The organism is Latilactobacillus parasakei (assembly GCF_049674265.1).
In the GTDB taxonomy this organism is placed as follows: Bacteria; Bacillota; Bacilli; order Lactobacillales; family Lactobacillaceae; genus Latilactobacillus; species Latilactobacillus sakei.
The window spans coordinates 2073736-2131406 of record NZ_CP186861.1 but is presented as its reverse complement, the minus strand read 5'-3'; the positions used below and the strand labels follow the sequence as shown (position 1 = coordinate 2131406).

Sequence of the window (57671 nt, the reverse complement as noted above, 5' to 3'; positions counted from 1 at the left end):
TCAATATCGATCCGGCGTAACAAGGCGCGTAGACGAGCCAAAAGTTCTTCAATCGCAAATGGTTTAACGATATAATCGTCGGCACCATGATCAAGCCCTGATACCCGATCAATAACGGAATCGCGCGCTGTCATCATGATAATCGGTGTGTTTTTAACTTGTCGAACCCGTCGGCAAACTTCTAACCCGTTTAATTCAGGTAACATTAGATCCAATAAAATTGAATCCCAGTCTTCGTTTAAAGCAGCTTCTAAACCAGTACGCCCATTGAAATGTACTTCGGTCTCATAGCCTTCGTGCTTTAATTCAAGCTCAACAAACCGGGCTAAATTTTTCTCATCTTCAATAATTAATATGCGACTCATTTAGTCACTCCCTAAAAAAAGAAATTTAATGTCCACGCTGAACGTTCTTCGTAGATAAGAATTCTCTAAGAATCAACTCGTCAGTAGTAGCCACTTACTCATTCATTTTAGCATAGTTCCTCATAAATAACTAACAAATCTCTCCACAAAGCACGTACGGATAATTATTTAAGCACCACAATAGCGCAGTTGGTAACGCCTCAAAAAAATCCAGACGAAAATGAGGCTTTCGTCTGGATTCTTTAGATTCGATTAAAAATTATTGTTCTTTGTACCATGTGTAATGGAAGATGCCTTCACGGTCTGTCCGTTCGTAAGTATGGGCACCAAAGTAATCGCGTTGTGCTTGGATTAAGTTAGCAGGCAATACTTCTGAACGATATGAATCAAAGTATGTGATAGCAGCTGTTAAACCAGGAGCAGGCACACCTTGTTGGATTGCCAATGCAGCAACATCCCGAACAGCACCTTGATAGTTCTTAGTAATATCTAAGAAGTAATCATCCAATAATAAGTTATTTAAGTCAGCTTTCTTATCAAAGGCATCCGTAATCTTTTGTAAGAAACGGGCACGAATGATACAGCCAGCACGCCAAATTTTAGCGATTTCGCCGTAGTTTAATGACCAGTCATATTGATCTGAAGCCACACGCATTTGTTCGAAACCTTGTGCGTAACTCATGATCTTACTGAAGTAAAGTGCTTGACGAATTTTTTCGATCAATTCTTTCTTATCTTCAGTTAACTTAGCAACTGTTGGAGCAGGTAAAATCTTGCTTGCAGCAACACGTTCGTCCTTCATTGCTGAGATATAACGTGCATAGACTGATTCTGTAATCAATGATTGTGGCACACCTAATTCAAGAGCGCTTTGTGAACTCCACTTACCAGTTCCTTTGTTACCAGCAGCATCTAAGATAACGTCTACGATTGGCTTGTCTGTGCCTAAATCGTCTTTACGTGTCAAAATGTCAGCTGTGATTTCCATCAAGTAACTGTCTAATTCGCCGTGGTTCCATTCTTTGAAGACATCAGCGATTTCTTCTACAGATAAACCAACAACGTTTCTTAACAAGTTATAACTTTCTGAGATTAATTCCATGTCGCCATATTCAATCCCGTTGTGGACCATTTTGACATAGTGACCAGCACCGTTAGGGCCGATGTATGTGACACATGGTTGGCCGTCTTCAGCTTTAGCTGACATTTGTTCCAAGATAGGGGCAACTAAGTCATAAGCTTCTTTTTGACCACCTGGCATCATTGAAGGACCTTCTAGGGCACCTAATTCGCCACCAGAAACACCCATACCAATAAAGTTGATACCTGATTTATCTAATTCGGCATTCCGACGAATTGTATCGCCGAAGAAGGTGTTCCCACCATCAATTAAAATGTCGCCTTTATCTAATAAAGGTAACAATTCGTTGATGACGGCATCTGTACCGGCACCAGCTTTAACCATCAAGATAATCCGACGTGGTTTTTCTAATGATTTAACAAAATCTGCGATTGTGTAACTTGCAACTAATTTCTTTTCGCTATGATCTTGCATCACAGCTTCTGTCTTAGCACCAGTCCGGTTATAAATGGCAACTGTATAACCGCGGCTTTCAATATTCAATGCCAAGTTCTTGCCCATAACTGCCATCCCGATAACACCGATTTGTGGTTGACTCATGTAAAAGGCCTCCTAATAAGTTCTAATTTAATGGTGTATTATCTACTCAAATTGCTTAATACACTTACTCTGATTATGTTAGCAGAATTGTTCACTAAAGAAAAGCATTTTAACCCATTTGGGCCGGTCCATTTTATAAATTAGTGCAAAAAAAGACGCCCATCTTAATCGGCGTCGTTTTCTTGTGCTTCCAACAATGCTTTGAGCTTAGCTAATTCTGGATTAGGCGCTTCTGCTTCTTCTGCTTGTTGCTTTGCGTATTCTTCTTCAGAGATAACTGACCAAGCTTGGCCCGTTGGCATCACGTCTTCATTTTCTTCTTCCGGTGTCAAAATATGACTCGGAATGTGTAACAAGATGTGATCTTCAACAGCCACTTGCATGTCTAACATTTCACCTTCTAATGGGAATAACATGTCCTCATCAGGGAAACATGATAATTCTTCGTCCGTTGGATCAACATAAATTTCAGTGAACGTAAAATCAAGTGGGAGTGCCACCGGATTCAAACTCCGTGTTGATGGAACGGTTAGTTCTCCGACCACGTGTAAGTCAGCGATGATGGCCCGTCGATCAACGGTTAATTGACCGCTGATGACAAACGGCGTTGCTGCCAAAACATCATTTTCTCTTTCGTGGAGTTGTTTTTCTAAATCAACTGTTTCTTCAAAAGCAAGCGGATGTTCACGATGCTTTTGTAATGCTTGTACTGACCATTTTAACAATGCGCTTCATCCTTTCCATGATAAAAAATCGGTTGTCTGGCAAAATTTTGCGACTGCCAGCCAAATTGTTCACGCAAACGATCGACGCGGACTTCCAAACCCAATAAACCAGTCTCGGCTCCCATTTTAGCGGAAACCTTACTGATAATTGGTAAATCAGTCGTCTTCTTCAACTGGTGTAAGTGTTGCTGACCAATGTCATTAAAGCCCAACAAGCGAATATAAGGCCGTGCAAGTCCCTGTTGTATATCCGCTGGTTGAATATTTAATAAAACATATAGACAAACCCGTTGGAGCCGGGCATACGTGTATCGTTTTGTTTTTAAGGCTTGTAATAAGTCGTTATAACTATTGGCTTTATGAATTACCTTTTTAAAACGGTATTCCAAACCTTCTGACATCTGGTAGACCTGCCGTAATTGTGCCAGCGACAAACTCTCGATGCGGTATTTTAAGAGTGGCCATAGCTGGTCTTCTGTAAGAATCGTACTATCCGCTAAGGCTGCTAGGGTTTCTGCTGGGACAACGTGTTGTAAGGTCGCTAAATCGGTATCTTGCGTCACAATCTTGCGAATCGCACTCGCACTTGCATACGGTGCTTTTGAAATGGTTTGGTCACCATGTTGTGCTTGCTCCCGCTTGATAGCCAATAAGTTTAACGGCTGCGCTAGACGTGCATTAGCGACTGCGTAACTAATCCCTAGTAGATGGTTTGGTTGATCAATCTGCAAGGACAACTGTTCTTGATAGAACTCGTTAAGCTGCGTTGCGTACGTTTTTTGATAGTCAACAAAAGCAGCAGATTGCTCAGGTAAATCGATAATCTGCTGCCCCGCTTGTTGATAATCAAATGCCGGTTGCTCACTGCCAAAGGCAATCGTCTGACAGCCAAGCGCCGCTAGCAGTTGTACTGCCCCAGTCGCAAAACGATCTGCTGGTTGCACCGCACTCACAAACGGCAATTCGACCACCATATCCGCCCCATTTTGCAAGGCTAATTCGGCACGCGTCCACTTATCCAAAAGGGCTGCTTGCCCGCGCTGAACGTAATTCCCGCTCATGCAGACAATCACTAAATCCGCTTTGGATTGCTGGCGCGCTTGTTGAAGTTGATAGACATGCCCATTATGTAGCGGATTGTACTCCGCAATAATTCCTGTAATTCTCATACTAACCTCTATTTAACTGCGCTAAAGAACCAACGAACACTGTCATCTTGAACTGCTTCTTGACCAAAATTAGCGCTGACTTTAATTTGCTTAAAGCCGACAGCTTCTAAAGCCGCTACAAAGTCGGCCATTGGATAAGTCCGTTCATGATGTAATTCGTTTAATTCTTGGTACCCACCAAGTTGTTCGTCCCAAACGAAGAAGGTTAAATCATGTTCAACTGAATGAGGCACTTCGCCTTCATAACTCGTCCACATAAAGGCCGTCTCTTCGGTCCGGTCATTATACATGAAACCGGGGAATAAAACGTCCATTTGATAGAGTGAATGCGCATCAAATAGGAATTGACCGCCCTCTGCCAGTTGTTGATAAACCTGTTTAAAGACTTGTTGGACCTGATCCAAATCTTGCATGTAGCAGATTGAATCATCAAAACAAGTAATCGCATCAAATGTGCCCACTTCGCTAAGGTCTAACATGTCGCCTTGCAATAATGGAAAACTAACGCCGGCTTCAGTCGCCTTTTCAGACGCAATACTCAACATTTCTGTTGAAAGGTCCAAGCCAACAACGTCCAACCCTGCTTGTTTTAAAAGGATGGCTAAATCACCAGCCCCACAAGCGAGCTCTAAAACGCGGTGTTTATTTTGCAACGTTTGTAATGTGTAATCGCGCCATTGGCCATATAATTCATGATCCATTAAGCGATCATAGACCGTTGCGAAACTTTGGTAAATCATTCTTCTGTTAACCATTCTGAAACATCAACCATTGGTGCTTCATCCCATAGTTTTTCAAGGTTGTATAATGCACGTTCTTCTGGCATGAAGACGTTGATGACAAGGTCGCCAAAATCCATTAAGATCCAACGTGAACCTTTTTTACCTTCAATTTTCTTAACCATCAAACCAGCTTCTTCTTCAGCATCTTCAATAGCGTCCACAATGGCGTCTAATTGACGTTCTGAAGAACCAGTCATCATCACGAAATAATCAGCTAATAAACTGATCCCTTCCATGTTTAATGCCACAATATCTTCTGCTCTTTTACCGTCTGCTGCTTTAACAGCAATTTTTAATAAGTCTAAACTTTTCACTAATGTTCTCCTTTAATGGGCTTGAGTTGGCACCCAAGCATTGTATGTGTCAATTGTTTTAGGATAAATCTTCTTTTGCCCTTCAATTAAAAAGGTCAACGTATTTAAAATTTCAAACCGCACGCCAGCCGCTAAATCAGCGAAGGCAGTTTCCCGCGCTTGTACCACGCCTGGAAAATCACGACCCGGTTCGATGAAGTCAGCGACAAATAAAATTTGATCGATGACTGTCATCTCTGGGGCACCAATTGTGTGGCGACGCACCGCGTTTAAAATTGTTTCATCGTGAATGCCTAAGTCACGTTCAATGACGTAAGCACCGACGACACCGTGCCAAATTGCATTACCGTATTGTAACAATTCCGGATCAAAGCCAGCTTCATGAATCGCTTCAATAAAGACTTCATCTGGTAATTGCTTAGCATAATCATGGACCAAACCAGCAATCGCTGCCCGTTCAACATCAGCATGATTAAGCTCAGCAAGCTTAATCGCAGTTTCTTCAACGCGTAAACAATGTTGAAACCGGCTCTCAGATAAATTGGCAGCCACTTTTTGCGCTAATTCTGCGCGTGAATACGGCACAATATTTTCTTGGTAAGTAAAATCACTCACGGTATAACCCTTCTTCCTCAATATAATCCGCCACTTTAGTCGGTACCAAGTAGCGAATTGAACAACCCTGTTGCACCTTATTGCGAATCTGAGTTGAACTAATATCGACAAGTGGTGCATCAACCCACAACACGGGATAAGGCGTGTCGCGACTGTAACCTGTCCGTTGAATGCCAACAAACTGCACGAGTTGCACTAAATCATCAATTCGGTGCCAAGTCGGTAAGTAATCGACCATATCGCCACCGATGATGAAATAAAAATCCGTATTGGGATATTGTTTCTTTAACGCCACAATCGTGTCATACGTATAACTGACACCACCGCGTTCAATTTCAGCCATTGATAATTCAAAAAGTGGATTATCGGCAATCGCCCGTTTGACCATCTCAACACGATGTTTGGCGGGTAACGTTTTTTTGGTATCGACATGTGGTGGGGTTGCATCCGGCATGAATAAAACTTTATCCAACCCTAATTGCGTCCCCACTTGTTCAGCCATAATTAGGTGGCCTAAATGTGGTGGATTAAAGGTGCCCCCCATGATGCCGACCTGTTGTCGTTGTTTATCTTCGACAACTAAGACAGACGGTTTTGACTCTGATACACCGTGCACTTTTTTTAATGTTGCATTTTGCATCTCATCACCGCCTTATTAACGTCCGAGCTTAGTAACAATCGTTGAAATTTTTTGGTATTTTTCTTTACGTGATGCCTTATAAATGACCAATGTCCGACCAATTTTTTGGGCAATTTCAATCCGATTATCATGTTGCTTTAAGAAGTTGGCTAATTCATCAACCGTTACCTCTGTTGTTTGCAATAAATTAATCTTGATTAATTCACGTTTTTCGATTGCTTCTTCGATTTGTTCGAAATAAGCTTGTGATAAACCATTCTTACCTAATTGGAATAATGGTTTTGTTGTTTGCGCTAATCCTCTAAGATAGTGCTTTTGTTTACCTGTTAACACGCGCGTTACTCCCTTCGCTAACCTAAATAAGTGCTTTTCTGATCATCACTGAAACGCCTTTTGGTGCGTAACCGGCGACAACCACGTTTTCTGGCAATGTAATCCAGCCTAAACCGGCGAAGACTAAATCACTCTTTTCTTTTGTTGAAAATTCATAGCGTTGTAAATCTGGAAAATCTGCTAAGTCTTCTGGATGAGGTGGCTGTAATAAATCACCTAACTGTCTAACATAGAAGTTATCCGCATTTTCTAATTTTGTTCTGTGGATGTAAAGTTCATTATCAAAGTAACCAACAAAACCGTGACGTGGGCCTTGAAGATAATCAAAACGTGCCAAGCCGCCTAAAAATAACGTTTGTTGTTCATTTAATTGATAAACTTTAGGCTTGATTTGCTTTTGAGGGGCAATCAAACGAAGATCCTTATCGTGTAAGTAATGCGCCATTTGTTGCGCATGAATAATCCCTGGTGTATCAATTAAAGCATGATCATCTTCATATAATGGAATATCAATCCGATCCAACGTTGTCCCTGGGAATTGTGACGTCGTAATCACGTCGTTGTCCAAAATCCCAGTTTGTTTGATGATGCGGTTAATTAACGTTGATTTACCAACGTTAGTTACCCCAACCACGTATACGTCGCGACCTTTTCGTTCCCGTTCGATAACTGCTAGTAAATCATCGACTGAATTGCCTTTTTTTGCGCTGACCAACATGGTTTCAATTGGATGTAAACCATGTTCCTTCGCTTCTTTTTGAATCCAGTTAATAACGCGATTAGGATTGAGGGCTGTTGGTAAGATATCGACCTTATTGCCGACCAAGATCACTGGGTTATCGCCGATGAAACGGTGTAATCCGGGAATCAAGCTCCCATTAAAGTCAAAGATATCCACAACGTTAACGATTAAAGCATCACTATCACCGATTTGGTTGAGTAACGCTAAAAAGTCATCATCGTTTAACTTGATATCACTGATTTCATTATAGTGGCGTAATCTGAAACAGCGTTGGCAATATAGCTGACCCGTTTCCAAGCCTTTTTTAAGGGCAGAATTAGGGGTATAGCCTAGTGCTTCCTTATCAGTCGTTTGAATCTGAGCACCGCAACCAATACAAAATAGTGCTTCTTCAGTCTGTTGTTGTTCTTCAGTCATTTAAATCCTCCCGCCAAGTTAAATCTGCGTGTTTTTTTAGTAGTTGTTGCATAATATATTTTTCAAAAAAGCGATTAATAGACGTATTCCAAGCATCGCTATCAATAATCGGTTTTACCAAAATTGTCCGGACACCGGCAACGTTGCCTGCGTGCATATCGGTAATCAATTGGTCACCAACCATTACCACTTCGTGACGTGATAACCCGAGTTGCTTCTTAGCTTTCACAATACCCGTTGCCAGAGGCTTATTGGCTCTGGCGATAAAAGGTAATTGTAATTCAGCCAACGCATGTTGGACCCGTTGCTGATTATTATTTGAAACCACCATGACCGTAATCTCAGCGGCTTGCATTTGTGCTAACCATTCTTTGAGTTGCGGCGTGCCGTTCGGATTATTCCAAGCAATTAAGGTGTTATCAAGATCCGTTAAAACGGCTCTAATACCTTGTGCTTTGAGTTGTTCTGGTGTTAAGTCGTAGATTGCATTAACCATCCAAGTTGGCTTAAAATTCTTTAGCATGCATTTGTCTCCTTTAATCTAGTCACTGACTAATTATAGGTTATTTAGTAGTAAATTGCACCTTTACGAGGTTAATTATTTGCCCATTCTAATTGCTTTTCAATTTTCTCAACACTTTCTTCACAATCTAAGTCAAACTAATCGACATTTAAGCGCTTTTCTGGTACGTTTAAAGAAATTGAGAGGATGTGTTGTTATGGAAAAATTTGGGTTTAATCATTTTGGCGGACCAGATGTTTTTGAAACATTGAATCAACCGCAACCAGTGCCAAAGGAAAATCAAGTCTTGATTAAAGTACTTGCGTTTGGGCTTAACCCTTACGATGTTGCCCTTAGAACCGGTTCACAACAAACAGTGCGTCCTTTACCAATGCCTATTGTCCCTGGGACAGATGTGGTTGGTGAGATCGTGATGCTTGGTGCGGATGTCACTGATTATCGCATTGGCGAACTGGTTATTAACCATCGGCCACTCGGCGGTTATAGTGAGTTCGTCACAGCTTCAACCAACAAAATCATTCGTAAACCAGCTAGTCTCAGCATTGCTGAAGCCGCTGGTCTCGCAAGTGCCGGTATTACCGCTTATAACACGTTGATGCACTTTACGAACTTTAAACACGGCGATACAATCGCGATCATGGGTGCTAGCGGGGCTGTCGGGAGTTTACTCACCCAACTGAGTCTTGCTGCCCATTTAAACGTTATTGCGATTGCCCACAGTTCAAACCTTGAATATTTACGGTCATTTGGCGTTCAAGAAACAATCGCCTATGATCAACCAGGCGATTTAAGCCACTTTAAGCAAACGGCCAAGATTGCTGTCAACCTCAGCCGCGATCCAAAATCAACTGAATTATTGAATGAACTCGTTCAACCAGATGGTTTCTTTACAAGTACAACGATCATGCCAAGTGAAGCAGAACAAGTGGCTGGTGTCACTTACCAATCTGTCTATCCTCGACGTGATTATCCAGATTTGACTGCTCTTCAAGATTTAAGTGAACTTGTTGACCAAGGACTATTACACGTCACAGTCTTTGAAGAATTACCTTTCACACTTGAAGGCGTCATCAAAGGCCATCAACTATTAGAAAGTCACCATGCACCAGGTAAAATCATCGTTTCCCGTTAAAAATAATGCAATTTATAAAGAAAGAGTCTCGAACAAAACGAAGTTTTGTCCCAGACTCTTTTTTGGTCTTATTAATTATTTGTTTAATGCAGCTTTAGCAGCTTCAACAACTGATGTGAATGCAGCAGCATCGTTAACAGCTAAGTCAGCTAACATCTTACGGTTCATGTCGATTTCAGCGACTCTTAAACCGTGCATTAATTGGCTGTATGACATATCGTTCATACGAGCAGCAGCGTTGATACGAGCAATCCATAACTTACGGAAGTCACGTTTACGTTGACGACGATCACGGAATGCATAACGGTATGAAACCATTACTTGAGTATTTGCTGATTTGAATAATAAATGTTTAGCGCCGCGATAACCCTTGGCTAATTTTAAAATCTTTTTACGACGTTTGCGCGTCACTGTTCCACCTTTAACACGTGGCATAAGAATTTCCTCCTTGAATAACAAACAACGTCAAAGCGTTGTTGTAGTGATCTAATTTTTACTTGAATCCGAAAATGCTATGGCTTATTTAAGGCCTGATAACATTTGACGGATACGTCTCATATCGCTATTTGAAACCATTCCAGATTTTCTTAATTGACGACGTTGTTTCTTAGTCTTACCGTGGAAACGGTGACTTGTGTAGGCGTGGCTGCGTTTTAGGCCGCCATTACCTGTACGTTTAAAACGTTTTGCTGAAGCACGGTGTGTCTTAAATTTTGGCATGATATTTCCTCCTAATAAATCAGAAACAGATTTTTATTTTTGGTCCTTAAGCGGTTCTAACATTAAGAACATGCTACGGCCATCCATTTTAGGACGTGCTGTAACTTTAGCGATGTCCTCTGTTTCTTTAGCAAGTCTTTCTAATACACGTTGACCAATTTCTTTATGCGTAATTGCTCGGCCCTTGAAACGAATAGAAGCTTTCACTTTATCGCCCTTGCCAAGGAACTTACGTGCATTGTTCAACTTCGTATTAAAGTCATTTTGTTCAATTGTGGGACTAAGACGAACCTCTTTGAGGCTAATGGTTTTCTGCTTCTTACGAGCATCACGTTGTTTCTTTTGAAGCTCGAAACGGTACTTACCATAGTCCATAATACGAGCAACGGGTGGTTTTGCGTTTGGTGAAACCAAGACAACATCCATATTAGCTTGTTCAGCTAAGGCAATTGCGTCCTGTGTACTCTTGATACCAAGTTGTTCGCCATCTTGAGCAATCAAACGTAATTCTCGTGCACGAATACCATCGTTAACCATCAAATCTTTTGCTATGACTCTTCACCTCCATAAAATTTAGAGAGAAAATGCAGCTAAGCACCAAAAAAACGGCCCCTTCAACAGAAAGGCCCGCTATTCGATAACTTAATTCGTCCGAATTAGAAACTATCAGCCCAGAGACATCAAGTGTCTACTAAGGCGAGAAGCGGGAACTTCTGCTTTATTTCTCAACGAAAATAAGTATACTCGGTTTAAGTTTTAAAGTCAAGGTAATCCCAACTGATTTTCAGAAATTAATTACCATAGTGATTATCGATTAATTGTGTCGCTTTTACTTCATCAATATTATGCGTACCAGCGAGTTGCATAACGAGTTCCAATTCCTTTTGTAAATATTCAAAGACGTTCTTAACACCGATGCTACCGCCCAATGCTAGGCCATAGATTACAGGACGGCCAATTGCAACGATATCTGCCCCTTCTGCTAAAGCCTTGAAGACGTGTTGACCACGACGAACGCCACTATCAAAGACGATTGGTACGCGTTTATTAACGGCTTTTGCGACTACGTGTAATGAATCGAAAGCTGCAGGACCACCATCTAATTGACGGCCGCCATGATTTGAAACCCAAATGCCTTTAGCGCCGGCTTGAAGCGCAATTTCAACGTCTTCTGCTGTTTGAACACCCTTCACAAAGACTGGTAAGTGTGTGTATTCAGAAATAAATGCAACGTCTTTTGGATTCAAACGTTGTTTAGCTGACTTATAAACAGCGTCCATTGTTTGTCCGACACCTGTTTGATAAGCTTCAACAATTGGTAAGCCAACTGGGAATGTAAAATGATTGCGTTTGTCAGTTTCACGGTTACCACCAACAGTTGCGTCAGCTGTTAAGACGATTGCTTTCACATTGTGGGCCATCGCTTCATCTAAAATCTTACGGTTAATATCGTCATCTTTACTCATATAAAGTTGGAACCATTGTGGGCCACCATCAGCTGCCGTTGCCATATCATCAATGCTTGCTGAAGCAAATGAGCTCATGGTTAAGATTGAGCCATATTCTGCTACCCCTTTGGCAGTTGCCGCTTCACCTTGTGTGTTAACTAATTTGTGCGCTGCAACGGGTGCCATGATAATTGGTGACGTTAAGTGATCACCAAAAATTTCTGTCGATGTATCCGGATTTTCAATGTCTTGTAAAACACGTGGTGCGATATATTTATGATTGAATGCCGTGATATTTTCATTAATGGTATAGAGGTCACCTGCACCACTATAGATATATCCAAAACCGCCCTTAGGGACAACTTTACCAGCGGCTTCCTCTAATTCGTAGAGATTGATAATATCCAATGCTTTTTCTGCAGAACCTGCCATATATTTTTCAGTTGCCATAATAAAACCCCCATTAATTATTAAATGTGAAATCGTTTACACCTATTATTATACCGCTTTTTTGATTGTGTACAACTAAAAGACACAAAAAAGAGCGTTAAATCAAAATAAATTTGATTTAACGCTCTTTTAGCAATTATCACCAGTAACTGACTTGTGTTACTGCACACAAATCTCAAAAGCTACCAGTCGTAACGCACTCTTTTTTGAAACATGCTTTTCAAAGCAACTTCCTGCGATTAGCACCGTTAGTCAAATAATCGACTTTGTCAATTATTCGCCTACCTATGCTAATCCTCAGAAGCTACCCGCTTTGAACGCACTCTTTATAGATTAATCTTCTTTGCGTGTTGTTTGCCGTCTCGGCTGTAGTTGCCGACTTCTGCAACAATCGCATTGATGAACATGTCTGAGGCTTCTTCAACAGCATTTTCTTCACCGTATTTACGGACAGAAACTGTTGCTTGTGCAAGTTCTTGATCTCCAACAACTAATGTATATGGAATCTTGCTTGTTTGGGCTTCACGAATCTTATAACCCATTTTTTCGTTACGATCATCGATCCGAACCCGTAAGCCGTGTTTGATCATTTCATCTTTGATGTTTTTAGCGTAATCATAGTGAAGATCGTTCTTAACTGGAATGATAACAGCTTGTGTTGGTGCTAACCATGTTGGGAAAGCGCCCTTGTAGATTTCTGTTAAGTAAGCTGTGAAACGTTCCATTGTTGACACTAAACCACGGTGAATCATAACTGGACGATGCATTTCGCCATCTTCACCAACATAGTGTAAGTCAAAACGTTCTGGCAACATGAAGTCTAATTGGATTGTTGAAAGTGTTTCTTCATTCCCCATAGCCGTCTTTGTTTGAACGTCTAATTTAGGACCATAGAAAGCAGCTTCGCCTTCAGCTTCGACATAGTCTAAGCCAAGATCATCCATAGCACCCTTCAACATGGCTTGTGCCTTGTTCCACATTTCGTCATCATCGAAGTATTTTTCTGTGTTAGCAGGATCACGATAACTTAAACGGAATGTGTAATCATTGATGTTAAAGTCTGAGTAAACTTCGATCATTAATTTCAAGATTGATTTGAATTCATCTTGGATTTGATCAGGACGAACGAATGTGTGACCATCATTTAAAGTCATTTCACGGACACGTTGTAACCCTGAAAGTGCACCTGATTTTTCATAACGGTGCATCATACCAAGTTCAGCTAAACGAATTGGTAATTCACGGTATGAACGTGGATGATGTTTGTAAACTTGAATATGTGATGGGCAGTTCATTGGCCGTAATTCAAGCATTTCGCCATCGCCCATGTCCATTGGTGGGAACATGTCTTCACGATAATGATCCCAGTGACCTGATTGTTTGTACAAGTCTAAGTTAGCTAAGATTGGTGTGTAAACATGTTCGTAACCATTAGCAACTTCCTTGTCAATGATGTAACGTTCGATTGAACGACGAATTGTCGCACCATTTGGTAACCAGTAAGGAAGTCCTGCGCCGACTTTAGGGTCAACGAAGAATAAGTCTAATTGATTACCGATAACACGGTGATCACGTTCCTTAGCTTCTTGACGACGTTTCAAATCAGCATCAAGTTCTTCTTGTTTAGGATAAGCTGTTCCGTAAATCCGTTGTAACATTTGGTTACTTGATTTACCTTGCCAATAAGCACCAGCAACTGATAATAGTTCGAAGAATTTAACGTCACTGACTTTACCTAACATTGGTGCTAAGCTAAAGTCTGAGTAGTCACCTAATTGGTAAACTAAAACTTGATCAGCTTCAACTTCGTCTAATAAAGCAAGTTTATATGTTTGGCCGGCAAATAATTTCTTAGCGTCATCTTTTGAAACGCTGATACGTGAAATTGCTGCCCCTGATTGGATTAATTTAGCCATTTCTGATTTGATTTCTGGTAAATCTGTTACAGCAACTTGGCCAGCTTCGTTATCTGTATCGTAATAGAAACCATCTTCGGTTGCCATGACTTCACCAAATTGCATATCTGGGTAGTGTTGATTTAAAGTAGCAGCTAATACGAAAGCTGCAGTATGCCAAGTGGCAGTAAGGTTAACCGTTTGATCATCTTTAGTGATGATTTCGATTGCCCCGTCTTCCAAAAGTGGTTGTTGTAAATCAACCACTTCACCGTTAAATTTGCCGGCGATTGCCTTTTTTGCCAAGCTCGTACTGATTGATTTTGCAACGTCTAGTAAACTTGTTGCTTGCTCAAATGTTTTTTGAGCACCATCTGGAAAAGTTAATTGAATTTCTGCCATGCTTGAACACTCCTTCTTATTTTTGTAATCAACAATAAAAAAAGTCCCTGAGACACATACAAATATGCACCTCAGGGACGAATTGATTTCGCGGTTCCACCCAGATTGAGAATCAGATGATGATTCTCCAACTTTAAGCGTCTTTAACGGAAACGACCCGACTAACTTAAGCCTCTAGAAAGTGGTCAATTAAATGTCCTTATGAAAAACTTTCAGTTATGTTTTTCTCCCTGATCAATCTCGCCATTTAAAAGGTATCTTTCATCGTTGATTGACTCTATTAAAACACTTAATCAAACTTTACGCAAGCCCTAATTTGATTGTAAGCGTCTATTTTGACCACTGACCTCAACCTCACGGGCTAAATAACGCACGCGTTGCATAATTCGGCCGGCCTTCACCGGCTCCTCATCGCCACGCTGGCTGGTTGTCAAATGTTTCTCCAGTTCGTTCATCGTAAAATTAGAACTGAAGAAAGTGGCTAATTGTTCTTGCATCCGGTATTGCAAAATAATGCCTAATACTTCATCCCGTACCCAAGCGCTCAGTGCATCCGCACCAATATCGTCAATCATTAAAATTGGTGCTTTCTTGATTTGGTTGACCTTTTCGAGGACGTTATTTTGGCCAATCGCATTTTTCATTTCAACTGCAAAGGTTGGAAAATGAATTAACGTCGTTTCAAAGCCTTGCAGCGCTAGCTCATTAGCGATTGCGCCTAGTAAATAAGTCTTACCGACGCCAAACTGGCCACTTAAATATAAGCCTTGATGAAAATCGGTGGGCGCTTGCCGATAAGCTTCGACAAACTTCAACGCTTCAATTAACGGCACTTGGCGCTCACTGGCGTCATATTGTGCGAGGCTCGCTTCAACGATGTCTTTAGGCATATTAATCGACTTCACACGAGCCTTCAATTCAGCTTGTGCCCGCTTTTGAACTAGATCCGCCGTTGGTTCATAACTAACATCGATAAAGTGGTTACTCAACACCAACTTAGGCGCGTAGCCTGGTGCCAGCGTTGTTTCACCGTTTAAAACTTTCTTTTTTTCATTGACGTATTCATAGATTTTAGCGGCACTGCGCGCCACTGTTTCTTGTGATAGGGCGGCCTGATTAGCCTGAATAAAGGCCTGCACATCAGGATCTTGTAAGGCTTCTTCAACTAATTTATTAAAGCGCTGATTCAGGCGTTGCCGGTTCATATAGTCGGTTAAATCTTTGCCCATATTTTCCATTATGATTCCCGCCCTTCACGGATTTTCTTGAGTAATTGATCAATTTCTTGCTGATCCGCCTTACTTGATGTGGTTTGTGGCGCTTGATAATCAGACTTAGCCCATTTAGGCACAGTTTCCTGCTTGGTCTTGGCTTGATAGCGCGGTTGTCGTTTAGTTTGTTTCGTTTCTTGTTTAGTTTGGAAATCACGGATTTGTAAAATGGCATCAGCTGGCGTCTTAACACCTTGTTGCGCCCATTGGTTAGCAATCCGATCCAACAAAGCTTGTGTTAAGCCCTCATACTGGCTAATAATATAAACCACTAAAATATTTAAAACATCGTTGTTGAAAATATAACGATTTTGCAAGTCCCGTAATGCGCGAATTTCATTTTTCGCCACAAAGCCGTGATTTTTTTGCTTGAGATATTCTAAGTAATCCACTGGCAAATACTGCTGACTTTCGGTTAACCATTGCATCTCTTTTTCGTTAAAGCCGGCTTGTTGCCATTCTTTTTGTAGGACCTCGAGTGGCTTCTTAGCCGGTTGTTCGCTGTTATTTTGAACACTATGCCGACGCGTATAATTATTCAAAACATTTTGTTCTAACGCATCCATATTGACCCGACTATCAGCAACATCCATGGTAAGGCCGATTAAGCGTCCTAGCTCCATTTCGTCTAATCCATAGAAATAATGCAAATTAAATAATCGTTGCTCATTACGTAAAATTTCATCCGTATCGATTTGGTTCTGTGCAACCACTTCTTGCAACAAAGCCCAATCAAAAGTGCGCAACTCAACTGACGTGAAACTTGGTTTTTGCGCCTTTTTTTGTTGATACGTACTTTGCGCCTCAGCAACTGCCGTAGGCGCCGTTGTTAAATGATCATTTTGAACGTGGAAAACCGTCAAGAAGTTCTTCGTAACCTCTTCGTATTCCTTAGAACGCACTGGTTGTAGTTTAAAATGCTCTCTCAATTCAATAAACCGCTTCTCACCGACTGATTCATATAAAATAACACTCAATAAATCATCATTGAAGAAAATATGCGGCTGCATCGGTGCGTATAATTCGTACACCAGATTGCGGCCCGTATTATTATTTTTTTGATAAGTCCGCATTAAGCCCAACGCTTCTAACTTATTACGCGCATCATAAAAAGCTGGCAAATCGACCCCTAATAAATTCAACAAGGTTGCATGCGTTTGGAAAGTCGTTTGACTTTTAGCCTGGGTTGATTGGCTCCATAACAAAAGATAGAGACTGTACGCGACAGCCCCCATCAGTGGTTGGTATAAATAGGTGACGACTGTTTGATCAAAATCGCTCAAATAGTTAGCTTTTGTCACCATAAACCCATCTTTAGGACTTAAATAATCAAATGCGTCTGACATCCACTAACTCCTTTCGACTAATCTTGGTCTTTAGCCTTTTCTTTTTTCATCATTTCTTGTAATTCCGCCATAAAGACATTCATGTCTTTAAATTGACGGTAGACACTAGCAAAACGAATGTAAGCAATCTCGTCGACGCCTGGTAAGACAGCCATGACATATTCACCGACAGCTTGTGACGACACTTCGTTTTCGCCTAATGCTCTGATTTTATTTTCAACTTCATCAACAATTTCAGTCATTTGTTCCATCGTAACGGGCCGCTTTTCAGCAGCCCGAATTAAACCACGCAATAATTTATCCCGGTTAAACTCTTCGCGCGTTCCATTTTTCTTAATAACTAATAACGGTGTTTGCTCCACCCTTTCAAAAGTTGTAAACCGGAATTGACAATTTTCGCATTCGCGACGACGCCGAATAACGCGTCCTTCATCTGTTGGTCGACTATCAATTACCCGTGAACTATTTTGATGGCAATGTGGACATAGCATAAAGACACCTTCTTATCTTTTAATTTAAGGAATATTAATTGTATTTTACTATTCTAAACAGATAGTATAACAATATTATAACATGACATGCAACAGAGTGGTCTACCAACCGGGTTGATTCTGAGGATTAGCAGTGTTAGGCGAATAACCGATGCAATCGGTTGTTTGACTAACATCGCTAACCGCAGGAATCAGGTTGGTAGTCCACGTTTCAGATTGATTTCGCACTGGGTTACTTTTTCACATTTGCTGCGTAGTGTAAGTAGGCCAAAAAAGGAGCTGAGACAAAAGTAATTTTGTCTTCAGCTCCTTTTCGATATCCGAATATTGATGGTATAAACGTGTCCTATAAGTCATATCCTTCCGGTTAACCCTGAATGTCAAACGATTGCTTGCAGCAATCATTCGCCATTCTGTGTTAATCCTCAGGTCATACCCGACTTATGACACACTCCTTCCAAAACTGTCTTTAATTGGGCTTCCAATTGAGCCAGTGAACCTTGGTTATCAATCACAAAATCTGCTCTGTCGCGTTTTTCAGTCAATGATGCTTGACTGTTAATCCGTTTCAAAGCATCTTCGCGACTTAATTGATTCCGCGCCATCAATCGCGCTAATTGCTTTTCAACTGGTAAATAAACGACCATCACCCCGTCGCAAACCATTTCGTAGTGCTGTTCATACAACAACGGTAAATCCAAAATGACTAGCGGTTCTTGATGCGCTTTAGCCGCGGCCATCTCGGCCATAATCGTTTCCCGAATGATGGGTGCGGTAATCGCGTTGAGTTGTGCTAATGCGGCTTGATTACCAAAGACCAATTTACCCAAAGCCGCCCGATCAACCTGACCGTTTTGCACAAACTGCTCGCCAAAAGTGGCTTGGATTTGCGCTTGAACGCTTTGATTATTCGCCAACACTTGGTGTGCGATTTGATCCCCATCAATAATAGGCACTCCTTGTTGGGCCAGCATTTGAGAAACCGTTGTTTTACCGGTAGCAATACCACCGGTTAGGCCTAAGAAATAAGTCATTATTTTGCATCCCTTTTAATCTGACACTTTGGACAAAAATGCGTCCCCCGTTGTGCCACTTTAATCTTCTCGATTGGTGTCCCACATCGTTCGCAAGGAACCCCCTTTTTACCGTAAACATGCAGCATTTCTTGGAAGGCGCCAGCATGACCGATCGCGTTCAAAAATGTGTTAACCGTCGTCCCTCCATGATTAATCGCTAGTTCTAATTCGGCGATAATCTCATCGTGGAGGCGATCCGTTTCAATACGCGTTAAAACATTGGCTGGTGTTTCCGGATGAATATGACTCAGCCACAGCGTCTCATCAACGTAGATATTACCTAAGCCGGTCACAACCTTTTGATCTAATAATAATGGCTTAATGGCTTTGTGATGCTTTTGCAACCGTTGATAGAAGTCCGCCTTTAAAAAGGTCGTTGGTGTTGGTTCCGGACCTAAGTCCTTCAACCCGGCTACCGTATTTTCCTGACCGGTTTCAATCAACTGCATTCGGCCAAACTTCCGCGTGTCTAAGTAGCGCATTTGTTGACCATCCGTGAATTCAAAAATTACGTGCGTATGTTTTGAAATCGGTGCCTCCTTGGCAACCACTTCATACTTACCTTCCATTCGCAGATGGCTAACAACCGTCAGCTGCTCTCCAAAACGAATTAGTAAATATTTCCCCCGCCGATCAACAGCAGTAATCTGTTGGCCTACTAATCCAGCAGTAAAGACTTCATCTGGATTAACAATGATTTTCGACCAGCGAATATCGATTGCTGAAACAGTTTTACCAACCGCTAAGGTTTCAAGTCCCCGGCGGACATTTTCGACTTCTGGTAATTCAGGCATTTTCCGTCACCTTATTTCTTAATATCGTACCAAGTTGGGCCAAAACCACTTTCGACCTTCAATGGCACCGCTAATTTAACGGCTGAATCCATCACACTTGGGACTAATTTTTGTAAGATTGGTATTTCTTCAGTTGGTGCTTCAAAAATCAATTCATCGTGTACTTGTAATAACATTCTGGCTTGTAAGTTCGCCTTTTTCAATTCTTGTTGCATTAAAATCATTGCCACTTTGATAATATCCGCAGCACTACCTTGAATTGGCGTATTCATCGCTGTCCGTTCTGCAAAAGAACGAAGGTTAAAGTTCTTAGCGTGAATATCTGGTAAATAACGACGCCGGTGGAAAAGCGTTTCGACATAGCCTTCTTCGCGCGCTTTTTTAACAATATCGACCATGAATTGTTGGACACCCGGATATTGTTCGAAATAAGCGTCGATAAAGCGTTTGGCTTCTTGCCGTGAAATCCCAATATTTTGAGATAAACCATAATCGCTAATCCCATAAACAATCCCGAAATTCGTAGCCTTAGCTTGGCGCCGCATATCTGGTGTCACTTCATCAGCACTATTTAAACCAAAGATCTTCATCGCAGTATTCGCATGAATATCCCGATCTTCTTTGAAGGCCTCTTGCATATTGGCATCCCCTGAGATGTGTGCCAATACACGTAATTCGATTTGCGAGTAATCAGAAGCAAACATTTGCCAGTCTGGATGGCTTGGAACAAAGGCTTGGCGAATCTTGCGGCCCTCTGCCAAACGAACTGGAATGTTTTGTAGGTTAGGATCAACTGACGATAAGCGACCGGTTTGCGTCAAGGTTTGTAAATAACGCGTATGGACTTTGTTATCTTGATGAATTGATTTCAATAACCCTTCAACATAGGTTGATTGAATCTTGGCGATTTGACGATAATCCAAAATTGTTTGAACAATCGGTGCATCCTGCCGTAATTGTTCAAGCACATCGACAGCGGTTGAGTAGCCCGTCTTTGTCTTCTTAATGACTGGTAAGCCCATTTTTTCAAATAAAATGACGCCCAGTTGCTTAGGTGAGTTAATGTTGAAGGTTTCGCCAGCTTCAGCGTAAACTTTTTCTTCCAAAATCTTCAAGGTCTGGCTGAATTCCGAGCCCATTTGTTGCAGGCGACTAGCATCGACCCGAATCCCTGTTATTTCCATTTGCGCCAATACGAGGGCCAATGGTAATTCCATATCCGTAAAGAGATCGAATTGTTGATGTTCCTTCAATTGTTCTTCAAGTTGTGGTTGTAAATGATAAATGGCCGCCGCTTTTTGAACAAGATGTTGATACAACAAGGCTGGTTCAGTTGGGACAGCCCGTTTGGCACCTTTCCCATAAACGGCCTCGTCTGTTTGCACATTTTGATACTCGTGTAAATTAGCAACCGTTCCTAAATCATTACTGTTATTCGTCGTATTCAATAAATAAGATGCTAATAATAAATCGAACTCAACGCCCGCTAAATGAACACCTAATCGATTAGCTGCCACTTGCGTCCGTTTAACATCAAAGACCGCTTTAGGATGGCTCGCATCTTCCAACCAATCCTTCAATACTGGTTCAGCTAGTAGCGCAACATCATCACTGACATACCAATGATCTGGTGCACCGATGTAAAAGCCAATTAAATCGGCGGTATGGTAATTATCGGTTAACATTTCAACCCCGAAGGCAACCGGTGTTTTAATCGCTTGAACCGTTTCTAAATTATCCAACGTCAAAACGGTGTATTGATAGTTTTCCGCCGGTTCAGTCGTTTCTGGTGTCACGTTTAACTGCTTTAAAAAGTTTTGAAAGTTCATCTCTTGGTAAAAAGCAATCAACGTATCGATGTTTGGGCCTTCATACGTGATGTCCGCTAACGTCGTTTCGATCGGTGCATCCCGCAAAATCGTCGCCAATTTTTTGCTCATAAAGGCTTGATCACGATCTTCAATCAGATGTTCCTTCATCTTACTCTTTTTCATTGCATCGACATTTTCGTAGACCCCTTCGATGCTCCCAAATTCCGTTAGGAGTTTCAGCGCCGTCTTTTCGCCGACCTTTGTGACACCCGGATAATTATCAGAGGTATCACCCATCAAACCCTTTAAGTCTACGATTTGACTAGGTGCTAAGCCTAATTTTTCTTGTACATGTTCTGGTGTGTAGGCTTCTGTATCGTTGACACCTTTGACCGTGATATTAACGGTCGTTTTATCTGTTGTTAGTTGTGTTAAATCCCGATCACCCGTCACGATATTGACAACAAAGCCATCTTGTTCTGCTTGGCTCGCCAACGTCCCAATAATGTCATCGGCCTCATAGTTGGCTAATTCAGCCGTCTGAATGCCATAAGCGTGCAATAATTCCTTAATATAGGGAAACTGTTCCGTTAATTCTGGTGGTGTCTTAGAACGACCGCCTTTATAGTCGGCAAACTGTGCCGTTCTAAAAGTCGTTTTGCCCGCATCAAAAGCTACTAAAACATGTGTTGGTTCAAATCGTTTCAAGATAATGTCTAGCATATTCTTGAACGCATAAATGGCGTTGGTATGTAACCCATCTTGATTGGTAAAACTGTCTAACACTTGGTGCATCGCGTAAAACGCTCGAAACGCTACACTGTTACCATCAATTAATAATAAACTTTTTTGAGAACCCATCGTGTTCCTCCTAAATTCGTAAAGTCGCTTCCTCTATTCTAACAAAGAAAAGCAAGACCGGATACTGATTTGGCTGTACAAAAAAAGGAATCTGGTAATAAGCCTTACCAAGATTCCTTTAAATAAATTATTTTGCTTCTGGTCGATTAAGGTTCATTGAAACCATTCGTTCAAAGATTTCTTTACTTTGACCGATAGTAGCATCCACTTTATCCTTACCCACTTCATTTTTAAGATCATTGTAAAGATCCAAGTAATAATAAAGTAAGTGATGATAAACTTGTAACCCTTTTTCAGTTAAATGCACACGACGAATCCGTTGGTCTTTTTCGTCTGATTGTTCAGCGATGAAGGCCATCTTCCGTAACGAACGACATTGACGTGAAATGGCAGAGCGACTAACTTGCATCTTGTCTGCTAAAGCACTGTTTGTTGTTTCGTTATCGTTGTTCTTAATTTCGTGCATCACTAAGAATTGATCAAATGATAACCCGTATTTTTGACTTTCTCGGTTCATCGATTCACTCAAATTGTTAATGAGCCACCGGTATAATCCTGCGAATTCCATAAAATCAGACCATGAATCACCGATTAGGTCGGACTTATTAGTTGCATCCATGTTTTACCTCCTATATGCCGTTCAGATCACTGATTATCATAAATTAAGACGATTTCCCGCAAACCACTTACTTACTTTAAGTAGATAAAGATAAAGTAATCAAAACATAAATTATTTGTTCGTCTTATTCTATGCAATTAATTGATTATAAACGACATTTCTTTAATTAAACTTCAACTCACTATGACTTAAAGCGTTATAACCAGTTTATAGTATTAAAAACTATATTTCAACCAACTTCCCTCAACTTAATAAAAAGATTAGTGTCATTGACTATTTTGAACATTATTCACTTTATTGATTAGAAATAATATCAAATTTTTTATAATTTACTAATCGTAGTGTTAGAAAGTTATGATACCGCCCACATATACAGCGTTAACAGTCTTTAAATCTGGTTTTTCTGGGCGCTAAGTTAGCATTTGAACAAAATATTAATATTTTTATTTTAGTTGACCGTACCTGCTTAGAGCGTATTGGGCAGCGTTGCGCTAAAAGCTAGCGCTTGGTGTGTCAAATCCCACAAGTTAACGGTGATTGATTGCGGCACAACCTCTTGTTCATCGTAATGGCAACTGACCTCATACTTAAATTCAGTCTCAGATTGCTTTTTACTCAAGATAATCCGCGTCGCCAATTGCTCAAAATCGTCCAATGAATAATTAGTGCCCGCAACTTCGCCTGGAACATGTGTATCCCGCAAGGTTAGTCGATAATGGTTATTTTGATAGGCCGCATATAATTGATTTACCCGTGCTTGATTATTAGGCATGAGGTAATTAATGCTTGGCCGATCCCCATGATTCAAATGCGCTGTGCCGGTAAATAATAAACCGTCAATATCGTCGCCTTCTGAAAGCGTAAAGCGAAAGGGCAACAGGTGCGTCCGATGATATAAATTGACCTTTTTTCCAGCCACTTCTGCATATTGATGACTGACTAGGTCGTATCCCGGCGTATTGGCCTGTTTACGTTTTTCATCGCTTCGCGTAATCAGCCCACTTTGAATAGCTGACTGGCGTGCTTTTAAAATACCTGTCGTTAATAAGGCAATTGCACCAACCGGTCGTTCTTGTGCCATTTCGGCGACTAACACATCTCCTGATTGTCCAGGTTTATCCAACTGATTCATTGTCTGTTCAAAATGAGTCGTTGGTATGTAATGGTACGCAACCTGTACATCTTCAATAAGCGTTTGTGGCGGCGTTAGCTCCTCAGCATCCTCTGTTTCATCCTGACCCTTATGCGTCCGCACAAATTGATACAGTGCATACCCCAACCAAGCAACGGCAACCACTGTTATTAGCGGCTGATGGCACCATTTACCCAAGTTATATAAGAGCAGTATTCCTAAATATTTTTTCATCAGATATCCTTTAAGTTAGTTTGCGGTGCTTTAAACAAGCAAGATGAGGCATATACCAGTTTATAGTATTAAAGAACATGTTTCAACAGACATATTATTAAATTAAGTAAAATTTTGCTAAATTGACTATTAATATGCTAAATTTCTGCTTTTTTACTAAAAAAACAGCCCCAACTAGGAGACTGTTTTGAATTTATTTAATAATTGTAATCGTTATGTGCCGCCGACCCCAACTGACACATTGGGCAACGCTTGGAAAGTGCACATCAATAATATGGCCCTTAATGGCACCACCCGTATCACCTGCAATTGCATAGCCATAACCTGGTACCAAAACAAGCGAATTTAACGGAATAACTTTTGGATCAACAGCAATACAATTAGGATTTTTCACCAAATCAATCCCCGTCGCACCGTAGCGACTTAAACCCGGTTCTGCCGTTGAATAAGCAGTTGCTTGCACATCAATCGTTTGTCCTGGTTTTCCCTTGGCGGCAGCAGCTAGTGCCGCTTGCTGTTGATTATTGACGGCTGATAGTTTTTGATTAGCCGCTTTAGCGGCAGCTTCATCTTTTGCCTTGGCAGCTGCTTTGGCTTGCTCCTCAGCCTCTCTTTTTTGTTCTTCAATCTTCTTTTTACTGATATCAGTTAGTTGCTTTTGACTCTGGCTTAGGTCTTTTTTCATCTGGTCAACTTGCTTTTGTAAATCAGCCGTTTGTTGATCCAAATCTTTTTTCTGTTTGTCTAAAGCGGCCTTACTTTCTTCTAAGTGTTTTTGAATCGTCACCATTTTCTGATAACTAGTCGCTAAATCAGCCATATTCTGATTATCTGCATCTTGTAAAATCGTCAAAGTATAAACGCGACTCAATAGGTCACTTAATGAATCAGCCGACAATATGGTATTTAATACATCCCGGTTATCTTCAGATTTTTGTAATGCCTGCAAATGGGACTTGGCATAGTCCTTTCGTGCCGCTAATTCTTTTTTTTGAGCTGCTAAGATCGTTTCAGCCTTATTAATGTGTTCTTCATTTTCTGTAATTTTCGTTTTTAACTGATCAACTTCTTGATACTTAGCATTCACTTTGGTTAACGTACTTTGAATTTTACCGTTGATGGTATCGATACTTTTTTGTGTTTGTTCTTCTTGTTGTTTTAATTCGCTAAGACTGGCAGCACTGACTGAGCCCGCCGTTGTCACAATGATTATGAGTCCTGTTAACATCATTAAAACCATTTTCTTGAATCGCATCTTGGTTAAGCCCTCCCCCTACGTTATCACTATTTCAGATTAATTATACAGAATAATGATGGTTAATGCTATTACGTTTTAGTATTAACTAATATAAAAACTGTTGTTTAGTTCGTTCCAACCACCTATAATAGTCGTTAAAGCGCCATCATTCAACTGATTAGGGGGCATTATTATCCAAAAAGCCATTATTTTGCTATGTCTATTCGCAGCATTTATGATTATTTTGGCGACAAATCAGCACTATCAGTCGTTGGCTTTGTTATTTTGGCTAATCGGTTTCATCTCAATTATCAGCGCCCTGATTCTCGCATTGTTAATTCAGCGCCAATCTAAATAGTCATCAAAAAAAGAGGTCGGACAATATTGTCTGACCTCTTTTTGATTAACGTTTTCGAAGTGCTCTTGCCATTTCACGATCTTGTTCCTTACGCTTGAGCGTTTCTCGTTTATCGTATTCCCGTTTCCCTTCACCAACGCCGATTAAAACTTTAGCGAAACCGTGTTTTAAATAAACACGTAACGGGACAATTGTAATCCCTTTGTCCTTGGTCAAAGCACCAATTTTAGCAATTTCCTTCTTGTGTAACAATAATTTTCGGTTACGCAATGGATCATGGTTAAATTGGTTGCCTTGCTCATAAGGACTGATATGGACATTTTCTAGATAAGCTTCGCCCCTACGAACACGTGCAAAGCCATCACGCAAACTAATTTTTCCCTTACGAACCGATTTAATCTCGGTCCCGGTTAAAACTAAACCTGCTTCAAATGTCTCAAGGATATTGTAATCATGCCCAGCTTTTTTATTTTGTGCAATCAAATTAGCTGGTTTTTGTGGATGTTTCTTTGCCATTCAATCACCTACTTTTTAAAAGTACGTTTTTGTGAGTCCTTTTTAGCCACTGGCCGTCTTGGATGACTGTTTTTCTTTTGGTCACCACGTCGTTGACCGCCTTTTTCATGGTCTCTTGGGCGAGTTGGGCGCTTAGGTCTTGCTTCTATCTTACTCAAAATTTCAGCAGAAGCCAAGGGAACTTCCTCGCTTGCTAACAATTCAAAGTCTACAGAATGTGCATCTAAGTCAACATTAGCGACTTTAACCCGTACTGGTTGGCCAATTCGGAACATCTTATGTGTTCTTTCGCCCACTAAAGCCAATTGACTTTCAACGAAGCTATAGTAATCATCTTTCATTTGAGAGATGTGTACAAGGCCTTCAACCGTACTTGGTAAGGCGATAAACATCCCGAAGCTTGTCACAGAACTAATAACAGCATCGTATTCATTACCAACCTTATCAAGCATGTATTCAGCTTTCTTAAGATCAACAACTTCACGTTCCGTATCAATTGAACGTCGTTCTTCAAGTGATGTTTGTTCAGCGATTGGTTGTAACTTAGGTGCCCATTTTTCTTTTTCTTCAATCGTCATGCCGTTTGTTGCATAGTTATGAATCAAACGATGGACCATTAAATCAGGGTAACGACGAATTGGTGATGTGAAATGCGTATAGAATTCAGCAGCCAAACCAAAGTGACCCAGTGATTCATCTGAATAATGTGCTTGTTGCATACTTCTTAATAACATCGTTGTAATAATAGGTTGTTCAGGTTGACCTTCAATTTGCGTCAAGACTTCTTGTAACATCATTGGTGTTACTTTTTTGCTTGAGCCTTGGACTTGAATGCCATAAGCTGTGATAAATTCGAAGAAGTTCTTCATCTTATCAGTATCCGGTGTTTCATGAATCCGGTATAAGAAAGGTGCATTAGCAGTACTGTAATGTTCTGCAACAGTTTCATTAGCCGCCAACATGAATGATTCGATCATGCGTTCTGAAAGACCGCGTTGACGTAATTCAATATCAATTGCCTTACCATTTTCATCAACAATAATTTTAGCTTCGTCTTCTTCAAAGTCGATTGCGCCACGATTATGACGTTTCTTCAAGAGGATTTCATGTAATTCAGCCATTGTTTCAAACATTGGCACCAAACGTGCGTATTGATCACGTAAGTCAGCATCTTGGTCCGTCAAAATCTTATTAACGTTGTTATAAGTCATTCGAGCGGTTGATTTGATAACACTTGGGAAAATATTGTGATCGACCACATTACCATGTTCGTCAATTTCCATCTCACAAGTTAATGCCAATCGTTCAACGTCTGGGTTTAATGAACAAATCCCGTTAGAAAGACGGAATGGTAACATTGGAATCACGCGATCAGTTAAGTAAGTACTTGTCCCACGTTCGAGCGCTTCAGCATCTAATGGTGAGCCTTCTGTAACATAATAACTAACATCGGCAATATGCACGCCTAAGTAGAAGTGACCATTGTCCAATTGACGGACATTAACGGCATCATCAAAATCTTTTGAATCGTCGCCATCGATCGTCACAACTGGTTGGTCGGTTAAATCTTTACGGCCAAACTTATCTGTTTCTAAAACAGTATCTGGAATAGCTTCTGATTGTAAACGAACTTCTTCTGGGAAGTCTGTTTTAATATCATGTTGGTAAACAATTGATAAAACATCAACACCAGGATCGTTTTTATTTCCTAAGACTTGTTTGGCAATCCCGCGCATTTGGCCGGGTGTATCGATACTTGGGTATGATGTAATATCGACTTGGACCATATCCCCTTTTTGAGGGTGTAAACCGTTATCTGTTAAGTAAATTAAATAACTGCTTAATTTTTTAGCATGGCTTTGAATGTAACCAATCAAGCCTGTTTTTTCTTTTTGGATATCCGAATAAGGCATGAATTCGCCGACGATTTCTTCAATCCCCCGCGTAATCACTTTAGCCACTTTCCCTTCAGGACCGCGGCGGCTGTTTTCTTCTGCTTCTTTGATGATGGCCACTTCAACAGTGTCACCATTCATTGCGAAGTTTGTGTTTGGTGGTGCGATAAAAATATCTGGATCACTTGGTTCTTTATCAACCATTGAGACGAAACCAAAACCCCGATCGTTGGCGTGGAAAACCCCTTCAACTAAGCGTTGGCTAGCTGGTAATCTGAATTTACCGGCATCATCCATTAAAAGGTGCTTGTCCCCTTCTAATTCGGCTAATACTTTCACTAAATCTTTGAATCCTTGTGAGCCGGCCACACCGATTCGTTCACTGATTTCTGATACGTTTAATTGTTGCGTTTCATCTGCTGCAAAAATGGCTAAGATGGCAGCTTTCATTTGGTCAACTTGTGTCAAATCAACACCTCTTTCTTATTTCTCATAACGTTTAATAAATGCTTCAACATCTGTTTCTAATTGGTGGTGCGCCCGATCGACTGTAATCACGTGACCGGCATTGTCATACCAGTGATAATCAACTGGTGTTTGCTGTGCTTCTAAGCGTTGTTTTAATACTGATGCGCCATTAGGATCAATCACCTGATCTTGACCACCTTGACCGATAAAGACAGGCTTATCACCAATCTGATCTAAATCGGCGGTGACTAACGCGCTAAAATCAGCGATTGCTTGTAGTTGTTGTGGTAATTGTTGCTTAATCTTGGCCAATTGAACGGCTTGATCAGCGGCCGTTTTTTCAGCCATCTGATAAAGGTGTTGCGCATAACCCAGAAATAGCGGTTCTAATTTATCAGTTGGTCCTTCTAGTACTGGCGCGCTAAAAATGCCACCACCAATCACCGCTGGCATCGTTTCGATTGCGCGCATCGCGAACAATCCACCCAATGACAACCCAAAAATAAATAGTGGTTTCTTGGCAGCAACTTGTAACTTCTGAATGGCAGCCGTTGTATCCGCCCACCAAGCTTGAACATTACCTTCTTCTAAGATATCGAATGGTTCAAAAGTGGCGTGCCCCGTAAAGTGCGGTGCAAGCACACTGATTTGCTGTTTCTCTAAAAAACGGCCCATCATATGAACATCATTAGCACTTCCTGTGTAAGCGTGCAATAGCACCACGCCAACTGAGCCACTATCATAATAGTAAGGTTGTGGTAACCGATACTGCATTCAAACCCGCCTCCAGTACTTGACCGATTTAATTCATTTAAAAAGGTCTCCTGCTATTTGAACAGGAGACCGCATCAACGTTCTTATTAGAATTCGATCCGTCCTACTTGCTTTAGTGTGATGATAAATAAACTAATGCAATTGCAAAGACGAAGAATAAAGCCCCTAAAACGACGGTCACTTTCTGCATGAAAGCTTCAAAGCCACGGGCCTTTTGCTTACCAAATAAATCACCAGAGCCACCTGATAATGCGCTCAAAGCGTCCTGTTGTTTACTTGGTTGCATCATGACTGCGATCACAATCAAGATTGAATCGATTAATAATAAGTTCAGGATAAGATTTTCCAACCTAATTCCCTACCTTTCTATCTACACTGTCTTTTAATACTTTAGCATAAAAAGTAGTTAATCACCACTTTTTTATCAATTATTTCACGAGATTCTCATCCGCTTTTTTTAAGGTTTGGGCAGCGGCTTCAATCTGTCGGCGAACGGTTGCTCGTAAGTGATGATCGGTTAAAATGACCAAGGTGTCACCCGCGCGAATCAGCGTATCACCATGCGGAATCAATTCCGCTTCGCCGCGCCGCACGGCAATTAATAAACAAGTTTCCGGCCAAGCAACATCGCGGACTTGATGATCTTCCAATGGTGCCCCGGCAAAAATCGGTACTTCCAAACGATCCTTAAATTGTGCCATATCGGTTTTAGGTTGGCCAATTAAGCGTTGTAATAATGATGCATAAATCGGTGCGCCACCCATCAAATCAACCACAACATACGCGACTAATGATAAAATTGCCAGCGGCATTAAATGGGTAAGTGTCCCAACCATTTCGGTCACCAATAAAATCGCCGTAAACGGTGCTTTCCCGATGCCGGCAAAATAACCGCCCATCGCAAAAATAATTAAATTAGGAACATAAACAGGTGCTAACCAGCCCAGTTGGACCATCACCAAACCATAGACGGCCCCAATTAACGCTCCCAGTGACAAGATGGGCAAGAAAATCCCCCCTGGCAAGCCAGAACCATACGAAATCATTGAGAAAACAAATCGCAAAACCAGTAACAATGCCACCGTTGTTAAAGTTGGCACTTGTTGGCCTAATTGCGTGATTAAACCATTCCCGCCACCTAAGACCGTTGGCCAAAAATAACCGATGGGCAGTACAAGTGCTAACGGCAATAAGCCCCAATAATATTTAGGCACTGGTAATCGCTTATAAAACTGTGGTAACCAAAGCAACGTTTTTTGATAGACATAGCCCAACAACCCGAGCACAATCCCTAAAAGAATTAGATGCCAATACTGATTAATCGGTAAATTATGCGTATACGTAATGTGCAATGTGGGCGTTAATCCGAAAAAATTCAATGAGATGAAATTGGCTCCGATTGCACTGGTCAATGCAGTTAGCCAAACAAGCGGAGAAAAATTATGATAGATTTCTTCCAACACGAAAAAGGTTCCAGCAATTGGTGCGTTAAAGGCGGCCGATAAACCAGCCGCTGCCCCACCGGCGATTAAAATGCGGCGATCAGCGCCGTGATCATCTAAGCGGTCCGCAACGCCTTGACCGACTGCCGCCCCTAATTGAATTGAGGGTCCTTCCCGTCCTAGGAATAAGCCTGGCGCAATACTTAAAATACCACCAACAAATTTCCGCCAAAGAATCGACCACCAAGCTAGTTCAAATTCACCTTCTAGCTGCCCTTCCACTTGGGGAATCCCCGAACCACTGATATTAGGTTCTTTTTTCAATAGCTGCGCCACAACCAAGCCTATTAGCAAGTTAGCACCGATTAACCACAACCAGTTAAGTGGTTGACTATGCAAGCTTTGATACAACTTAATCGTTAGTGCTAAGCCCTTTTCAATCGCAAGTCGAAACAAACTGACTACTAATCCTGTCACACCCCCGACTAATAACCCTTTTAAAATAAAAACAAAACGGGTTTTATTAAAGCGGCTGGCACGTCTGATTCGTCCGTTTTCCAATAGCGTTCATCCTCCAATAACTTTTCTTTTATCCTATTATAAGCTATAAAACCTGCAATAGCTTAAACGATTTTATTCACAAATTCCTTAATTTAGGATTGCCATTTGATTAAATTTCGATTATATTCAAAGTATACTTATAAAAGGAGGTTGCTCTTATGCAATCTAAATCGAAACAGCTTCGTTGGTATAATGTTGCACTTATTGCCTTTGTAGCGGTTTGGGGTCTTGGTAACGTGGTTAATAACTACGCGCAACAAGGTCTCTCCGTTATCACGTCTTGGATTCTGATCATGCTCTTATATTTCGTTCCTTACGCATTAATCGTTGGTCAATTAGGTTCTACTTTTAAAGATGCTAACGGTGGTGTTTCTTCCTGGATTAAAGCGACAAGTACTAAGCGGCTCGCTTACTACGCCGCTTGGACTTACTGGGTTGTTCACATTCCATATCTTGCGCAAAAGCCACAAGGGATTCTCATTGCGCTCAGCTGGCTTTTCAAGGGTAACGGGAACTTCGTCAATACGATTTCATCAATGGCCGTTTCGGTCATCTGTTTGGCCCTTTTCTTACTCTTTTTATGGCTATCATCGCGCGGAATCGCGACCTTGAACCGGATTGGGAGTATTGCCGGAACCGCCATGTTTGTGATGTCAATTCTTTTCATCATTCTCGCAGTTTCAGCCCCTTTTATGACTAAAGGCGCTCACATTGCCACACCCGACATGGGCAATATTAAAACATACATCCCTAAATTTGATGTTAACTATTTCACAACCATTTCAATGTTAGTATTCGCGGTTGGTGGTGCTGAAAAGATTTCACCTTACGTTAACAATACTAAAAATGCCGCTAAAGAATTCCCTAAAGGAATGTTAGTCTTAGCCGGCATGGTGGCCTTTTGTGCCATCCTAGGCTCATTTGGGATGGGCATGCTATTTGATTCAAACCATATCCCAACTGATTTAATGGCTAACGGTGCTTACGAAGCCTTCCATCGTCTCGGTGCTTTCTACCACGTTGGACCACTCTTCGTTATTCTTTACGCCTTAGCAAATACACTCGCACAAATCTCAGCTCTAGCCTTTTCAATTGACGCCCCACTTAAAATTTTATTGGGCGACGCTGATAGCAACTTCATTCCTAAAGGCCTTTCAAAACTTAACAAAAAAGGCATCCCAACTAAAGGTTACATGTTAACTGGGGTCCTCGTTGGTCTCTTGATTATCGTGCCTGCCCTAGGGATTGGTAACATGAACGAACTTTACAACTGGTTATTAAACTTAAACTCAGTTGTTATGCCACTTCGTTATCTCTGGGTATTCTTAGCTTATATCCTCTTGAATAAACAACTTAAAAAATTTACGTCAGAATATCACTTTACTAAGAACCCTAAAATTGGCTTAATCGTCGGCAGTTGGTGTTTCTTCTTCACCGCCTTCGCTTGTTTGATGGGCATGATTCCTAAGCTTTCATACGCTGCTAACCCTTCAACATGGTGGTTCCAATTAAGCTTAAACATCATCACACCAATCATCTTCGTTGCATTAGGTATGATCTTACCAGCAATCGCAAGAAGACAAAAAGCATAGAAGTGTGATTAAAGGCGGTTAACTTCCGAGCATTAGCCTAGTGTCGTGAATAAGCGACTTCAGTCGATTATTTGCGATACGTAGCTAAGCACAGGAAGTTGCCTTTAGGCGCACGTTACCATCTGAGTGCTATGAAAAGCACGTTATCAACGTCTAATCTCAACCCAAAAAAGGAGCTGAAGACAAAAGTAATTTTGTCTTCAGCTCCTTTTTCGATATCCGAATATTGATGGCATAAACGTGTTCTATAAGTCATATCCTTCCGGTTAACCCTGAATGTCAAACGATTGCTTGCAGCAATCATTCGCCATTCTGTGTTAATCCTCAGGACATCCCCGACTTATGGCACACTTCCGTTTTTTATTAACTTAATCTTCTATTTTTAAATCGTTGCCATGGTCGCTCTGTATAAAGCCAACCGATAATTCCGATAATAACAATATTACGTAAGATGACCCACAGCAAGACTATTTTTTCATGGTTGGCTAATAGTTCATAAGGTGGTCGACTGAAAATACCATTCATCCCAAACAACCACGCCAAATATAATGTGCCGATAACAACCAGTGGTTTTTTAAACCCAGCAATTTGGACCAATTGGTCCTTATTTTCAAGTGATAAGCGTTTATAAATCCAAGCGCCACCCCATAACAATAGACAAGTTACTACGAACAAACCAATGATTAACCCAATTTGTTGTTGGTTACGATACAACCGGTATTGACCATTGCCCATTGTTAAGAGCTTAGTGAGTAAGCCACCATTACTATCAGAGTGAATACTGTATTGTTCACTTCCTCGATTCATTACAAAGCTTCGTGTGTCACTCATGCTAGGAATGGCAAACAATAGTGAATAAATAAAACCAAAACTACCAATTAATAATGTTGGTAACTTACCAATTAGTAACCCTATTAAACAACCGATTGTAAAAATCCCCAACATTAAAACAAGGCTGCCAATCTCACGTTGAATTAGCGTCAGGATATTTAGCTGGACGTATGGCGCACTAATTTTTAATTTTAAAATTAAATAGTAGATAACATCTCCTATCAACAGACTACTTAATACTGTTCCGATTCCATAACCTAATTTCGTCCAGTATAGCCGTCGCCGCGAACTCTCTAAGCTAAACAAAAACGTATCAAAATTAGTCCGTCTATCGTTGGCAAACATTAGGAGTCCAGCGCCAAAAACAATGATTGTCAACAGCGCCATCATCGGTGAATAAATCATAAAGCCTGCCTCATGCGTTGGTTCAAATACAGGATTAGCCTCTAATCTAAAAGCCTCTAATGATTGTTTCTTGGGATGACCTTTACGATCTTCTTGTAGATATGACTTTGGATGTTGCTTAAAATCTTTAATAAACTGTTCCGAATGATAATATTGATCAGATGATTGCCATTTATCAACAACAGTCATACTTCTCATCCCTTGCAGCCCGATAATAATCACAAACAAGCCGACCAAGTATTTCCAATAGCGTAATTGCATGATTTTCATTAACTGTTTTTGCATTTTTACTGCCTCCACTTCTAAACGAAGACTTGATAGTCTTGTTCGTTAATTAAGTTTGCTTCGAAAACATCTTCCAATGTAATCGGTAGTGCCTCGCATAAAACAGGGTCCAGTGCAGCCAACTCCTGTTCAATTTTATCTGTATAGTCTGGGAAATAAACGACCATCACGCGCCCTGAAACATTTAATAACCGCCCTTTTTCTTTTACTAGCGCTGGAATCTCGTTGGTTTTTAATACCAGTTGCAACTTCCGTGCTGTTTGGCGGAGTGTTTCTAAGCGATAATCGTGACTAATTGTCCGATCCTTTAAAATCAGTGTCCGGTCAATCAAGGGTTCTAATTCTGCTAAATTATGTGATGTAATCAGCAGTGAAAATTGTTGTTCACCAACTTGATCGAGCAATAGCCGGATCACATTTTTACGAATAATGACGTCTAAGCCATCGAATGGTTCATCCAACAAAATGTACCGTGCATGACTACTAATGGCTAAAATAATATTGAATAAGCCCCGCATCCCTTTTGATAATTGCCGATAATTTTGTTTGAGCGGTAAGCGATACTGCGCTAATAAAGTAGTCAGCTGATTTTCATCAAACTGCGGATAGGCTTGTTGGTAAAAGCCGCCAATCTGGACTAACGTCAAATTTTTGAAAAATAAGTGATCTTCGTCTAAATAAAAAATCTGTGTCCGCAAGCGACGATCTTCATCGATTGAAACTTTATCAATCAAAATCTGACCACCATCCAATAAATAATGACCGGCGATACTTTTTAGCAATGTCGACTTACCGGCACCATTGCGGCCGACCAATCCCAAGATTTCCCCCGGTTCTTGTTCAAAACTAATCTCTTCTAGAATTGATTTTTGATCAATTCGTTTATGTAACTTGTTAATTGTCAGCATCTTTTGGACCCCTTTCAAATTGTGCGGTTAACCATTCACTCATCTCAGCCTCTGAAACGTTTAAATAAACAGCTTCTAAAACGAGTTCTTGTAATTGCGCCTTCAGTTGGGCGATTTTAACATTATCCCGGTCAGTCGCTTGGTGTTCAGCGATGTAAGTGCCCCGGCCTTTAACCGTCACTATAATACCTTGCACTTCTAACAATTTATAGGCCTTACTTACCGTGTTCGGGTTCATCATTAATTGCCGCGCCATTTCTCGAACAGACGGAATTTGTTCACCCGGTTTTAAAATCCCCTGGAGGACTTGTTCCTTAATCAATAAAATAATCTGTTCGTAGTACGGTTTAGCGCTTGTTTTATCAATCATCATCGCCTTGGCACCTCCTTTAAATTAATCACTGTATTACACTGTACTATTATACGTAGTACACCCCTAAAGTCAACCACAAAAAAAGACGCTCACCAAAATTATTCGTTTTGATGAGCATCTTTTTATTATTTAGATTTTATTTTTAAATGCGTTGCAAAAAAGTCGGTAATCGTCGTCATTAAGGCGGGTTGCACTAAATGGCGCTCTCCTTGGCCCGTCATAAACGTCACGTTTTGCGCATACGATTGCCCTTTTATTTGTCGTTCAAAATCAGCCATTTGGTTATAAGGAATCCGTTCATCCTCGGTACCATGCCAAAATAAAACGGGACGGTTCGCAAGTGCATTCGGCTGTTGCGTTAAATCATAGGCTGTTAGCCAACTCGTCAACAAGCCAAGATCAGCCGGTTGTTGTAAGCCGTGCTGACGAACATTATCGCGGACCAAGCGCGCATAGGTCAACGGGGCTGGCGAGCCCATAATGCAAGCTGCCACTTTGATTTCTGGATGTTTCGTCAGTAAAGCCGCCGTTGTCATACCGCCCATTGAGACACCGCCAACGCCGATTAAATCGTCTTTAATCAGGTGCAGTTGCTGCCAATAATCGATGATTAAACTAAATTCCGCTAGATTGGTTTGGATGCTCTGCCAAAAAGTCCATGATGGAATTTCTGATACTGGCTGCAGCCGTTCACCATGATTAAGCGCGTCTGGTAATACAACGCGCATGCCAGCTTGCGCTAATTTACGCGCCTGTGTCAGGACCAATTCCTTGGCCGACCGCCAACCATGATAATAAACAACCAGTGGCAATGGTTCGTGGCGTGCGTTTTCTGCCACAACCTCTAACACCGGAATGCCTTTAATCTGCCGCTTTAATACAAGTGCCATCCCAAAATCCCCCTTTTGAAAAGTTCACCATTACTATAGCGAATTATGAAGGAAAAGTCGCGTGTGGTGTATCTAAAAAGAGGACCAGACAAAATTAATTTGTCTGGTCCTCTTTAATCACCAACACCCGGTTGCTGGTGATTTTGAAACGTGCTTTTTAAAGCTGACCCCTGTGCTTAGTTACGTATCGCAAACGATTGCCTCTAGCACTCATTCACGACACTAGACTAATGCTCGGAGTCAAAACCGCTTTAAACGCACTTTGTTTTCTTAAACGTGCTCCGTAAGCCATCTTCTTCCGGTTAGCTACACCAGTCAAATCACCAACTCCGTTGGTAATTCGCCTGCTTAGGCTAATCCTCAGAAGATACCAGGCTTACTACGCACTCTTTTTTTACATTTCTTTTGGTGCTTGGACGCCTAATAGGTCTAGGGCTGTTTCTAATACGATGCTGACACTCTTCACTAATGATAGACGAGCGTTTCTTTGGTCGTCGTCTGCCAAAATCTTAGAGTTAGCATAGTATTTGTTAAATGCTTTTGCTAAACGTAATGCGTATTTAGCAACGATTGATGGTTCGTATTCTTTACTTGCGCGTGCAATCACTGCTGGGAAGTTGCTTAACATCTTCAAGACGTCCCAAGCGTTATCGTCAGCAACGACTAATTGATCGTCCACAACGACTTCTTGGTTAGCTTTTCTCAAGATACTTTGCGCACGTGCATTTGTATATTGTACGTAAGGACCTGTTTCACCTTCAAAACGAACCACTTCTTCTAAGTCAAAGTCGAAGTTGTCTAAACGATCGTTCTTCAAATCGTGGAAGATAACAGCGCCAATACCAACTTGTTTAGCAACTTCTTCACGGTTAGGTAAATCTGGGTTCTTCGCTTCAATTTGAGCGCCAGCTAATTTAACAGCGTCGTTTAAAACTTCTTCTAAAAGAATCACGCGACCACTACGAGTTGATAATTTCTTACCACCTTGTGTGATTAAACCAAATGGAATATGGTGGATTTCGTCTGACCAGTCGTTACCCATTTCTTTTAAAACAGCCTTCAATTGGTTGAAATGTTCCCGTTGTTCGCCACCAACAACGTACAATGATTGGACGAAGTTATAAGTGTCATGACGGTACATTGCAGCTGCCAAATCACGTGTCATATAAAGTGTGGCACCATCTGATTTTTTAATCAAAGCAGGGTTTAAGTTATAAGCTGTTAAGTCAACGATTTCAGCACCGCGACTTTCTTGTAGTAAGCCTTTTGATTCGATTGCTTCCACAACAGCATCCATCTTATCGTTATAGAAGGCTTCACCGTTATATGAATCGAATTCGACACCCAACATGTCATAAATCTTTTGGAATTCCTTCAATGATTCACTTCTGAACCATGACCAGAGTTGTGTTGCTTCTTCATCCCCGGCTTCTAACTTCCGGAACCATGCGCGCGCTTCGTCGTCTAATTCTGGATGTTCGACGTCTTCTTGATGGAACTTAACGTAATATTTCAAAAGGTTTGTGATAGGGTCTTCTTTGACTTCTTCTTCACTCCCCCATTTTTTGTAGGCCACGATTAATTTACCGAATTGTGTCCCCCAGTCACCCAAGTGATTGATTTTGATGGGATTGAAACCAACCTTCGTCAAAATCTTAGCAATTGAGTTTCCGATAACAGTTGAACGTAAATGACCCATTGAAATTGGTTTAGCGATGTTAGGTGATGACATATCGATTGGCACGTTACCACCGTGACCTAAATCACTTTCACCGTATTTAGCAGCTTCTGTTAAAACGGTCTTCAAGATTTGGTCGCTAAAAGCAGCCTTGTCTAAGAAGAAGTTGATGTAAGGGCCGTTGGCAATGACTTTTTCAAAGCCAGCAACGTCCATTTGATCGACTAAATCTTGGGCGATTTGTTGTGGTGCCTTCCGTAATGTTTTCGCTAAGATGAATGTTGGGAATGCATAATCACCCAAATCTGATGTCTTAGGTGTTTCGATGAGTTGTGCGATTTTCTCTGCTGGTAAACTGTCGCCTAAAACGCCAGTTAATGCTGTGACAACTTGTTGTTTAAAATCCATGTTAATAGCCTCCTTAAATTTTCGAACAAAAAAAATCCCTTCCAAATAAATGAAAGAGACGAGAATTCCCGCGGTACCACTCTGATTGATCAATCGATCCACTCAATAGTATGCAATTGTTCAACCAAAAGTGCGCCGCATCAGCTTGATTATCCGGCTTCCACCAATCCCGGACTCGCTATTAATCGCTGCTAACACTATTCTTTTGACTGTTCTAACTTGACTCCTAGTATATAGAAGTCCCGTTGACATTTCAACCCCAATTATTCAGCGGCTAAGGCTTCGATTGGGTCTAGTTTAGCGGCTTTACGTGATGGGGCGAGTGCTGCTAGTAAACTAATCACCACACTGATAACAATCCCAAAGATGACGTAACCACTGGTAATTGCCACAATCGGCATATGCGTCAATGGTTGGGCAATTACGTTAACCAGCGCTTGACCACCCCAGGCAATTAAAGCTCCTAGAACACTTGAGAAAAGACCAATCAAGAAAGCTTCTGATACGAATAGATGGCGAATATCCTTTTTACGTGCACCAATGGCCCGTAAAATACCGATTTCTTTCGTCCGTTCTGAAACGCTGATGTAAAGGACGACGATAATCATGATTGCTGAAACTAATAATGAAATCCCCGCAATCCCGGCTAAGACGTAGAAGGCTAACATGAGGTACGTATTGATTGAATCTAAGATTGCACCAACACCAGTAATTTGGTAATCCTTTTGCGTTTTACCATTTACCTTACTGTCGTAAGCTTTGATTTTATTTTGAACCGCTTTGACGTTTTGCGTTTTATTCACCGTAACAGCGGCAAAGTTAGGTTCTAAATCTAAGTTTTGGGCTTGATACATTTTTGCTAAAGTCCCATAAGTAATGGCTTCAGTCCCGGAATTGATAATTCCTGAAACCTTCACATCTTGACGCATTTGAACGGGTCGTTGATCCTTGCTAATCGCATTGACGTATATCGTTACTGTGCGACCAACCATCTTTTTATAATTTTTCTTATCTAATTTTTTGGCAGTTGCCTTCGTTAAAAGGACTTCGTTGGTGCCTGGTTTTGTCCCAGTTTTAATATCTTGAACCCGTTCCGTCTTATTAAAGGTTTGGAACATTTGAATTGTTTCACTCTTCTTTTGGTAGTGAACTTGGACACCATTGGTATAGTAGCCCTTTTCAACCTTTGTCACATCTTTAATCTTGTCAAAACGTTTAATATCTTTATTGGCTAAATTCCCTTGATCGCCATTTTCAATTTGTTTTTGGCTCACATTCCGGGCAATTTGAATTGTATTGGGGTTCACTTGGGATGATACTTGATCGTTGATGTACCCGGTCACCCCTTGGCCTAAGCCCAACATTAAAATCACTGAGAAAATCCCGATTGAGGCACCAAAAATGATTAACAAGTTCCGTTTAATGTCGTAGCGCATGTGTTGCATTGCCATTTTAAAAGCAGACATGAAACTCAACGGACTATTTTTCTTAGGTGTTGATTCAGCTGGTGCTGGATAAGCATCCTTGAGGCGCTTATCATAATCGATTTGGCCATCAACCATGTGGACAACGCGTGTGCCGTAATCCGCGACCGCTTGCGAATGCGTCACGGCAATAACGAGTTTCCCATCTTCGGCAATTTTTTGTAAAATCGCCAAGATTTCAGCAGTATTTTGACTATCCAAGGCACCGGTTGGTTCATCGGCAATGATCACATCAGGATCGGCAGCCAATGCGCGGGCGATAGCGACCCGTTGTTTTTGGCCCCCCGATAGTTGGTTCGGATGCTTGTTGATATGTTCCTTCAAACCAACTTGTTCTAATAAGGCAGTTGCCTTTGCAACCCGTTCCTTATGCGACAAATCGGTCATTTCAAGTGGTACCATGACGTTTTCTAAGTTGGTTAAGTGACTAATTAAGTTAAAACTCTGGAAGATGAAGCCAATTGTCTGACTGCGATAAGCATCGAACTTCTTTTCAGAAGCATTCTTCAGTGATTCGCCATCAACGATTAATTCACCTTCATATTGATGATCCAAACCACCAATAATGTTCAGTAACGTTGATTTACCGCCACCGGATTCCCCTAAGATCGATACGAATTCGCCCCGATCAAACTTAAGATTGATGCCTTTTAAAACTTTAAACGCTTCTTTATTCACATGGTAGGACTTGTGAATATCTTTGATTTCTAATAATGTCAATTGACTACACTCCCACTACTTATAGTACCCTATGTTTATTCCCCAGGGCTTTGCTCATGAATCTACTTTACCAAACCGACTTTGACAAACAATCAGTCTAAAGTCTTAAAAATGACAACCTGTCATTTATTGTTTTTTAGCTGTTCTTGACGTAGCTTTTCAAGATTGCATCATTATATCATTTTGATGGTCAATCGGACAAAAAAAAGAAGCCAGACCATTTCGGCCTAGCTTCTTCAATAATTATTCAACTGTTATTCATGAAGCGAGTGACGGGAATCGGACCCGCGACGCAAGCTTGGGAAGCTTGAGTTTTACCACTAAACTACACTCGCATTACTCATTTATTGTAGCATAATCTCCTAGATTTGTGAATATTTTTTTGAAAAAATGATTCAATGACTTAACAGACACCCCTTCGGTAATGTATACTAAGGCTAACAACTCAAAGATTGGAGTCCTATTGATGAAAGATTCTCAAGAAACATCACAAGAACTTTCGGAATCATCGGCTTTTCATTGTCCAGCGTGCCAAGCCTGTATTGATTACGGTATCAAACGCTGTCCGAGCTGTCAGACTGCCATCTTTTATCGTGATATGTCTGAAACTTTCTGGAATGACCGCAAGATTAAGATGTTCAAACAAAGCGACGCAATTCACCACAATCACTAACCTAACTATAAATTAAACGTAGACGTCACGCAAAAGCTATTTTGTGTGATGTCTTTTTTAGTGCTTATGATTTTTTTAACATCTAAACGTGTTCTATCAGTCATATTCTGAGGATTAACGCCGACTGATGACACACTCTTTTTTTTAGTGCTTAAAAATTTAATACCAACTTTTTTTGTAACCGTCACCACACTATCAAGCGCACTACTGACGCCTGTTTTTGGGCTTAAAAGTCATTTGTATACCACTTTGATGGTTGTTATAATAGCAAACCATACACAGGAGGTCTTTATGTTAGAAAAGAACAAAATGAGTTTATTCAGCTTAGTCATGTTAGGACTGAGCTCAATCATCGGTTCCGGGTGGCTATTTGGTGCTTGGGAAGCAACCACTGTCGCAGGACCGGCTGCCATTATTTCATGGATTGTCGGTGCGATTGTGATTGGGGCCATCGCCTTTAACTATGTCGAACTGGGGACCATGTTTCCTGAAAGTGGTGGGATGAGTCATTACGCGCAGTACAGTCATGGCTCATTATTAGGTTTTATCGCGTCATGGTCCAATTGGGTGTCGTTAGTCACGATTATTCCCATTGAGGCTGTCGCCGCTGTTCAATACATGAGTTCGTGGCCCTGGTCTTGGGCCAACTGGACAAACCGTTTCATGCATCATAATGAGATTTCAACCCGCGGTTTATTAGTCGTTTTTGCTTTTATTATTGTCTTTACCCTTTTAAATTTCTGGTCAGTTAAATTCTTGACCCGTTTCACGAGTTTCATCGCCATTTTTAAATTAGCAATTCCATTACTGACAATTATTATGTTAGTTTCAACTGGGTTCCATGCTGAAAACTTCGGCCATTCGGTAGCAACCTTTATGCCGTATGGTTCCGCTAAAATTTTTGCGGCAACCTCGATTTCCGGGATTATCTTCTCCTACAATGCCTTTCAAACGGTCATTAATGTTGGGAGCGAAATTCGGGATTCTAAACGCAATATTGGTCGCGGAATCGCAATTTCACTTGGTATTAGTATCGTCATCTACTTATTACTTCAAATCACCTTTATCGGGGCCGTTTCTCCTGCTTTAATCGCTAAAACTGGTTGGCATGGTTTGAATTTCCAATCACCATTTGCTGATTTAGCAATTCTATTAGGGATTCACTGGCTCGCTGTTCTATTGTACTTAGATGCTTTTATCTCACCATTTGGGACCGGCGTTTCATTTGTTGCATCATGTGCCCGCACACTTGCGGCCTTGAAGCAAAACAAACATATGCCACCGATTGTCGGTAAGATGAACCACCAATATAATATCCCCAGAGTCGCCATGGCGATCAACGCCGTAGTCAGCATGTTGTTAGTTTCCGTCTTCAGAAGCTGGGGTACGCTTGCCAGCGTTATTTCGACGGCCACCCTCATTGCCTATTTAACCGGTCCGGTAACCGTCATGTCACTTCGGAAAATGGCACCAGATATGAACCGGCCTGTCCATTCACCATGGATGAAAGTAATGGCGCCCTTATCCTTTGTCCTCGCTAGTCTTGCGACTTACTGGGCAATGTGGCCCACAACTATCAAAGTTATCGGCGTGATTATGCTTGGCCTACCATTTTATTTCTACTATGAATATCGGATTCATTGGGAAAATACCTGGGCACAATTCAAAGGTAGTCTCTGGTTGATTATTTATTTAGCCTTGCTGTCATTGATTTCCTTCCTTGGTAGTCGTGAGTTTAACGGTATCAACGTGATTCCTTATCCGCTTGATTTCGTCTTGATTAGCGCCTTAGCCCTCATCTTCTACTATTGGGGCATTATCAGTCGCTTCTACTCAAAATACTTCTCACGCGCTAAACGAATCAATAAGGACGTCCAACTTTAAAAGAGTGTGTCATCAGTCTGGGATGTCCCGAGGATTAACAGAGCATGGCGAATGATTGCCAACGGTAATTATTTGACATGCGGCGTTAACCGCAAGGATATGACTGATAGAACACGTTTAAGTTAAAAGTGTGCCATCAAAAAGAGATTGAAACAAAAATTATTTTTGTTTCAATCTCTTTTTTTGCTATCATATCAGCGTTTCTGTTAGAATAAGCGATAAATGGAGGCGCTTAAATATGAAAAATTTTACCGTGCAATCAACCGACCGCCAGCATCAACTTCATGTGGTTGCTTGGTTACCGACTCAAAAACCAATCGCAGTTGTCCAAATTCTAACCGGCATGGCCGAATATATCGAACGCTATGACGCGCTCGCCCAATTCTTAGCTGATCGCGGGATCGTCGTAATTGGCCACGATCATGTTGGTCAAGGACATTCCGTTCAGACAACTGATGAACTCGGTTATTTTGGTCCCCACGGCTTACAAACACTCTTAAACGATTGTACCTTAATCGGGCGCATCGCCCATGAAGAATATCCTGAATGCCCGTTATTTGTATTGGGTCATTCAATGGGTTCGATGCTCGCCACTCAATATGTCAAACAAACAACTGTGCCACTGGCTGGCGCAATTTTTATGGGCGTTATTGACGTTCCAGTCGTGCTCAAACCCGTTTTACCACTCGTTAATTTAATCGGAGCCCTTGCGCCTAAACAACCAGGTAAGCTTTTGAATAATCTAGCTTTTGGCGTTTATCCTAAACGCTTTGACGCCAATCGGCCGTTCTCGTGGCTCAGTTATAATCAGGACAATGTAGCGGCTTACGAAAATCATCCCCTTTGTGGCTACGTATTCAGTAATAGCGGTTTTGCGATGTTATTGACGCTGACAGAATTAACGCGTCATGCTGATTGGCAACTGGCTTTAAAAGAACGCCCAGTGCTAGTCCTGAGTGGCCAAGACGATCCCGCCGGCGGTTATGGCCGCCGCGCCCGCCATTTAGCGACACAATTTAAAAAGCACACCGTCACTAACGCAACGGTGCGCATTTTACCACATACAGCTCATGAAATTTTACAAGAAACAAATGCAATTGAACAGCAACAAGCGATTTATGATTGGTTGCTTACAGCAATTTCTGAATCTCCTGCACCACGCCATAATTCTCGTTAGTATCAGCGCGGTAGGTGGCATATTGCAACATATCATCATCGGCGTTGCCCATTAAATAACTGTATTTAACTGTTTGCAGCATTTCCTTATCATTATACGTATCCCCAAAGGCCATCATTTCAGCCGTTGAAATATTGAAATGATTAGCTAGAAAACGCATCGCATGGCCTTTATCAATCCCCTTGTTCATGATATCGACCCATTCCACACCAGCGACGGCCACTGAATAGTCAGCACCAAACGTTGGCCCGTAAATTTGTTCGTAAAAGTCGCGGCTATTGGCTTCTGGGAAGTAAACCGTAAACTTATCCGCTTCAACACTCACTTTAGTTAAATCAGGAACGTATTTGATTTCGGCATAGAATTGACGGAATGTCGCATCTAAAGCTTGGTATTGTTCTTCAATATAAACCGCATCCATTCCACAAATCATCCCGATTCCGGTTTGACTCTCGTTCACAAAAGCGACCATCCGTTGATAATCAGTCAATGGCAATAAACTCTTGAAGATAATGTCACCTTGATAACTGATAACCCCGCCATTATCACCTACGAGACACATGTCATTTTCTAAATTAGCAAACATCTGCTTCAACGTATAAAGTGGCCGACCACTCGCCGCTGTAAAAATGATGCCTTTGGCCGTTAACTGTTTAACAACTTGTTCAAAATTCGGTGGCAACTGGCCACTTTCGTTTAATAAGGTATGATCCATATCTGATGCAATTAATTTAACTGTCATACTTAACGCTCCCCTATCCTTAGTTACCTTAATAATATAACGGTTTCGGCCCGTCGTCGCAACCGTTTACATCCAACTCATTAAAAATAGCACTGGCGCATTTAACGCGTCAGTGCTATTTTCGGTTTTATGCTAATTTTAATCGTTTAGCCGTAAGGCATTTAATAACACTGACACTGAACTAAAACTCATCGCCGCCCCAGCAATCATTGGGTTTAGAAGTGGTCCCCCAAACAAGTGGAGAACCCCCATTGCAACCGGAATCCCAAGAATATTATAGGCAAAAGCCCAGAAAAGATTCTCTTTGATATTTTGCATCGTTTTCCGGCTTAACTTGAAAGCTGTTGGAACGGCCATTAAATCATCGTGCATCAACACAATATCGGCTGATTCAATCGCCACATCTGTCCCTGAACCAATTGCTAAGCCAACATCGGCTTGCGCTAAAGCCGGCGCATCATTAATCCCGTCACCAACCATCGCCACTAATTGACCGGTTGCTTGTAAGGTTTTAATTTGCGCTGCCTTTTGTTCTGGTAAAACATCACTAATCACTTGTTCGATTCCAACTTGGTGTGCAATTGCTTGAGCCGTCTTTTGGTTATCCCCGGTCAACATCACGACTTGAATCCCCATCTTTTGCAGACGACTGATGGCCGCTTGACTCGTTGCTTTAACCGGATCGGCAACCGCAATTACCCCTTGTAATTGACCGTCTTGGGCCAAGTACATCGGTGTTTTGCCTTGTTCGGCTAATTGTTGCGCCGTCTTCGAACCGACTTCAATTGCAACGCCATTTTCAGCCATTAATTGTTGATTCCCAAATAGAATTGTCTGGTTCGCAACTTGGGCGGACAGACCGTAACCCGGAATGGCTGTGAAATCGGCCATTGCTGATAAGGTTAATTCACGTTCACTAGCCGCTTGGTTGATTGCACTCGCTAACGGATGCTCCGAACCAGCTTCTACACTGGCCGCTAATTGTAACAAATCGTCTTCAGTGCCCTGATAAACAACCATGTCAGTCACGATTGGTTGGCCGGCAGTAATCGTTCCCGTTTTATCCAATACCACGGTTTGAATATGTTGCGCCGTTTCAAGTGCGTCACCGCTCTTAATCAAGACACCATTTTCAGCCCCTTTGCCAGTCCCCACCATAATAGCCGTGGGGGTCGCTAACCCTAAAGCACATGGACAAGCAATCACTAAAACTGAAATCGTAATCGTTAACGCAAAGAGCCACGATTCTTGTCCTAAAAAGAACCACGCTAAACCAGATAATAAGGCCAAACCAATCACGATTGGGACAAAAACACCTGCAATCTTATCCGCTAACCGTGCGATTGGGGCCTTAGTCCCTTGCGCCTGTTCGACCAATTGAACAATTTGCGCCAAGGCCGTATCTTTGCCAATCTTAGTGGCTTTAAATTGGAAATGACCGTTTTTATTTAAGCTGGCCCCAATAACGGCATCGCCAACTTGTTTTTCAACCGGTAAACTTTCACCGGTAATTAGCGATTCATCAACCGCCGAATGACCCGCAATCAATTCTCCGTCAACAGGTACTTTTTCACCAGGACGGACAACAAGCACGTCGCCGACGACCACTTCGGCCACATCAATCGTTGTTTCGACACCATCGCGTAAAACCGTCGCTTGTTTAGGCGCTAAATTCAACAACTTTTCGATTGCCGATGATGTCTGCCCCTTAGAACGCGCTTCAAAATATTTGCCTAATGTAATCAACGTCAAAATAACACTGGCTGATTCATAATAGAGACTCGTCACTAAGTCGACATGCCCACTGATAATCGCTAAAGTGGCGATCAAGCTGTAACCCCAAGCAGCGCTAGTACCGAGCGCAACTAAGGAATCCATATTGGGATGCCCATTGAATAACGCCTTAAACCCGACAATGAAAAATTGCCGGCCCCAATATAACACTGGTAACGTCAATACTAGTTGGGTGACCGCAAAGTTAACGGGCGCTTGCATCGGTTGCCAAAACGCCGGTAGCGGTAAGCCAACCATATGCCCCATCGATAAATATAAGAGCGGCAACGTCACAAGGGCCGATAACCAAAAACGCCGCCAAAGCGCTTGTAAGTGAGCCGTACGTTTGGCCTGAATCGCCTGCGCTTCTTTTTCCGGGTCAATCTGTTCCGTTGCGCCATACCCCGCTGCGCTAACCGCGTCTTCAATCGCGGTCACCGATAATTCGGAATCGTCATATTCGACCTGCATTTTTTCAGTGGCCAAATTGACCGCCGCTTTTTGCATGCCTGGCAATTTTTGCGTTGCCCCTTCAATCGTTTGTGCACAAGAAGCGCACACCATCCCATCAATGTTGAACGTTTTGGTTGTCATTTGCTGGTTGCTCCCTTCAATCCGGTAATCCTAGTCGACCGTGTAGTGTGTGCCTTCAAGTGCCGCTGCCAAGGTGGCATGCTCAATTTCAGTAGCCGTTTGGAGCGTTGCTTGTTTTTGTTCTAAACTCACTTCAACAGATTGAACCCCCGCAATTTTTGAGAAGCGTTCCTGCACGTTTTTCGTACAACCATCACATTTCATCCCTGTAATTTTAACGATTTGTGTCATTGTTATATCCTCCAATATCTACATTTGTAAACTAATTGTTCAAAAAAATAATCGCCTCAGCGAAACGATCATTCATTCAATAAAGTTAGTTTACAACCGTAGACTTAAAAAGTCAACTTAATAATCCTAAGCAATAAAAAAGACTAGCCGAGTTGCTAAAAACAACTTGGTCAGTCTCTTATAAGCACTTCATGATGCCCATAGTAAACGCTAAACACCTTTAAAATCATAGATTAATATATTCAATAATCATCTTATATATTGAAGAATAGATTTATTTCTCGTACTCTTTTCTTCCTATTACTCTAAATTCAATATTCTCTTCTCTGTATGAAGAAATCCATCCTTTAAATTTAAGATATTGCAAAATATTTGTATTTTCATCTGTTATTTCAATCAATGGTCTCTTTCCATCAAATAGACTAATAAATTTACTTGAAAAATTCAATTTACTCAAGTATTTCTTAACCTGTTCTTTATCGAATAATTTTATATTATTAGAAAACAACTGTTTTCTAATATTGATTTCCACATCAATATTCCCTAATAAATGCTCCAACAAAGGTAAATATTCAATTTTAATTTTATTCGTAAGAATTATTTCTATATGCCCTACCACCACATACCTTATTACTTTCTGTACTGCAACAGAATACTTAGTATAATTACTGATAATTCCGTTTAAATCATTAATATTAAATTTATTTTTTAATATAAATATTAATAATTCATCCGAATAATTTTTGCTAATAATAGAAATATTTTCCTTTATAGACTGTGCCGTTTCTATTTTCATATTCTCATCTAAAACTTGTAAAATCTCATCTGGATCATATAACTCATCGTTTTGAATTAATTCGTAATACTTTTCAAGATTTCTCTGAATAAACATAATTATTTTATCCGGATAGTTTTTCCGAAGACCAGTTAAAGTTTCTTTCTTCATTTCTATTATTCGATTGTCAATTAAAAGGGACATCTTATCGCTCGGTACATCAACTATACTAAATGTGTTAACTCCTTCTAAATCACCCTCCTTATCGCTTGATTTCATAGATATAAGTAAGCTAGCGTATTTATTATTCTTTAATTGATATTCCTTAATTGTATTAAAGAATATACCGATTCTTCCATATTTAGTATTTACGTTAGTAAGGTTTACTTTAATATTCATCTTATTTTGATTAACAAACTGTATTAACTCTTTTGACCAACTATCATCATTATAGTGATGATAGTACTCAACTAAATTATTTTCCGTAAGGGTTATTCCATTTTGCTTTATCAAAATTTCCCAAAAGCCTTCATTATCAATCTTTTCAATTGTATTTAGTCTAGTTTTAAGCGCTCTTATATATTTTACAATAGTCACTTCACTTAACTGCTCATTATTAATGATCTCATAAGCATAATTTTCTTCATCTTGAATTACATTTTCTGAATTATTTAAGATAACATTAACATACAGTTCAATATTTGTAGTGACATAATCTATCAAGTGTTTTGTCCCAACACTCTTTACTAAACTATAATTCTTATGTGCAATATTCTGCTTATTTTTAATATTATGAAAATTAGTAAAAATACTATTTAAATTATAAAAATTAATTCTATATAAATTTTTTTGATAGATATTTTCAGCAACCTCAGAATTAATTTTAGAAAAATCTATAGAATTAAATTTGACGGATAATTTTTCTAAGTTACTAATCAGCAATTTATTATACCCATCTAGTCTAGCTAAAAAAGTATTCGAATTTTCAAGATAATTAATGATTACATTCTCTTCATTCTGGTTATTAATACTAGTATAGTCTAATGTATTTAAAGCAACTTCGATAATTAAATCATTTATTTTTTCATTGCCAGATAGTAACTGCTTTGCAAAACCATTCCAACTAAGGAATAACAGTCCAATCATATTTTCATTTTTTTCCGTATCTTGTTTTTTTCTATTACGGATAAAAATAGATTTAATAAACTCAATATTTTTTTCTTTAATCAAACTACCTATGACTTTATTTAAACTGTCTTCATATTGAGTTAGATGACCTAACATGAAGCAAAAAAGATCGTAGTTCAATACCTCTTTTTTCATATAATCATTAGTATCCATTCTACGCATTACTTCTTCTATATTTATTAATGCGTAGTTGTAATTTAAAGCATTTTCATCAGTGATACTCCTCAAGTAAAGCTTATCACTTTGAGCTAAGGTGTTTGGATAAAAATATGTCATATAATCTGGATATGATTCATCTAAATAGCCATTTCTTACTAAGAAAACTAGTAATAAGAAATAATCGTTCTGTTTTATTTCACTGAAATCAATTTCTCCACCTATTATTTCTTCCTTTTTATACTGTTCAATCTCTGATTTTGAGACTAGATCATTTAATTTTTGTAGTTTAATAAGTTCAATTTTTTCTTTTAGTTCATTACGCTTCTCTAGAATAGCTTCTTGTCTTTTTTTGTTTTTTATTTCTATATTCTTTTTTCGCTCTGAATATCCCTTTTTTTGCTCTATTCCTATTAAAATATCTTTTCCAGATACCGGAACCCAACTATACCAATCATAACTTTCCCTTTTTTCCCAATTATTATCAGCAATCATCAATTCCTTTGCAAAATCTGATGTCGTTTCAAAATCATTTACAGTTTTATCATTTACCTGATACAAATTATTATCAGTAAAATACAACGCAATCAGTTCACTAATATTAGTGAACTCTTCATCGTTAGCAGCTTCAAGCTCTTTATCTATTTGACTTATATCATCTTCTAATTTTGCTATTTTCTTTTGAATTATCTCAACTTTATACTGAGTAAATAACGAGTAAACAAATCCCTTTGATAACTGTAAATTTGAAAAGTCTCGTGGAAAAATATTTTTATACGTTATAAGAGCCAGCAACTTATCTGAATTCAAATTTATACTATTTAATTCTTCATAGTATATTAAATACTCATTGTATATATTTTTTAACAATCTCATGTCGTCAATATATAATGATAATTTTTGTAGGAATCCTCTATCAAAATTTTTTTCCAAGCCTACCCTATCAAAAAGCTCAATAATTTTTTCATATGAGTTTGATGAGTCAATCACCGGTACAACAGGAATTATAATATCAAAAAATTTGGTTCTATCCTTAGAAATAAACATATCGTCTCTCAATAAATATAAAAAAACGATTCTTTTCTTAGATCTAAATTTCTGTCTTACTATTTTAATAATCCGCCGGTTACATACTGTTTGAAAAAACTTTGTATTTCTAATATACTTAATGAATTTTATCTGACTCTTGCTACTTTTATTCCTTTTATTAACTAATGTATTAATTTCTTTCAATTTTTCAAAAATTTTAACATTATTGTACCGGTCAATATCTTCAAAAACAACTACATCAACATCGGAATTTTCAAACAAATAAATTACATCGTTTAAGTACTTATCAAAATACGATTCCTTAGATTCTTTAAAGACTTCTATATCATTTCCCTTAATTGATATTTTTCGAACAATTCCTTTATTAACTTGCAGTTGAATAAATTTGTACACATATACCACTGTTATAAAAACCACAATAAAGAATATAACTAACCAAGTATTAGAGTTAGTTATTAAATTCATAATAAATTTAATAAAGAACAACTGACTATTTTTAAAATTCTTTTCAAAGAAACTCTTCCAGTTATTAAACCATACTAAATAACTCACGAAAATAATCATTAAAGGAATTGAAATACTTGCTAAAAGTAAACTAATTCTTGATATTTTTCTTTTTACTTTAAATATAGTTTGCGGTATTTTTGATAACTTTATCTGATGTAATAGCTGATTAAGTATCTTACCTTCTAGTTCTTTCTCTCTTTGACTATTAGTATCTTTACCCTCATCAGAAGTACCACTTTCAGGAGATTCATACTGTGCTAATGAAATATGTAGAAATCGATACTTTACATCATCATAATTTTTATATGACTCAATAATACTGCTTTTCCCTGAACCATATGATCCTGACAAAGCAATATTAAAATTTTTTTTATCCTCTAACGCTAAATCCAATGCTGTTTTATAAACGCCTAGATTCCTATCGTTTACCGATCTTAAGTTTTCCAAATAAATTACATCCCCCAACCCACTGTCTCCCCCTATAGTCTATATCTGACCAAGATACTAATTTTTTTAATAAACTACTTATCTCTTTTCAATTATACCATGTCAAATTCCTTATTCTTACATTATCAAATATCAGAAATAGACATCCTACAACACCCTTTTAATTTGAGTATTTTACTATATATCTGAACAAATATATTAAGTCCTACATCAATTAATTATAAAAGGGCATTAAAGCCACTGATATATCAATGGTTTTAATGCCCTTTTATTTTATCTTAAATCCTTTTATTACACTATGATGCCCGTGGCAGGATTCGAACCTGTACTCGGTTACCCAAACAGCGACCTGAACGCTGCGCGTCTGCCAGTTCCGCCACACGGGCGATTTGCTACATGACTATTGTACCAGTGTTATGAAGACCTGCCAATACCCTTTTAATACTATTTCGCTTATAATAGAGGCAACTAAAGGAGGTCATCGTATGCAAATTATCACAGACGAGTTGGCCCGCCAAGTGATTGTGGCTCGGCCCGCTATCAGTCACAAAGGCGATTTTGGCCGTATTTTAATCATCGGCGGTAGTCAGCAATATGGCGGTGCGGCTATTATGAGCGCCTCTGCTGCTGTTTATACCGGGGCGGGGTTGGTTTCCGTGGCTAGCGATTTAAGCGTCCTCTCTAGCCTTCACACCCGTTTACCCGAAGCCATGTTTATCGATTACCGGCAACCCTTCGTACAATGGGTACCTACCGTTCAAGCCGCCGATGTTATCGTGATCGGTCCAGGACTTGGACTGAGCGCCTTTGCGTTGCTTCTTTTAAAACAAGTTTTGCAAGCTGTTCGGCCTGAACAAACCCTCTTAATCGATGGTTCTGCGCTTACCTTAATCGCCCGCGAAAAACTCGCCCTACCAGACACACAACTGATTTTAACGCCCCACCAAATGGAATGGGCGCGTCTAAGCGGCCTATCGATTGAACAACAAACTGTCGCCAATAATCAAGCGGCACTGGCTGATTATCCAAAGGCCACTCTCGTGCTAAAAAAACACCACACCGAAATCTATCACCAAACACAAGTCAGTCAACTCATGATTGGCGGACCCGCAATGGCGACCGGTGGTAGTGGTGATACTTTAACTGGGATTATCGCGGCGTTCTGTGCGCAATTTGGCCCAACTCCTGATGTAATTGATGCCGCGGTTTATACCCACAGTGCAATCTCCGACGAACTTGCTACAACTCAATACGTGACACTGCCCAGTCAGATTATTCAAGCATTACCGCAATTTATGGCAAAGATAGCTGATCATTAACCTGATTGGACTGGTAGTGATAACTACTATTCTTAGCTATTATTCAAGCTTTAAAGTAGTCAGTGGTCTATGTCAAAAAAGGATTGTTCCTCTGTCTAATTAATGGTATTATCAATATCTAAAAAGCGTTTTCCAAATCATAGCAATGGAGGTCTAAACAATGAGACGTCTTATATTACCACTATTAACAACCGCCATCTACCTGTTTTTAAGCTATTTATTGGTCGTAGTTCGGCCAATTCAAGGTAGCCTTAGAAACATTCTAATCATTGCACTAGTGGCTAGCTATGTTTTTGGGACCCGTTGGCTATTAAAAGATGCCTATCCAATCATCCCACAAAAGTACCTAGTACTAATAAAAATCGGCTTGCCAATTGCGATTATATTAACATGGTAGATTGTAAAATTAATCCGAACGCTGTTCGGACAAAAAAGATCAGCTTCCTTTAAAATGGTGTTTACCACAAACCCATTTTTTAGGAGCTGATCTTTTGTCTAGTATAACCTATTCTGAACGAATTAAAATTGAAACTTTCTGTGAGTTAGAACTATCCAATATTGAAATGGCCAATCTGTTAAACCGTTCACCAGCGACTATTTCATACGAATTATCGCGTTGTCATCCTTATCAAGCTGAACTGGCACAAGCAGATACAGAACGTAAACGGGCTCAGTGCGGCCGCAAAACTAAGTTGACCGCCACTTTGAAACAATTAATCCTGAACCACCTACGTTTAAGCTGGCCACCAGAATCTATTGCGCATGAATTTAATTTAGCGACTAAATCTATCTATAATTGGTTAAATCATGGACAGATAGACTTCCCCTTAAGTGAGCTATCTGAACATGGTTTGCGCCAACGGCGTAAAAGCGACCAACGTTCAAAATATAACCAATCTCTGGGGTCGTCAATTGAACAACGACCACCAGTCATTAACCATCGTAACCGAATCGGTGATTTTGAAATGGATACAATTGTTGGTCCTCGTGGACGCAGTAAGGCGGCCTTATTAACTTTAGTCGATCGTAAATCACGATTCCTATGGGCTTACCCACTAAAAGAACGATCAGTAGCTGCTGTAAATGGTGCACTGGATAATTTTCTAGCAACCTTTAAAGGAACTGTGCACAGTTTGACCGTTGATCGTGGGACTGAATTTAGCGGTCTTGGTTCTTTTGAACCGCAATATGGGATTAAGACTTATTATTGCCATGCTTATAGTCCAGCTGAACGTGGTAGTAATGAACGATTTAATCGACACTTACGTTATTTCTATCCAAAAGGAACTTGTTTTGAGCACGTCAGTGCTCATGAACTAACCACTACGCTGCTCGAAATTAACCAGAGACCACTTAAAATACTCAACTGGCAAACACCCTACCAGGTAATGCTGACTAATTTGTCGAAAAATTCGGATTAAATTTGCAATCTACCACATTCATAATAATGATTCTATTTCTTTTTTTAATATATTACTAAAGGGGCCTGGAAAAGTAATTTTTTCCAGGCCCCTTTAGTATGAACTATTCTTTTAATAATGCTATTTCGGTAGTTTTTAATGCGCGATACGCGCCACGTTTTAGATCAGCTGGTAAGTCTAGTGGCCCCATCTTAATCCGTTCTAGAGTCAGTACTTCCTTATCAACCGCATGAAACATGCGCTTAACCTGGTGGAATTTGCCTTCATGAATTTCAACTTCAATCAAGCTTTCTTGGCGTTTTGTATCAGTACTTAAAATCGTCAATTGTGCTGGTTGAGCATCAAAATCACTCAACTTTAGACCGGCAGCAAATTGTGCTTGGTCAGCCGCTGTTACCACCCCGGCAATTTTAGCGCGATATGTTTTTGTAACGTGTTTTTTCGGACTCAATAAGTCGTGGGCTAAGTCGCCATCATTGGTGATCAACAACAGCCCCGTCGTATCCTTGTCCAAGCGGCCCACGGGGAATAAGTCTTCCCGATAATCTGCTGGTGCGAATAAATCCATGACCGTTTTTTGCGGATCGGTCGTGGCCGAAATCACACCCGCCGGTTTATTTAATAACCAATAAAAATTAGTTTGATAGCGAATCGGTTCATCATCAACGTAAACCACCATTTCTGGGGTCACTTGATATTTCGCTTCTTTAATAACTTTATCGGCAACACGAACCCGCCCTGCCTTTAATAATGGCTTGAGCGTTTTACGCGTGCCGACATTCATATGACTTAAAAAACGATCAATTCTCATTTTAATTTCAACTTTCTTCTAAAGCGGTCTAAGTTACTGCCTAGGACATAATCGGCTAAGCGTGATTTCAACGCTAAAACAGCATAGACTAACCCACCAACTGCGACACTAATCGCAAGGACAAGCACACTTTGAAGCCGACTTTGTGGATTAAACACTAACAATAAGCCTTTGACCGTTAGTGATGTCATCAGATACATAATCACTGAGAAGCCGATGATTCCGATTAAACGGCGAATCGTTTGCCAAGCATCGAAATGATAATAGCGGTGTAATGCGGCTAACATCAAGATTGAACTCGTCGCAAAGGCTAAGCCAGTTGACACGAGCGGACCGTATACCCGGAAGAAATAAATGGCTGGGTACTGGGCCACAATTTTAACGATGAAACCAATCAATAGATAGAACAAGGCCAACCGATTTTGGTACAACCCTTGTAAAATCGCACCTAAGACCGTGAAGAGGCCTAAGAGAATTGAAATATACGATGAAAATTGTAAGACACTAATCCCTAAGGCATCATGTGAGTAGAACAAGGTATAAAGCGGTCCAGCCACGGCTGCCATCCCGAAGGCCGCTGGAATCATGACTAAATTAAAGAGTTGAATGGTACTCCCAATTTGTTGCCGTAATTCTTTTTGATTGCCACGAACATGAGCCGCAGACATCAATGGCACCGCCGTAACAGCCATTGCGGCCGCTAATGAAACGGTGATTGAAATCAGCTTATTCGCATTAACCGCAAAAAGTGTATATAGATTCCAAAGTTGGTGATCCGAAGCAATTACAAAATCACTCATCATACGATTAAAACTATACTGGTCAATAATATAGACTAAATTAATACTAGCATCAATAACGATAAAAGGAATCGATTGCTTGATAATCCCCTTCAATAAATCATTCGTTGAAACAGTTATCGCATTATTACTACCAGCAATTAACTGTTCAATCCGTGGTCGCTGCTTTAAGTAGTGCCAAATCAGTAGAAGTAGACCAGCAACTGCTCCGATAAATGCCGCAAAAGTTGCCTGAGTCACAGCATCAATGTAACTTCCTCTTAAGACCTGTGTGATAACAAAAACAGTCACAGTCATATAAATTACCCGAGCAACTTGTTCAATAAATTGAGAAATCGCGGAAGGTGCCATCTCAGCATACCCCTGGAAAAAACCACGCATAATACTTAAGAGTGGAATCACCAACAATGGCCAACAAAGTGAATGGAACACCGGAATCATTCTGGCATCCCCTTGAGATAATACAGGTGCTAGAAGATATAACGCACCTGCCGATAAAATCCCCATAATCAGCATTAAAATTAGTGATTTTTGAAAGAGTTTCTGCCCAACTCCATATTCATTCATTTCGTTATAATGCGCGATTTGTTTTGAGAGTGCCCCCGGAATCCCAGCAGTCGAGACAACGATTAGCACACTATAAATTTGGTATCCTCGGCCAAATAAATTATTGGCTGCTAAAAAGTTAACCCCAAACCAGATTGGCCATGGAATAACATAGATGGCTCCCAGAATTCGCGAGAAAATACTTCCGGCAGTCATCCAAGCGGATCCCCGCAACATCTTGCTCTGTGAAGATTTATCCGTCGCCTTTGTATCAGATGAATTGGTCATTTTCCATAACTCCCTTATTAAACGTCAAAAAAGCATCTTCCTACCATTTTAGATGATTGCCTGAAACCTTGCAATTCCTTTAACAAAACTTTATGAAAAAAGAGTGCTTCTGATGATGGTTAGCAACTGAGCATTAATTAAAAATAACCATTAATCTCGCTTTTAAGATTAATGGTTATTTTAGATTAAGCGGAAGTTGTTGTCATCAGAAGCACGTTTCAAATCAGAGTGCTTTACCGAGCGATTAACTTCTGAGTATAGCATAGCTTGGTGAATGAGCCGCACAGCGGATCGTTTGCTAAGCGTCGCTAGACGGAAGAAGTTGCTCGTTAAAGCACGTTTCAGCCGATTATCTTGTGACGATTAGCCACAAAAAGAAGCTGGGCCAAAAGTAAATTTTGTCCCAGCTCTTTTTTAATATTCGAATGCTAATCGTCTAAACGTGTTCCATAAGTCATATCCTTCCGGTTAACCCG

At 40.4% G+C, this 57671-nt stretch carries 48 protein-coding genes, 2 tRNA genes, 1 pseudogene and 1 other annotated feature (1 of these 52 running past the window's edge); of the genes and pseudogenes, 8 read left to right on the top strand and 43 right to left on the bottom strand.

Going from position 1 to position 57671, the window contains the following annotated elements; genetic code table 11:
* The 11 genes from ACPBEH_RS10555 to ACPBEH_RS10505 form a co-directional block, all read right to left on the bottom strand.
* Positions 1-365, bottom strand: partial view of a response regulator transcription factor gene (locus ACPBEH_RS10555; RefSeq protein WP_016265441.1) — the 5' portion only. Its footprint begins 322 nt before the window's first position; the window shows 365 of its 687 coding nt (coding positions 1-365); the start codon lies at positions 363-365; its stop codon lies off the left edge, out of view.
* Positions 366-624: 259 nt separating this feature from the next.
* A complete protein-coding gene (gene gndA / locus ACPBEH_RS10550) occupies positions 625-2046 on the bottom strand; it encodes an NADP-dependent phosphogluconate dehydrogenase (protein WP_016265442.1) in 1422 nt (473 codons plus the stop codon).
* Positions 2047-2210: 164 nt separating this feature from the next.
* Positions 2211-2771 carry a DUF177 domain-containing protein gene (locus ACPBEH_RS10545; protein ID WP_424349142.1) on the bottom strand — a complete coding sequence of 187 codons (561 nt, stop codon included), beginning with the start codon at positions 2769-2771 and terminating at the stop codon, positions 2211-2213.
* Positions 2765-3940: a nucleotidyltransferase gene (locus tag ACPBEH_RS10540; protein ID WP_424349141.1), complete on the bottom strand. Its 1176-nt coding sequence runs from the start codon at positions 3938-3940 to the stop codon at positions 2765-2767. The genes ACPBEH_RS10545 and ACPBEH_RS10540 overlap by 7 nt, the downstream gene beginning before the upstream one ends.
* 8 nt (positions 3941-3948) lie before the next feature.
* Complete coding sequence (locus ACPBEH_RS10535; protein ID WP_424350072.1) at positions 3949-4680, bottom strand: class I SAM-dependent DNA methyltransferase; 732 nt, start codon at positions 4678-4680, stop codon at positions 3949-3951.
* Entirely contained in the window at positions 4677-5036 is a 360-nt protein-coding gene (rsfS, locus tag ACPBEH_RS10530; protein ID WP_011375083.1) for a ribosome silencing factor, read from the bottom strand. Before rsfS ends, ACPBEH_RS10535 begins: the two co-directional genes overlap by 4 nt.
* Before the next feature lie 12 nt (positions 5037-5048).
* The gene (gene yqeK, locus ACPBEH_RS10525) at positions 5049-5651 is read right to left on the bottom strand and encodes a bis(5'-nucleosyl)-tetraphosphatase (symmetrical) YqeK (RefSeq protein WP_424349140.1); all 603 of its coding nucleotides are present in this window, start codon (positions 5649-5651) and stop codon (positions 5049-5051) included.
* Positions 5644-6291: a nicotinate-nucleotide adenylyltransferase gene (locus tag ACPBEH_RS10520; protein ID WP_424349139.1), complete on the bottom strand. Its 648-nt coding sequence runs from the start codon at positions 6289-6291 to the stop codon at positions 5644-5646. Before ACPBEH_RS10520 ends, yqeK begins: the two co-directional genes overlap by 8 nt.
* A 15-nt stretch (positions 6292-6306) precedes the next feature.
* Positions 6307-6624, bottom strand: a complete 318-nt coding sequence (locus ACPBEH_RS10515) for a YhbY family RNA-binding protein (RefSeq protein WP_424349138.1) — start codon at positions 6622-6624, stop codon at positions 6307-6309.
* A gap of 22 nt (positions 6625-6646) precedes the next feature.
* Positions 6647-7783, bottom strand: a complete 1137-nt coding sequence (yqeH, locus tag ACPBEH_RS10510) for a ribosome biogenesis GTPase YqeH (RefSeq protein WP_076645387.1) — start codon at positions 7781-7783, stop codon at positions 6647-6649.
* Complete coding sequence (locus tag ACPBEH_RS10505) at positions 7776-8306, bottom strand: YqeG family HAD IIIA-type phosphatase (RefSeq protein ID WP_424349137.1); 531 nt, start codon at positions 8304-8306, stop codon at positions 7776-7778. Before ACPBEH_RS10505 ends, yqeH begins: the two co-directional genes overlap by 8 nt.
* Before the next feature lie 196 nt (positions 8307-8502).
* On the opposite strand from ACPBEH_RS10505, the gene ACPBEH_RS10500 reads away from it, so the two are divergent.
* Positions 8503-9438: an NADP-dependent oxidoreductase gene (locus ACPBEH_RS10500; protein ID WP_424349136.1), complete on the top strand. Its 936-nt coding sequence runs from the start codon at positions 8503-8505 to the stop codon at positions 9436-9438.
* A 75-nt stretch (positions 9439-9513) separates the two neighbouring features.
* Here the strand turns inward: ACPBEH_RS10500 and rplT are convergent, their stop codons facing one another.
* The 19 genes from rplT to ACPBEH_RS10405 all read right to left on the bottom strand — a co-directional run bounded on the left by rplT (position 9514) and on the right by ACPBEH_RS10405 (position 31239).
* Complete coding sequence (gene rplT, locus ACPBEH_RS10495) at positions 9514-9873, bottom strand: 50S ribosomal protein L20 (protein WP_011375090.1); 360 nt, start codon at positions 9871-9873, stop codon at positions 9514-9516.
* A gap of 84 nt (positions 9874-9957) precedes the next feature.
* On the bottom strand, positions 9958-10158 hold the full coding sequence (rpmI, locus tag ACPBEH_RS10490; protein WP_004265303.1) for a 50S ribosomal protein L35: 201 nt from the start codon (positions 10156-10158) through the stop codon (positions 9958-9960).
* Positions 10159-10191: 33 nt separating this feature from the next.
* Positions 10192-10695 (bottom strand): translation initiation factor IF-3, encoded by a 504-nt coding sequence (infC, locus tag ACPBEH_RS10485; protein ID WP_011375091.1) that lies wholly within the window; start codon positions 10693-10695, stop codon positions 10192-10194.
* 56 nt (positions 10696-10751) lie between these two features.
* Positions 10752-10883 (bottom strand) — a sequence feature (ribosomal protein L20 leader region).
* A 66-nt stretch (positions 10884-10949) separates the two neighbouring features.
* The gene (locus tag ACPBEH_RS10480; RefSeq protein ID WP_424349135.1) at positions 10950-12056 is read right to left on the bottom strand and encodes an alpha-hydroxy-acid oxidizing protein; all 1107 of its coding nucleotides are present in this window, start codon (positions 12054-12056) and stop codon (positions 10950-10952) included.
* Positions 12057-12382: 326 nt separating this feature from the next.
* Positions 12383-14353: a threonine--tRNA ligase gene (gene thrS, locus ACPBEH_RS10475; RefSeq protein WP_424349134.1), complete on the bottom strand. Its 1971-nt coding sequence runs from the start codon at positions 14351-14353 to the stop codon at positions 12383-12385.
* Positions 14354-14664: 311 nt separating this feature from the next.
* The gene (dnaI, locus tag ACPBEH_RS10470; RefSeq protein ID WP_424349133.1) at positions 14665-15591 is read right to left on the bottom strand and encodes a primosomal protein DnaI; all 927 of its coding nucleotides are present in this window, start codon (positions 15589-15591) and stop codon (positions 14665-14667) included.
* Complete coding sequence (locus ACPBEH_RS10465; protein WP_424349132.1) at positions 15591-16970, bottom strand: replication initiation and membrane attachment family protein; 1380 nt, start codon at positions 16968-16970, stop codon at positions 15591-15593. Before ACPBEH_RS10465 ends, dnaI begins: the two co-directional genes overlap by 1 nt.
* Positions 16971-16987: 17 nt before the next feature.
* Positions 16988-17461 carry a transcriptional regulator NrdR gene (nrdR, locus tag ACPBEH_RS10460; RefSeq protein ID WP_016265454.1) on the bottom strand — a complete coding sequence of 158 codons (474 nt, stop codon included), beginning with the start codon at positions 17459-17461 and terminating at the stop codon, positions 16988-16990.
* Between the two features lie 425 nt (positions 17462-17886).
* Complete coding sequence (gene coaE / locus ACPBEH_RS10455; RefSeq protein WP_424349131.1) at positions 17887-18495, bottom strand: dephospho-CoA kinase; 609 nt, start codon at positions 18493-18495, stop codon at positions 17887-17889.
* A complete protein-coding gene (mutM, locus tag ACPBEH_RS10450) occupies positions 18495-19331 on the bottom strand; it encodes a DNA-formamidopyrimidine glycosylase (RefSeq protein ID WP_424349130.1) in 837 nt (278 codons plus the stop codon). The genes coaE and mutM overlap by 1 nt, the downstream gene beginning before the upstream one ends.
* 11 nt (positions 19332-19342) lie before the next feature.
* Entirely contained in the window at positions 19343-22003 is a 2661-nt protein-coding gene (gene polA, locus ACPBEH_RS10445) for a DNA polymerase I (protein ID WP_424349129.1), read from the bottom strand.
* A gap of 127 nt (positions 22004-22130) precedes the next feature.
* On the bottom strand, positions 22131-22622 hold the full coding sequence (locus tag ACPBEH_RS10440) for a transcriptional regulator, SarA/Rot family (RefSeq protein ID WP_424349128.1): 492 nt from the start codon (positions 22620-22622) through the stop codon (positions 22131-22133).
* A gap of 466 nt (positions 22623-23088) precedes the next feature.
* Complete coding sequence (locus ACPBEH_RS10435) at positions 23089-23988, bottom strand: hypothetical protein (RefSeq protein ID WP_424349127.1); 900 nt, start codon at positions 23986-23988, stop codon at positions 23089-23091.
* A gap of 193 nt (positions 23989-24181) precedes the next feature.
* A complete protein-coding gene (locus tag ACPBEH_RS10430; protein ID WP_424349126.1) occupies positions 24182-25243 on the bottom strand; it encodes a 3D domain-containing protein in 1062 nt (353 codons plus the stop codon).
* Between the two features lie 385 nt (positions 25244-25628).
* Entirely contained in the window at positions 25629-26099 is a 471-nt protein-coding gene (gene smpB / locus ACPBEH_RS10425; RefSeq protein ID WP_011375103.1) for an SsrA-binding protein SmpB, read from the bottom strand.
* A gap of 8 nt (positions 26100-26107) precedes the next feature.
* Positions 26108-28462, bottom strand: coding sequence for a ribonuclease R (gene rnr / locus ACPBEH_RS10420; RefSeq protein ID WP_016265461.1), 2355 nt, complete (start codon positions 28460-28462; stop codon positions 26108-26110).
* Between the two features lie 15 nt (positions 28463-28477).
* The gene (locus tag ACPBEH_RS10415; RefSeq protein WP_424349125.1) at positions 28478-29236 is read right to left on the bottom strand and encodes an alpha/beta hydrolase; all 759 of its coding nucleotides are present in this window, start codon (positions 29234-29236) and stop codon (positions 28478-28480) included.
* 112 nt (positions 29237-29348) lie between these two features.
* Positions 29349-29585 carry a preprotein translocase subunit SecG gene (gene secG / locus ACPBEH_RS10410; RefSeq protein WP_056947376.1) on the bottom strand — a complete coding sequence of 79 codons (237 nt, stop codon included), beginning with the start codon at positions 29583-29585 and terminating at the stop codon, positions 29349-29351.
* 79 nt (positions 29586-29664) lie between these two features.
* The gene (locus ACPBEH_RS10405) at positions 29665-31239 is read right to left on the bottom strand and encodes a ClC family H(+)/Cl(-) exchange transporter (protein ID WP_424349124.1); all 1575 of its coding nucleotides are present in this window, start codon (positions 31237-31239) and stop codon (positions 29665-29667) included.
* Between the two features lie 158 nt (positions 31240-31397).
* On the opposite strand from ACPBEH_RS10405, the gene ACPBEH_RS10400 reads away from it, so the two are divergent.
* A complete protein-coding gene (locus tag ACPBEH_RS10400; RefSeq protein WP_101378001.1) occupies positions 31398-32831 on the top strand; it encodes an amino acid permease in 1434 nt (477 codons plus the stop codon).
* A 363-nt stretch (positions 32832-33194) separates the two neighbouring features.
* On the opposite strand, the gene ACPBEH_RS10395 is transcribed toward ACPBEH_RS10400, so the two are convergent.
* The 7 genes from ACPBEH_RS10395 to ACPBEH_RS10365 all read right to left on the bottom strand — a co-directional run bounded on the left by ACPBEH_RS10395 (position 33195) and on the right by ACPBEH_RS10365 (position 41148).
* Positions 33195-34352 (bottom strand): hypothetical protein, encoded by a 1158-nt coding sequence (locus tag ACPBEH_RS10395; RefSeq protein ID WP_424349123.1) that lies wholly within the window; start codon positions 34350-34352, stop codon positions 33195-33197.
* A 17-nt stretch (positions 34353-34369) separates the two neighbouring features.
* Positions 34370-35257, bottom strand: coding sequence for an ATP-binding cassette domain-containing protein (locus ACPBEH_RS10390; RefSeq protein ID WP_424350071.1), 888 nt, complete (start codon positions 35255-35257; stop codon positions 34370-34372).
* Positions 35247-35633, bottom strand: a complete 387-nt coding sequence (locus ACPBEH_RS10385) for a GntR family transcriptional regulator (RefSeq protein ID WP_011375112.1) — start codon at positions 35631-35633, stop codon at positions 35247-35249. The genes ACPBEH_RS10390 and ACPBEH_RS10385 overlap by 11 nt, the downstream gene beginning before the upstream one ends.
* A gap of 125 nt (positions 35634-35758) precedes the next feature.
* Positions 35759-36523, bottom strand: coding sequence for an alpha/beta fold hydrolase (locus tag ACPBEH_RS10380; protein WP_424349122.1), 765 nt, complete (start codon positions 36521-36523; stop codon positions 35759-35761).
* Between the two features lie 394 nt (positions 36524-36917).
* Positions 36918-38609 carry an arginine--tRNA ligase gene (gene argS / locus ACPBEH_RS10375; RefSeq protein WP_016265470.1) on the bottom strand — a complete coding sequence of 564 codons (1692 nt, stop codon included), beginning with the start codon at positions 38607-38609 and terminating at the stop codon, positions 36918-36920.
* Between the two features lie 263 nt (positions 38610-38872).
* Positions 38873-40813 carry an ATP-binding cassette domain-containing protein gene (locus ACPBEH_RS10370; protein WP_424349121.1) on the bottom strand — a complete coding sequence of 647 codons (1941 nt, stop codon included), beginning with the start codon at positions 40811-40813 and terminating at the stop codon, positions 38873-38875.
* A 264-nt stretch (positions 40814-41077) separates the two neighbouring features.
* A tRNA-Gly gene (locus ACPBEH_RS10365) sits at positions 41078-41148 on the bottom strand.
* A 131-nt stretch (positions 41149-41279) separates the two neighbouring features.
* Here ACPBEH_RS10365 and ACPBEH_RS10360 point away from each other — a divergent pair.
* From ACPBEH_RS10360 to ACPBEH_RS10350, 3 genes are all read left to right on the top strand, one after another.
* Positions 41280-41486 (top strand): hypothetical protein, encoded by a 207-nt coding sequence (locus tag ACPBEH_RS10360; RefSeq protein WP_011375116.1) that lies wholly within the window; start codon positions 41280-41282, stop codon positions 41484-41486.
* 291 nt (positions 41487-41777) lie between these two features.
* The gene (locus tag ACPBEH_RS10355; RefSeq protein ID WP_424349120.1) at positions 41778-43370 is read left to right on the top strand and encodes an APC family permease; all 1593 of its coding nucleotides are present in this window, start codon (positions 41778-41780) and stop codon (positions 43368-43370) included.
* A gap of 238 nt (positions 43371-43608) precedes the next feature.
* Positions 43609-44547: an alpha/beta fold hydrolase gene (locus ACPBEH_RS10350; protein ID WP_424349119.1), complete on the top strand. Its 939-nt coding sequence runs from the start codon at positions 43609-43611 to the stop codon at positions 44545-44547.
* Here ACPBEH_RS10350 and ACPBEH_RS10345 read toward each other — a convergent pair.
* The 4 genes and pseudogenes from ACPBEH_RS10345 to ACPBEH_RS10330 form a co-directional block, all read right to left on the bottom strand.
* Complete coding sequence (locus ACPBEH_RS10345; protein ID WP_424349118.1) at positions 44501-45289, bottom strand: HAD family hydrolase; 789 nt, start codon at positions 45287-45289, stop codon at positions 44501-44503. The two genes, ACPBEH_RS10350 and ACPBEH_RS10345, sit on opposite strands and share 47 nt — an antisense overlap.
* 138 nt (positions 45290-45427) lie before the next feature.
* Positions 45428-47887, bottom strand: a pseudogene (locus ACPBEH_RS10340) (heavy metal translocating P-type ATPase).
* A gap of 274 nt (positions 47888-48161) precedes the next feature.
* Positions 48162-52028: a hypothetical protein gene (locus ACPBEH_RS10335; protein ID WP_424349117.1), complete on the bottom strand. Its 3867-nt coding sequence runs from the start codon at positions 52026-52028 to the stop codon at positions 48162-48164.
* 284 nt (positions 52029-52312) lie between these two features.
* Positions 52313-52396, bottom strand: a tRNA-Leu gene (locus ACPBEH_RS10330).
* Positions 52397-52495: 99 nt separating this feature from the next.
* Here ACPBEH_RS10330 and ACPBEH_RS10325 point away from each other — a divergent pair.
* The 3 genes from ACPBEH_RS10325 to ACPBEH_RS10315 all read left to right on the top strand — a co-directional run bounded on the left by ACPBEH_RS10325 (position 52496) and on the right by ACPBEH_RS10315 (position 54750).
* On the top strand, positions 52496-53329 hold the full coding sequence (locus tag ACPBEH_RS10325; protein ID WP_424349116.1) for an NAD(P)H-hydrate dehydratase: 834 nt from the start codon (positions 52496-52498) through the stop codon (positions 53327-53329).
* A gap of 160 nt (positions 53330-53489) precedes the next feature.
* Positions 53490-53726, top strand: coding sequence for a hypothetical protein (locus tag ACPBEH_RS10320; RefSeq protein ID WP_424349115.1), 237 nt, complete (start codon positions 53490-53492; stop codon positions 53724-53726).
* A gap of 94 nt (positions 53727-53820) precedes the next feature.
* Positions 53821-54750, top strand: a complete 930-nt coding sequence (locus ACPBEH_RS10315; protein WP_424348670.1) for an IS30 family transposase — start codon at positions 53821-53823, stop codon at positions 54748-54750.
* A 103-nt stretch (positions 54751-54853) separates the two neighbouring features.
* Here ACPBEH_RS10315 and ACPBEH_RS10310 read toward each other — a convergent pair whose 3' ends face one another.
* Both ACPBEH_RS10310 and ACPBEH_RS10305 read right to left on the bottom strand, forming a co-directional pair.
* Positions 54854-55561, bottom strand: a complete 708-nt coding sequence (locus tag ACPBEH_RS10310) for a pseudouridine synthase (RefSeq protein ID WP_424349114.1) — start codon at positions 55559-55561, stop codon at positions 54854-54856.
* On the bottom strand, positions 55558-57195 hold the full coding sequence (locus ACPBEH_RS10305; RefSeq protein WP_424349113.1) for a putative polysaccharide biosynthesis protein: 1638 nt from the start codon (positions 57193-57195) through the stop codon (positions 55558-55560). Before ACPBEH_RS10305 ends, ACPBEH_RS10310 begins: the two co-directional genes overlap by 4 nt.
* Between the last annotated feature and the right edge of the window lie 476 nt (positions 57196-57671).

Coding starts and splice junctions, on each gene's coding strand:
- ACPBEH_RS10435 (WP_424349127.1), bottom strand. CDS start 23,988: ATGAAAAAATATTTAGGAATACTGCTCTTATATAACTTGGGTAAATGG.
- ACPBEH_RS10385 (WP_011375112.1), bottom strand. CDS start 35,633: ATGATGATTGATAAAACAAGCGCTAAACCGTACTACGAACAGATTATT.
- ACPBEH_RS10345 (WP_424349118.1), bottom strand. CDS start 45,289: ATGACAGTTAAATTAATTGCATCAGATATGGATCATACCTTATTAAAC.
- ACPBEH_RS10325 (WP_424349116.1), top strand. CDS start 52,496: ATGCAAATTATCACAGACGAGTTGGCCCGCCAAGTGATTGTGGCTCGG.
- infC (WP_011375091.1), bottom strand. CDS start 10,695: ATGGTTAACGATGGTATTCGTGCACGAGAATTACGTTTGATTGCTCAA.
- rpmI (WP_004265303.1), bottom strand. CDS start 10,158: ATGCCAAAATTTAAGACACACCGTGCTTCAGCAAAACGTTTTAAACGT.
- ACPBEH_RS10465 (WP_424349132.1), bottom strand. CDS start 16,970: ATGTCAGACGCATTTGATTATTTAAGTCCTAAAGATGGGTTTATGGTG.
- nrdR (WP_016265454.1), bottom strand. CDS start 17,461: ATGCTATGTCCACATTGCCATCAAAATAGTTCACGGGTAATTGATAGT.
- ACPBEH_RS10360 (WP_011375116.1), top strand. CDS start 41,280: ATGAAAGATTCTCAAGAAACATCACAAGAACTTTCGGAATCATCGGCT.
- ACPBEH_RS10505 (WP_424349137.1), bottom strand. CDS start 8,306: ATGCTAAAGAATTTTAAGCCAACTTGGATGGTTAATGCAATCTACGAC.
- polA (WP_424349129.1), bottom strand. CDS start 22,003: ATGGGTTCTCAAAAAAGTTTATTATTAATTGATGGTAACAGTGTAGCG.
- ACPBEH_RS10350 (WP_424349119.1), top strand. CDS start 43,609: ATGAAAAATTTTACCGTGCAATCAACCGACCGCCAGCATCAACTTCAT.
- coaE (WP_424349131.1), bottom strand. CDS start 18,495: ATGACTTATTTCTTAGGCCTAACCGGTGGTATTGCTACCGGTAAAACA.
- argS (WP_016265470.1), bottom strand. CDS start 38,609: ATGGATTTTAAACAACAAGTTGTCACAGCATTAACTGGCGTTTTAGGC.
- ACPBEH_RS10430 (WP_424349126.1), bottom strand. CDS start 25,243: ATGCGATTCAAGAAAATGGTTTTAATGATGTTAACAGGACTCATAATC.
- yqeH (WP_076645387.1), bottom strand. CDS start 7,783: ATGACTGAAGAACAACAACAGACTGAAGAAGCACTATTTTGTATTGGT.
- ACPBEH_RS10520 (WP_424349139.1), bottom strand. CDS start 6,291: ATGCAAAATGCAACATTAAAAAAAGTGCACGGTGTATCAGAGTCAAAA.
- thrS (WP_424349134.1), bottom strand. CDS start 14,353: ATGGCAGAAATTCAATTAACTTTTCCAGATGGTGCTCAAAAAACATTT.
- ACPBEH_RS10540 (WP_424349141.1), bottom strand. CDS start 3,940: ATGAGAATTACAGGAATTATTGCGGAGTACAATCCGCTACATAATGGG.
- ACPBEH_RS10320 (WP_424349115.1), top strand. CDS start 53,490: ATGAGACGTCTTATATTACCACTATTAACAACCGCCATCTACCTGTTT.
- ACPBEH_RS10500 (WP_424349136.1), top strand. CDS start 8,503: ATGGAAAAATTTGGGTTTAATCATTTTGGCGGACCAGATGTTTTTGAA.
- ACPBEH_RS10310 (WP_424349114.1), bottom strand. CDS start 55,561: ATGAGAATTGATCGTTTTTTAAGTCATATGAATGTCGGCACGCGTAAA.
- ACPBEH_RS10415 (WP_424349125.1), bottom strand. CDS start 29,236: ATGCAGTATCGGTTACCACAACCTTACTATTATGATAGTGGCTCAGTT.
- gndA (WP_016265442.1), bottom strand. CDS start 2,046: ATGAGTCAACCACAAATCGGTGTTATCGGGATGGCAGTTATGGGCAAG.
- mutM (WP_424349130.1), bottom strand. CDS start 19,331: ATGCCTGAATTACCAGAAGTCGAAAATGTCCGCCGGGGACTTGAAACC.
- ACPBEH_RS10305 (WP_424349113.1), bottom strand. CDS start 57,195: ATGACCAATTCATCTGATACAAAGGCGACGGATAAATCTTCACAGAGC.
- ACPBEH_RS10400 (WP_101378001.1), top strand. CDS start 31,398: ATGCAATCTAAATCGAAACAGCTTCGTTGGTATAATGTTGCACTTATT.
- ACPBEH_RS10380 (WP_424349122.1), bottom strand. CDS start 36,523: ATGGCACTTGTATTAAAGCGGCAGATTAAAGGCATTCCGGTGTTAGAG.
- ACPBEH_RS10440 (WP_424349128.1), bottom strand. CDS start 22,622: ATGGATGCAACTAATAAGTCCGACCTAATCGGTGATTCATGGTCTGAT.
- ACPBEH_RS10395 (WP_424349123.1), bottom strand. CDS start 34,352: ATGCAAAAACAGTTAATGAAAATCATGCAATTACGCTATTGGAAATAC.
- ACPBEH_RS10535 (WP_424350072.1), bottom strand. CDS start 4,680: ATGATTTACCAAAGTTTCGCAACGGTCTATGATCGCTTAATGGATCAT.
- ACPBEH_RS10355 (WP_424349120.1), top strand. CDS start 41,778: ATGTTAGAAAAGAACAAAATGAGTTTATTCAGCTTAGTCATGTTAGGA.
- rplT (WP_011375090.1), bottom strand. CDS start 9,873: ATGCCACGTGTTAAAGGTGGAACAGTGACGCGCAAACGTCGTAAAAAG.
- smpB (WP_011375103.1), bottom strand. CDS start 26,099: ATGGCAAAGAAACATCCACAAAAACCAGCTAATTTGATTGCACAAAAT.
- ACPBEH_RS10480 (WP_424349135.1), bottom strand. CDS start 12,056: ATGGCAACTGAAAAATATATGGCAGGTTCTGCAGAAAAAGCATTGGAT.
- dnaI (WP_424349133.1), bottom strand. CDS start 15,591: ATGGAAAATATGGGCAAAGATTTAACCGACTATATGAACCGGCAACGC.